The 47,820-nt window shown below is 42.5% G+C and carries 49 protein-coding genes; 10 read left to right on the forward strand and 39 right to left on the reverse strand.

Annotated features, from left to right (window positions below):
- Window positions 1-183, forward strand: a 183-nt coding sequence (locus tag FPQ10_RS12970; protein ID WP_186278555.1) for a hypothetical protein, incomplete at its 5' end; no start/stop codon positions are given.
- Between the two features lie 26 nt (window positions 184-209).
- On the opposite strand, the gene FPQ10_RS05640 is transcribed toward FPQ10_RS12970, so the two are convergent.
- The 5 genes from FPQ10_RS05640 to FPQ10_RS05660 all read right to left on the reverse strand — a co-directional run bounded on the left by FPQ10_RS05640 (window position 210) and on the right by FPQ10_RS05660 (window position 5,226).
- Window positions 210-1,268 (reverse strand): DctP family TRAP transporter solute-binding subunit, encoded by a 1,059-nt coding sequence (locus FPQ10_RS05640; RefSeq protein ID WP_186278556.1) that lies wholly within the window; start codon window positions 1,266-1,268, stop codon window positions 210-212.
- Window positions 1,269-1,285: 17 nt separating this feature from the next.
- Window positions 1,286-2,566, reverse strand: a complete 1,281-nt coding sequence (locus tag FPQ10_RS05645; protein ID WP_144161610.1) for a TRAP transporter large permease — start codon at window positions 2,564-2,566, stop codon at window positions 1,286-1,288.
- The gene (locus FPQ10_RS05650) at window positions 2,563-3,237 is read right to left on the reverse strand and encodes a TRAP transporter small permease (protein WP_144161613.1); all 675 of its coding nucleotides are present in this window, start codon (window positions 3,235-3,237) and stop codon (window positions 2,563-2,565) included. The genes FPQ10_RS05645 and FPQ10_RS05650 overlap by 4 nt, the downstream gene beginning before the upstream one ends.
- A gap of 220 nt (window positions 3,238-3,457) precedes the next feature.
- Window positions 3,458-4,312 carry a fumarylacetoacetate hydrolase family protein gene (locus tag FPQ10_RS05655; protein ID WP_144161616.1) on the reverse strand — a complete coding sequence of 285 codons (855 nt, stop codon included), beginning with the start codon at window positions 4,310-4,312 and terminating at the stop codon, window positions 3,458-3,460.
- 17 nt (window positions 4,313-4,329) lie between these two features.
- Complete coding sequence (locus tag FPQ10_RS05660) at window positions 4,330-5,226, reverse strand: AEC family transporter (RefSeq protein ID WP_144161619.1); 897 nt, start codon at window positions 5,224-5,226, stop codon at window positions 4,330-4,332.
- 230 nt (window positions 5,227-5,456) lie between these two features.
- Here FPQ10_RS05660 and FPQ10_RS05665 point away from each other — a divergent pair, with 230 nt between their 5' ends.
- Window positions 5,457-6,215: a tyrosine-protein phosphatase gene (locus tag FPQ10_RS05665; protein ID WP_255439743.1), complete on the forward strand. Its 759-nt coding sequence runs from the start codon at window positions 5,457-5,459 to the stop codon at window positions 6,213-6,215.
- A 47-nt stretch (window positions 6,216-6,262) separates the two neighbouring features.
- Window positions 6,263-7,009 (forward strand): metallophosphoesterase family protein, encoded by a 747-nt coding sequence (locus FPQ10_RS05670; RefSeq protein ID WP_144161625.1) that lies wholly within the window; start codon window positions 6,263-6,265, stop codon window positions 7,007-7,009.
- Window positions 7,010-7,034: 25 nt separating this feature from the next.
- On the opposite strand, the gene FPQ10_RS05675 is transcribed toward FPQ10_RS05670, so the two are convergent.
- Together FPQ10_RS05675 and FPQ10_RS05680 are read right to left on the reverse strand one after the other, a co-directional pair.
- The gene (locus tag FPQ10_RS05675; RefSeq protein ID WP_186278576.1) at window positions 7,035-7,565 is read right to left on the reverse strand and encodes a chromate transporter; all 531 of its coding nucleotides are present in this window, start codon (window positions 7,563-7,565) and stop codon (window positions 7,035-7,037) included.
- Window positions 7,566-7,575: 10 nt separating this feature from the next.
- On the reverse strand, window positions 7,576-8,139 hold the full coding sequence (locus FPQ10_RS05680) for a chromate transporter (RefSeq protein WP_144161631.1): 564 nt from the start codon (window positions 8,137-8,139) through the stop codon (window positions 7,576-7,578).
- A 925-nt stretch (window positions 8,140-9,064) separates the two neighbouring features.
- On the opposite strand from FPQ10_RS05680, the gene FPQ10_RS05685 reads away from it, so the two are divergent.
- Entirely contained in the window at window positions 9,065-9,514 is a 450-nt protein-coding gene (locus tag FPQ10_RS05685) for an Lrp/AsnC family transcriptional regulator (protein ID WP_144161902.1), read from the forward strand.
- 56 nt (window positions 9,515-9,570) lie between these two features.
- Here the strand turns inward: FPQ10_RS05685 and FPQ10_RS05690 are convergent, their stop codons facing one another.
- The 10 genes from FPQ10_RS05690 to nagA form a co-directional block, all read right to left on the reverse strand.
- On the reverse strand, window positions 9,571-11,184 hold the full coding sequence (locus FPQ10_RS05690) for a gamma-glutamyltransferase family protein (RefSeq protein WP_144161634.1): 1,614 nt from the start codon (window positions 11,182-11,184) through the stop codon (window positions 9,571-9,573).
- Window positions 11,185-11,753: 569 nt separating this feature from the next.
- The gene (locus FPQ10_RS05695) at window positions 11,754-12,539 is read right to left on the reverse strand and encodes a zinc ribbon domain-containing protein (RefSeq protein WP_186278557.1); all 786 of its coding nucleotides are present in this window, start codon (window positions 12,537-12,539) and stop codon (window positions 11,754-11,756) included.
- A gap of 604 nt (window positions 12,540-13,143) precedes the next feature.
- Window positions 13,144-13,596 carry a DUF2188 domain-containing protein gene (locus FPQ10_RS05700; protein WP_144161640.1) on the reverse strand — a complete coding sequence of 151 codons (453 nt, stop codon included), beginning with the start codon at window positions 13,594-13,596 and terminating at the stop codon, window positions 13,144-13,146.
- A 76-nt stretch (window positions 13,597-13,672) separates the two neighbouring features.
- The gene (locus FPQ10_RS05705; RefSeq protein WP_144161643.1) at window positions 13,673-13,870 is read right to left on the reverse strand and encodes a hypothetical protein; all 198 of its coding nucleotides are present in this window, start codon (window positions 13,868-13,870) and stop codon (window positions 13,673-13,675) included.
- Window positions 13,871-13,887: 17 nt separating this feature from the next.
- Complete coding sequence (locus tag FPQ10_RS05710) at window positions 13,888-14,313, reverse strand: hypothetical protein (RefSeq protein ID WP_144161646.1); 426 nt, start codon at window positions 14,311-14,313, stop codon at window positions 13,888-13,890.
- Window positions 14,303-14,515, reverse strand: coding sequence for a helix-turn-helix transcriptional regulator (locus tag FPQ10_RS05715; protein WP_144161649.1), 213 nt, complete (start codon window positions 14,513-14,515; stop codon window positions 14,303-14,305). Before FPQ10_RS05715 ends, FPQ10_RS05710 begins: the two co-directional genes overlap by 11 nt.
- Window positions 14,516-14,652: 137 nt before the next feature.
- Window positions 14,653-16,113, reverse strand: coding sequence for a sodium/pantothenate symporter (gene panF, locus FPQ10_RS05720; protein WP_144161652.1), 1,461 nt, complete (start codon window positions 16,111-16,113; stop codon window positions 14,653-14,655).
- The gene (locus FPQ10_RS05725) at window positions 16,110-16,391 is read right to left on the reverse strand and encodes a YhdT family protein (RefSeq protein WP_144161655.1); all 282 of its coding nucleotides are present in this window, start codon (window positions 16,389-16,391) and stop codon (window positions 16,110-16,112) included. The genes panF and FPQ10_RS05725 overlap by 4 nt, the downstream gene beginning before the upstream one ends.
- Before the next feature lie 200 nt (window positions 16,392-16,591).
- Complete coding sequence (gene nagB / locus FPQ10_RS05730; RefSeq protein ID WP_144161658.1) at window positions 16,592-17,323, reverse strand: glucosamine-6-phosphate deaminase; 732 nt, start codon at window positions 17,321-17,323, stop codon at window positions 16,592-16,594.
- Between the two features lie 21 nt (window positions 17,324-17,344).
- Complete coding sequence (gene nagA / locus FPQ10_RS05735) at window positions 17,345-18,511, reverse strand: N-acetylglucosamine-6-phosphate deacetylase (protein ID WP_144161661.1); 1,167 nt, start codon at window positions 18,509-18,511, stop codon at window positions 17,345-17,347.
- A gap of 273 nt (window positions 18,512-18,784) precedes the next feature.
- Here nagA and FPQ10_RS05740 point away from each other — a divergent pair, with 273 nt between their 5' ends.
- Both FPQ10_RS05740 and FPQ10_RS13185 read left to right on the forward strand, forming a co-directional pair.
- Window positions 18,785-19,636: a YitT family protein gene (locus FPQ10_RS05740; RefSeq protein ID WP_144161664.1), complete on the forward strand. Its 852-nt coding sequence runs from the start codon at window positions 18,785-18,787 to the stop codon at window positions 19,634-19,636.
- Window positions 19,637-19,645: 9 nt separating this feature from the next.
- On the forward strand, window positions 19,646-20,095 hold the full coding sequence (locus tag FPQ10_RS13185; protein WP_222103054.1) for a hypothetical protein: 450 nt from the start codon (window positions 19,646-19,648) through the stop codon (window positions 20,093-20,095).
- Here the strand turns inward: FPQ10_RS13185 and FPQ10_RS05750 are convergent.
- The 6 genes from FPQ10_RS05750 to FPQ10_RS05775 all read right to left on the reverse strand — a co-directional run bounded on the left by FPQ10_RS05750 (window position 20,031) and on the right by FPQ10_RS05775 (window position 26,703).
- A complete protein-coding gene (locus tag FPQ10_RS05750; RefSeq protein WP_255439726.1) occupies window positions 20,031-21,566 on the reverse strand; it encodes a BCCT family transporter in 1,536 nt (511 codons plus the stop codon). The two genes, FPQ10_RS13185 and FPQ10_RS05750, sit on opposite strands and share 65 nt — an antisense overlap.
- A 621-nt stretch (window positions 21,567-22,187) precedes the next feature.
- Complete coding sequence (locus tag FPQ10_RS05755) at window positions 22,188-23,306, reverse strand: NAD/NADP octopine/nopaline dehydrogenase family protein (RefSeq protein WP_144161670.1); 1,119 nt, start codon at window positions 23,304-23,306, stop codon at window positions 22,188-22,190.
- 127 nt (window positions 23,307-23,433) lie between these two features.
- The gene (locus FPQ10_RS05760; protein ID WP_255439727.1) at window positions 23,434-23,916 is read right to left on the reverse strand and encodes a small multi-drug export protein; all 483 of its coding nucleotides are present in this window, start codon (window positions 23,914-23,916) and stop codon (window positions 23,434-23,436) included.
- 34 nt (window positions 23,917-23,950) lie between these two features.
- Window positions 23,951-24,850 (reverse strand): DMT family transporter, encoded by a 900-nt coding sequence (locus tag FPQ10_RS05765; protein ID WP_144161673.1) that lies wholly within the window; start codon window positions 24,848-24,850, stop codon window positions 23,951-23,953.
- Entirely contained in the window at window positions 24,843-25,751 is a 909-nt protein-coding gene (gene rbsK / locus FPQ10_RS05770) for a ribokinase (protein ID WP_144161676.1), read from the reverse strand. Before rbsK ends, FPQ10_RS05765 begins: the two co-directional genes overlap by 8 nt.
- A gap of 19 nt (window positions 25,752-25,770) precedes the next feature.
- On the reverse strand, window positions 25,771-26,703 hold the full coding sequence (locus tag FPQ10_RS05775) for a nucleoside hydrolase (protein WP_144161679.1): 933 nt from the start codon (window positions 26,701-26,703) through the stop codon (window positions 25,771-25,773).
- Between the two features lie 169 nt (window positions 26,704-26,872).
- Here FPQ10_RS05775 and FPQ10_RS05780 point away from each other — a divergent pair, with 169 nt between their 5' ends.
- On the forward strand, window positions 26,873-28,942 hold the full coding sequence (locus FPQ10_RS05780; protein ID WP_186278559.1) for a catalase: 2,070 nt from the start codon (window positions 26,873-26,875) through the stop codon (window positions 28,940-28,942).
- A 72-nt stretch (window positions 28,943-29,014) separates the two neighbouring features.
- Window positions 29,015-29,254: a hypothetical protein gene (locus tag FPQ10_RS05785; RefSeq protein WP_144161682.1), complete on the forward strand. Its 240-nt coding sequence runs from the start codon at window positions 29,015-29,017 to the stop codon at window positions 29,252-29,254.
- 511 nt (window positions 29,255-29,765) lie between these two features.
- On the opposite strand, the gene FPQ10_RS05790 is transcribed toward FPQ10_RS05785, so the two are convergent.
- The 16 genes from FPQ10_RS05790 to FPQ10_RS05865 form a co-directional block, all read right to left on the reverse strand.
- Window positions 29,766-31,091, reverse strand: a complete 1,326-nt coding sequence (locus FPQ10_RS05790) for a (Fe-S)-binding protein (protein ID WP_144161685.1) — start codon at window positions 31,089-31,091, stop codon at window positions 29,766-29,768.
- A complete protein-coding gene (locus tag FPQ10_RS05795) occupies window positions 31,084-32,499 on the reverse strand; it encodes an FAD-binding oxidoreductase (RefSeq protein ID WP_144161687.1) in 1,416 nt (471 codons plus the stop codon). The genes FPQ10_RS05790 and FPQ10_RS05795 overlap by 8 nt, the downstream gene beginning before the upstream one ends.
- Before the next feature lie 57 nt (window positions 32,500-32,556).
- Window positions 32,557-33,402, reverse strand: coding sequence for a MurR/RpiR family transcriptional regulator (locus tag FPQ10_RS05800; RefSeq protein WP_144161690.1), 846 nt, complete (start codon window positions 33,400-33,402; stop codon window positions 32,557-32,559).
- 22 nt (window positions 33,403-33,424) lie between these two features.
- Window positions 33,425-34,405: an ABC transporter ATP-binding protein gene (locus FPQ10_RS05805; RefSeq protein WP_144161692.1), complete on the reverse strand. Its 981-nt coding sequence runs from the start codon at window positions 34,403-34,405 to the stop codon at window positions 33,425-33,427.
- Window positions 34,398-35,393, reverse strand: coding sequence for an ABC transporter ATP-binding protein (locus FPQ10_RS05810; RefSeq protein ID WP_144161695.1), 996 nt, complete (start codon window positions 35,391-35,393; stop codon window positions 34,398-34,400). The genes FPQ10_RS05805 and FPQ10_RS05810 overlap by 8 nt, the downstream gene beginning before the upstream one ends.
- Before the next feature lies 1 nt (window position 35,394).
- A complete protein-coding gene (locus FPQ10_RS05815; RefSeq protein WP_186278560.1) occupies window positions 35,395-36,597 on the reverse strand; it encodes an anhydro-N-acetylmuramic acid kinase in 1,203 nt (400 codons plus the stop codon).
- 23 nt (window positions 36,598-36,620) lie between these two features.
- The gene (locus FPQ10_RS05820) at window positions 36,621-37,451 is read right to left on the reverse strand and encodes an ABC transporter permease (protein WP_144161701.1); all 831 of its coding nucleotides are present in this window, start codon (window positions 37,449-37,451) and stop codon (window positions 36,621-36,623) included.
- A 36-nt stretch (window positions 37,452-37,487) separates the two neighbouring features.
- Entirely contained in the window at window positions 37,488-38,432 is a 945-nt protein-coding gene (locus FPQ10_RS05825) for an ABC transporter permease (RefSeq protein ID WP_144161704.1), read from the reverse strand.
- 125 nt (window positions 38,433-38,557) lie between these two features.
- On the reverse strand, window positions 38,558-40,156 hold the full coding sequence (locus FPQ10_RS05830; protein WP_144161707.1) for an ABC transporter substrate-binding protein: 1,599 nt from the start codon (window positions 40,154-40,156) through the stop codon (window positions 38,558-38,560).
- A gap of 13 nt (window positions 40,157-40,169) precedes the next feature.
- Complete coding sequence (locus FPQ10_RS05835; RefSeq protein WP_186278561.1) at window positions 40,170-41,237, reverse strand: serine hydrolase domain-containing protein; 1,068 nt, start codon at window positions 41,235-41,237, stop codon at window positions 40,170-40,172.
- Window positions 41,238-41,246: 9 nt separating this feature from the next.
- Window positions 41,247-42,149, reverse strand: coding sequence for an N-acetylmuramic acid 6-phosphate etherase (murQ, locus tag FPQ10_RS05840; RefSeq protein WP_370512027.1), 903 nt, complete (start codon window positions 42,147-42,149; stop codon window positions 41,247-41,249).
- Window positions 42,150-42,989: 840 nt separating this feature from the next.
- Window positions 42,990-43,445, reverse strand: coding sequence for a PH domain-containing protein (locus FPQ10_RS05845; protein WP_144161716.1), 456 nt, complete (start codon window positions 43,443-43,445; stop codon window positions 42,990-42,992).
- A gap of 76 nt (window positions 43,446-43,521) precedes the next feature.
- Window positions 43,522-44,727, reverse strand: coding sequence for an Nramp family divalent metal transporter (locus FPQ10_RS05850; protein ID WP_144161719.1), 1,206 nt, complete (start codon window positions 44,725-44,727; stop codon window positions 43,522-43,524).
- Between the two features lie 125 nt (window positions 44,728-44,852).
- Window positions 44,853-45,080 (reverse strand): hypothetical protein, encoded by a 228-nt coding sequence (locus FPQ10_RS05855; protein ID WP_144161722.1) that lies wholly within the window; start codon window positions 45,078-45,080, stop codon window positions 44,853-44,855.
- Between the two features lie 175 nt (window positions 45,081-45,255).
- Window positions 45,256-45,546 carry a hypothetical protein gene (locus FPQ10_RS05860; protein WP_144161725.1) on the reverse strand — a complete coding sequence of 97 codons (291 nt, stop codon included), beginning with the start codon at window positions 45,544-45,546 and terminating at the stop codon, window positions 45,256-45,258.
- Between the two features lie 12 nt (window positions 45,547-45,558).
- On the reverse strand, window positions 45,559-46,167 hold the full coding sequence (locus tag FPQ10_RS05865) for a pyroglutamyl-peptidase I (RefSeq protein WP_144161728.1): 609 nt from the start codon (window positions 46,165-46,167) through the stop codon (window positions 45,559-45,561).
- Window positions 46,168-46,253: 86 nt separating this feature from the next.
- Between FPQ10_RS05865 and menC the strand changes: the two genes are divergently transcribed.
- Entirely contained in the window at window positions 46,254-47,366 is a 1,113-nt protein-coding gene (gene menC / locus FPQ10_RS05870) for an o-succinylbenzoate synthase (RefSeq protein ID WP_144161731.1), read from the forward strand.
- 164 nt (window positions 47,367-47,530) lie between these two features.
- The coding region (locus FPQ10_RS12975; protein WP_186278563.1) for a hypothetical protein at window positions 47,531-47,820 on the forward strand (290 nt) is incomplete at its 3' end.

Genomic DNA, 47,820 nt, shown 5'->3' on the forward strand with positions numbered 1-47,820 from the left:
CTTTTTGAACGGTTAACCACTTTCTTTGAACGATCTGCGCTACTTTTTGAACGGTTAACCACTTTCTTTGAACAGTCTGCGCGATTTATTGAACAGTCAGCGCCGCTCTTTGAACAGTCAGCGCCACTCATTGAACAGTCTCTTCAACTTCTACCAAAAAAATCCGGAACGGCGATCAACTAGATCACCATTCCGGCAAAAATAGACAACTAATTTTTCCCTTCCAGCTCTTGAATTTCTTTTTCCAGCGTATCGATAATTTCACGTGCGCGTTCGTTTCCGACCATTTCTACGTATTCTTCGCGTACAGACTTGCTTGCTTCGCGAAACGCTTCACGTTGGTCACCAGTCAATTCATTGATTTCAATATTACTTTCTTGTTTGATCGTTTCTAAATCTTCGCTATTTTGCTCGTTTTGAATTTCGAATGATTTATCCTTCATTTCCTCAACGGTTTCGTCGATCATTTGTTGAACGTCCTCAGGCAATCCTTCGTAATAGTCTGGGTTGATTGCTGTTGTTGTCACGTAAAGTGAATGTCTGGATAAGGTCATATTGCTTTGAACTTCATAAAATTTCATTTGTTCAATGGCGAACATTGGGTTCGTTTGGCCGTCGATCATATTTAATTGAAGTCCACTATAGACCTGTTCATAAGGCATTGGTGTTGGGTTCGCTCCATAGGCTTCATAGGAAGAAACAATGAGCGGTGAAGGCATCGTCCGGAATCGATTTCCTTCAAAGTCACTTGGCTGCTCAAACGACGTATTCGCTGTCCAATGATTGAAGCCTTCTGTCCAATAAGATAAAACCTTGATTCGCCGGTCGAGAAACGCTTCGTTCATTGGACCGTACAATGCTTCACTTTCATTCAGAACTTGCTTATTGATTTGCATATCATCAGAAAACAAGAAGTGTAATAACAACGCTTGTGATTCGGGTACCATCGTTCCAATATTACCCGGTGAAACGATTGCCATATCAACGGCCCCGATTTGCAGTAGCTCCGCCTGTGTCGTTGCGTCTCCCAGCTGTCCTACTGGGTAAATTTCAACATGCACATTACCATCCGACTTTTCTTCGATGATTTTTTTAAACTCTTCGACATAGCTCTGTTGGACGGAATCGATTTGTTCCTCATGTACAAAACGGATTACATGGTCCGGTCCTTTCTCTCCAGCTTCAGATACCGTATTTCCTTGATTGCCTCCACAAGCGGTGAGTAAAACAAATGCCATCAAAATCGAGAGCAGACTTAGCTTTTTCATACCCATTCACCTTCTTTCTATTCGGAATAAAACATCTGGTAAGCTGTAATGATTTCTGGAAATAAGATGAATAACGCAGATGCGACAAATAAAATTAAGATATATGGCCATATGCCTCGAATAACTTCTAGATACGGTTTTTCAAATACGGCAATGGCAGTAAAAATGTCCACGCCAAATGGCGGTGTTGCTGAACCGATTGCTGCTTGTAACGTTACGATTACCCCTAAAGCGATTGGGTCGACACCAGCATCCATCGCCACGGGATAGAAAATGGGAGTCATAATAATAATGACGACGAGCGGGTCGACGAACATACACCCGACAAAGAAAAACACCGCAACGATAAATAAAACGTACGTAGCTGAAGGGTCAGCGCCAAGGACAGCAGAAGTCAGTACTTCCGGTAGCTTCGCATAAGCCAACACCCAGCTAAGTGCTGTTCCGGCAGCAACAAGGATAAAGACCGCTGCTGTAACCACTGCGGAAGACTCGGCAATTTTCGGGATATCCTTCCATTTCACATCACCGAAAACGAATACTTCCAAAATGAATGCATAAGCGACGGAAATCGCTGCCGCTTCTGTCGGACTGAAAATCCCTGTATAAATACCACCGACGACAACAATTGGAAAGCCGAGCGGCAATAGCGCCTTACGAAAAGCTGTCCAACGTTGTTTCCAAGTCTGCTTCTCAATTCGCCCGATATCATTTTTACTAGCCAAAAAGAAACTGTATAAAGCGAACATCGCGAAAATAATAAGCCCTGGCAAAATGCCGGCGATAAATAATTCACCAACTGAAGTCCCTGTGACAACTCCGTAAACGATCATCGCGATACTCGGCGGAATAATCAGCGCTAAGTCACTCGCATTAATGATCAACGGAATCGCCTGTGAATCTTTATAGCCTTCTTTGATCATCCGTTCACGCGTTGGCTTCCCGACGGCAACAACTGTCGCTTGCGTCGAACCGGAAATCGAACCGAATAATGTACAAGCGGCTGCCGTGGTGACTGCATATCCTCCTCGAATATGTCCGATGAAAGCACCGACAAAGTCGAGCAATCTGCTAGATGTTTTTCCTTTCGCCATAATGTCAGCGGCAAAAATAAACATCGGAACAGCCAGTAGCACAAACGTCTGGATTCCAAGAGAGAATTGTTGGATAAAGACCATTAAATTGAGGTCCGGAAAATAAATAATCGCAATAAGTAATGGTGCAACAATCAATGGGATCATAATCGGAAAGCCTAAAAATAATAACAGAAACATAACCCCTAGCATGATCCAAATCATTTTTTACGACCCCCTTGATGCAAACCTGGATTCTGCCTTTGCAACTCCACATCTTTTTGCTGTTGTTCATTGTCTTCCGTCTCAGAAGCACCTGATTCACTTACTTCACTTCGTTTCACAAGCGAATAATCTCCCTGCTTCCTTCTCCGTTTAATTTCCGTCAAAATCGGATCCTGTGTTCCATCGATGAGTTCCTTATGACGGATATTCAAAACGGCTTCCATCGCATATTGGATTCCGGCAAAGAAAAACCCTAACGGAATGAAAATCGACACTAGATAATAGGGAACTTGCAAGGCAGGAGTGGTTCGTCCTGTTTCCATTAATATGAGGACGTATTCAATAGATAAGTAACTTAAGTAGAATAATAGAATTGAAGTGAAAATAGTAACGAAAATAACGAGCGCTTTTCTCACTTTATATGGTAAAAATTCAACAATCGCTGTCATTTTCAAATGCCTGCCCCAACGTGCACAAAAACTGAGACCAACAAACGTAATCAAGATAATCAGAAACTGACCCACTTCTTCGGCAAATGTCCACGAGTTGTTAAAAACACTCCTCGCGATGACATTTCCGAGTAAGACGAGGGTAATGGCAATTAACGCATAACTGATCATCCAGCCTTCTACTTTCGCTTGAATACGATCAATCTTTCTTAGCCAATTCATTACACGACGCCCCCTAACTTCCTAACTTCCTCTCTCCACATAATTACCCGCATTTTTACCCATTAAACAAAAAAATCAGCCAGCAAAAAGTCGTTTTCTACTTTACTTTTTTGCTTATAAACGCAACACAAAAAAGACGATCCCGATTGCAGTCGAGATCGCCTTTAAAGCTTTTCTTGAAATTACCAAAGATTGCTATTCAATTTCTTTCATTAACCAACTATTGTTTACCAATCGGATTCTCCAATGCTCCGATTCCATCAATTTCTACGCGAACATTGTCTCCCTTTTTCAAAAACTTCGGTGGTTTGTACCCTTTTCCGACACCACTCGGCGTTCCAGTTGTGATGATATCACCTGGATACAACGTCATCCCTGTGGACAGCAGTGAGAGTAAATAAGGTACATGAAAAATCATATCCTTTGTATTTCCATTTTGTCGCATTTCTTCATTCACATACGTACGAATGGAGAGGTTGTCCGGTTGAGCCAACTCGTCTTTCGTCACAATGACAGGCCCCATCGGCCCAAACGTGTCCAATGACTTGGCACGGAAAAATTGTTTATGTCGTTTTTGCAAATCACGTGCCGAAATATCATTCAAAATCGTGTAACCAAACACATAATCCAAGGCTTCTTCTTCACTGAAATTCACACCTTGTTTGCCGATGATGACCGCTAATTCTCCCTCGTAATCTAGCTCACTTGTTATGGCTTCATGTGGCTCGACTGTCTCACCGTTGGCAATAATCGATGTCGGTGATTTTGAAAAGATGACTGGGTCTTTCGGAACAGCTTTTTCATCACGATTTTCATCCATTTCGATCGCATGCTCGCGGTAGTTTTTACCGACACTGATAATATTTTTCTCTGGAATATACGGCGCGCGAACCTTCACTTCGTCAACCGAGATAGAATGCTTGATTTCATTTTGAAAATCGACGAACTGGAATCCTTGAATGACCGATAAAAGCGTCGGGAACAACTCGACTAATTTAGGATAATAGTCGATGTGATCTCCTTTCAATACTCCCCAATACTGCTGATGATCCGTTTCAAAAGCGATAAATTTCATGGGTACCCTCTCCTTTTTTATGTCAATATCCATAATAAGCCGGATATCGTAAATATACTGAGCACAGTCGTGACCAATGTAATACTTGAAACCAAATCCGGTCGTGCACGAAACTCAAGAGCAAACATCGTTGTCGTTGCAGCGGTCGGCATGGCCGCGATGACGATCAGTACGTTACCGAGCAAATCAGACATCGGAATAATCATGACGAACAACCATGTAATGAGCGGTGAAATAATTAATCGTAATGACGATGATAAAGCCACTTTACGGACGTCAAACTCGCGGAAAGCGATATTGGCCAGCTGCATTCCAAGCCCGACCATCATTAGCGGAATCGCAACAGCGGCCAGCATATTGACGACTTCCATCGCTTGAGTCGCAAGCTCAATATTCAACCACTTCATCAAGAAAGCGATAAGCATGGCGTAAGTGGCAGGCATTTTCAAAATGGTCAATAACGCCTGTCTCATACCACTCTTACCACGCGACGCGTAATAGATTCCGAAAAAATTCATTTGGATCGTCTGTATAGACATAAATAACACCGCATAAACAAAAGCTTCTTCACCAAACGCAAACAAAATGACCGGCGAACCATAATTCCCAGCGTTCATAAAAGCATTTGATAAAATCATACCACTTTCGACAGAACGTTCCCATCGAAAAAGAACCGATAAAATCTTATTGATGAAAATCATCGCAAACAAAATAATGAAGGACATGAGTAGAATCGTACTAAACTCCCCCGATAAATCCCTCGTATAAAAGGCTTCAAACACGAGTGCAGGAACAAATATGTAGATCGTTACCGCAGAGACGGAACGGACATCCATCTTACGGATTCGCTGCAAAACGTATCCGAGAGCGAAAATAGATACAATCGGTAAGATAACTTCAATAAAAATAGACAACTAGCTGCATCTCCTCTATCTTTATACTTCTTTCACTACTATAACGCATCATAAGCTTTGGCGAAATAGCGCGAAACGACGAACGTTAATCGAAAGAACACCGACAGTTGATGACAAAACTATCCATAAAAACCTACTTCACCTAGTTAAGGGAATATGGTAGACTTATAATACAAAAAACTGTTAAATGATTAGTAGCTTTTGACTAGGAGGAGTTTTAATTGATCGAAATGAATAGTCATATCTTACCGGGAAGGGGGACGAGTCCTAAGTCCGTCCATGAAAGTATACAGATGGCCAAGGATGCAACCAAACATGGTATTCGTACCATTGTTGCAACACCTCGTCACCTCGATGGGAATAATGACAATCCTAAGTTGGATATACTGGAAGATGTCATCCATTTTAGAAATGAGCTCGAGCAAGCCAATATTCCACTAACGGTTTTAGCGGGCCAGGAAATCCGATTATCTTGGGATCTATTGGAGCGTTTAGAAAAAAATGAACTGCTTCCGATCAACGAAAAATCGACGTATGTATTGATCGAATTTCCACCCAACCATATCCCGAAATTTTCCGAACAAATATTATTCGACCTACAAATGAAAGGATACATACCGATCATTGCTCACCCGGAAAGAAACAATGAATTTTTCAAAAGACCACAATTCTTATATAATTTGGTCAAGAAAGGAATGCTCGTCCAACTGACAGCAGGCAGTGTCACCGGACGATTCGGGAAGAAAATCGCCAAGTTTGCACATGAATTGATGGGAGCAAATTTAGTCCACTTTATTTCTTCTGAAGCAAACCATACGAGGAAATATCCATTCGAATTAAAAGAAGCATACAAAAAAATAGAGAAAAGCTTCGGAAAACATATGCATTATTATTTTTTGGAGAATACACAAGCATTAATCGAAAATGAAACGATTTTCGCAGAACCGCCGACGCGGATTAAATCAAAAAAGTTCTTTGGAATTATTTGAAGAGGGCATCCAATCAATAAGAACAAAATAAGCGAGGGTAGAAGCGTATGAATAGAAACCTTATGATCAGTGATATCCATGGACATTTGAATGCGTTTGAGCAGTTACTTGAAAAAGTGGATTATCAACCAGCGTACGACCAATTAATTTTACTAGGGGATTATATTGACCGCGGCCCCGCCAGTAAAGAAACGATTGAATTCGTCATGGATTTACAAGCGAATGGCGCAATTGTGATACGCGGTAACCACGATGACTGGTTCCTTCAGTGGCTTCGGGATCCAAGTCAAGTATCGCCCAACTTTTTGTTGAACGGTGGTATGGAAACCATCCAATCCTATCTCAATGAGTTGGGTGACGATTTTTCCATCCAAAAACAAACGGAATGGGCTACGTATATTCGAGAAAATCACCCCACACATATCAATTTTTTGAATGATTTACCACTCTATTATGAACACGAAGCGTTTATCTGCGTTCATGCTGGCATCGATCCGCTCCAAGTCGATTGGAGAAACACCTCGAAGGAAAATTTCTTGTGGATTCGAAAAGAGTTTCACAACAGTATCATTGATTCCAACAAACCAATCATCTTTGGTCACACACCGACAAAAGGACTGCAAAAACATGCCGGCGTCTACTTTAATGACAATAAAATCGGTATTGATGGTGGCTATACATTTGGCTATCAATTGAACTGCTTAATCTATGAGCAAAACGAATTCACCGAAGTGGCTGTCACAAAAGAAGAAATAGAAAATGGCATGACTCGACAATTATTTCCGAGGAAATAATTTTGTCGAACCACACCTGATGTAATTAAGATAAGAAAATTGCCCCATAAGCGAGCGCCCCGACAATGACGAGCGCCGGATGAATATTTAACCGTTCCAAAAATATAAAACTTAAAACGACCAAGATAATTGTATGAACGATTCCCGCATCAAAATAAGACGTCTCAAAGAATTGATAAGCTAAAACGGCCAATAATACGGCAATGGTCGGGCGAATTAGCGCTGTCATTCGCTTTACTTTCGGTGAATCTTTGAATTTATTCAATAGATTGAGAAGAAGGATCATGGCGACTAACGTCGGTATAACCGTCGCCGCTAATGCGACTAATGAACCAAGTACCCCAGCTACTTCAAATCCAATATATCCCGCCATTTTCGTAGCGATTGGACCTGGAAGGGCGTTCCCCATCGCCAACACTTCACCAAACTCCTGACGTGTCATGAACTCATACCGCTGAACGACTTCAATTTCAATTAACGGTATAATAGCCGGACCGCCACCATACCCTACAATCCCTGGAATAAAAAAAGCTAAAAATAAATACCATAAATCCAAAAGCATCCATTTACGCCCCTTTCTTCTTTGGTTTCGTCGTCAGCGCATAAATGATTAAAGCCCCAATTAAGAGGACTGGATGCCAACTAAGTACAACATAAACAATAATACTGACAATACTTAAACTAATCGCAATCGGTAATCCTAACCCTTTAATAGAGTTTCTAAAAAAATTAAACGCCAACATAAAGAGTAGCACCCCGACGACCGGCGCGATTGCTTGCGTCATTCCTTGAACAATCGACGAATCGCGAAAACTGACCAAAAAGCTGATCAATGCAATCATTAACAGTACTGTTGGAAGCACCGCAGCGATTAAGGCACCGATCATACCCGTGAATCCACCGATCCGGTAACCGATATAACCAGCCATTTTCGTCATAATTGGACCCGGAAGTGAATTCCCGAGCGCTAACACATTACCAAACTCCTGGTCATCCATCCATTTATACTGATGAACAACCTCTTTATGAACTAATGGGATCGTTGATGGACCTCCCCCATATCCTAATAAACCTGTTCGCAAAAAACTGATGAATAAATCCTTATTTACATCCCATTTCGATTTCGTCATCAATGGCACCCTCCTTTCACTTTCTTTAAAATATATTTAGTATGCAGGCTCATATATCTTGCATTTGGGTGCATATATTTTGGTTTGGGTACATATGTTTACCGAGCGGGTGCATATATTTTCGTTTTGGGTCCATATATTTTTGTTCCGGGTCCATATATCCGATGATTGGGTACATATATTATTGAATCAGGCTCATATATTATTGAACCGGGCTCATATATTTAGAAAATGGGCACATTTAATTGTTTCCCAGGATCATATATTTATCGCTCATACTTCGAGCTCATTTTTTGTGGCTCGCGTCATCATTAACAACGCGCGCGCATATATCCATGTTTCGGGCACATTTTTTAGTTGCTCGGGCTTATATATTTGCCGTGCGGGCTCATATATCTTGTATTTGGGTGCATATATTTATAGAGCGGGCTCATATATCCGTAGATTGGGCGCATACATCCGTGATTTGGACTCATATATTATTGATTCCGGTTCATATATCTATCATTTGGTTGCATATATTTTGAATCGAGCTCATATACCCATGTTTTAATTTCATATATTTACCGCTCGGACCAATATATTTCCGCACCTACCGTCGGATCCATAAGCCAATCAATCATGTCGGAAAATATTTCTGATTCGGCTCATATAAAACTGAATCAGTACCATATACTTCCCACTTGGGCGCAAATATCTAGATTTCAGACCCATAACTGACCACAAAGGGCGCATATCTCATAACCTAGGGATCATATCCGAAACTTTCGGTCGCATATATACGTTCAACCAGCTATTCGTTTTTATTTTCAAGCCGATATACCTTTCAAAATGACAATAAATCTCTTTTATTCAAAACAAAAAGTGACAGAACAATCAATCTTCTTTATAATAGAAGTAAATTACAGGAAATGTGGTGAACATTTTGAAACTGACGGATACGGATTTAAAAATTCTCAACATGCTCAGTGACAACGGTCGTATGTCTTATGTCGACCTCGCGAAAGAATTGGATCTTTCACGTGTCGCTGTACGAGATCGAATCTATCAAATGCAAGAATCGGGCATTATTGAAAAATTCAGTGTCGTCATTAACTCAGAAAAAGTCGGCAAAGGAGTTTCCGCATTTTTCAATGTGGACTGTGAACCGAATTCACTGGTATACGTCGCCGAAAAATTAGCGGAAAACCCAAATGTCGCAAGCTGTTACCAAATGACTGGTCCAAGCACATTACATACGCATGTACTTGTAGAAGATTTCACGAGTCTGGAAAAATTCATCAATGAGGAGCTATATGCCCTTGAAGGAATCAGTCATGTGGAAAGTCATATCTTGCTTCGCCGCTTTAAAAGTCGTACCGGTTTGAAGCTATAGAGAGAATCTCCTGTCTCGATTAAGAAGAGACAGGAGATTTTTTTGATATTTAAACCTTACCACGCTGCGATGGAACCATCCGTTCTCATTTCTGTTCCGCCGGCCAATACACCTGTTTCCGGGTCGCGACAAATAATTTGTCCTCGACCGAAATCACCATGATCAACTTCACGGATGATTTGATGTCCTTTTCGCTGCAAAGCTTGCGCCAAGTGTTCCGGGAACGATGGGTCTACTTTCACTTGTTTATCTTTCACCCATTGCCAACGCGGAGCATCCAGTGCTGCTTGTGGGTTTAGTTGGAAGTCGACCATATTCATGACAACTTGCGCATGACCTTGTGGCTGCATAAATCCACCCATCACGCCGAATGGACCAACCGGTTGATCTCCTTTTGATAGGAAGCCAGGTATAATCGTGTGATACGTTTGTTTGCCAGGCTTCAACACATTAACGTCATTTTCGTCTAGAGAAAATGTATGTCCTCTGTTTTGCATCGCAATTCCAGTACCAGGTACGACAATCCCTGAACCAAAGCCCATATAATTACTTTGGATAAAGGAAACCATATTTCCTTCTCCATCTGCAGTTGATAAATAAACCGTACCACTGCTCTTCGGCTCACCCGCCTCAGGCATGATCGCATCCTCACCAATCAATGCACTGCGCTCTTCAGCATATTGCTCAGATAATAGATCATTTACACGAACGTTCATTTCTTTTTCTTCCGTAATATGTTTCAAACCATCTGAGAAAGCTAGTTTCATTGCTTCCATTTGCTTGTGGTATGTGTCCACACTTTCTTTTTCCGTAAATTCAAAGCCCTTCAGCATGTTTAGTGCCATGAGTGCGACAAGTCCCTGACCGTTCGGTGGAATCTCCCAAACATCGTAACCGCGGTAATTGACTTTGATCGGATCAACCCACGTTGGCTCATAAGCTGCAAGGTCTTCTTTGGACAAAAACCCACCATTCTCTTGGAAAAATGCATCGATTTTATCGGCGATTTTCCCACGGTAGAACGATTCCGCTTTCGTTTCCCCAATTTCTTTCAACGTTTTCGCATGACCTTCTGACTTCCACATTTCTCCGATTTTCGGCGCACGGCCATCTGGCGCAAATGTTTCAAACCAATGATCGAATTCCTTGTCTTTAAATATTTCTTTAAATTTCGTAACTGCTTTTTCCCAATTATGTCCCAATATTGGCGTGAGTGGATATCCTTCAGTCGCATACCGAACCGCAGGCTCCATCAGTTCTGAGAATTCCAGCTTTCCAAATCGCTCGGATAATGCAGCCCATGCTGACGGGGCACCTGGTACAGTAACTGGTGTCATTCCAAATGTCGGCATCTCTTCATGTCCTTTTTCCTTCACTTTATCCACTGAAATCGAAGCTGGAGCACCGCCACTGGCATTTAACCCGTAAATTTCATCTTTGATCCAAACGAGTGCGAAGGCATCTCCACCGATTCCATTCGAAGTCGGCTCGACAACTGTCAATGCCGCCGCTGTCGCAATAGCTGCATCAACCGCATTCCCGCCTTTTTTCAGTATATCCAATCCAGCCTGCGCAGCAAGCGGTTGGGATGTTGCAACCATTCCATTTCGACTATACACCGTATTCCGCTTTGAGTTATACGGGTGATAACGCGCATCAAATTGAACCAATTCAACCTCTCCCTTAATCTGTATTTTACAAAATGTTTGAATTATTAATATCATCATAACATAATTTTGACTATTTTTATCATTTAATTTCTTTTTGATGAAGTTTTCTTGAATTAAAATATGTTTTTGTCCATTCTTATCCAGATTGCGCTTACATTTTGAGTGCTTTTTTTAAAAATTTCATTGTAAAAAGTACTAACTGGGCACATAAATTCTCACTTCGGTCGCATATTTGAACAATTAGGTCTCATATATTCGAAAGTCGGGCTCATATAAGCATAATTTAGGCACATATCCACTAATCAAGGGACCATATATCACCAAAAAGGGTACATAAAAAATCCCACCATGCTTAAATACATTAAAATGACTGGACAAGCACCGCCCGGGCACATAAATTCCCACTTCGGTCGCATATTTGGTTAATTAAGTCTCATATATTCGAGAGCCGGCACCATATAAGCATAATTTAGGCACATATCCACTAATCAAGGGAGCATATATATCCAAAAAGGGTACATAAAAAATCCCACCACCGGAATCCGGCAGTGGGATTTTCACAAAACAACTTAGAAATAAAGCATCTCATTTAACATTTCATTGATAAATAGATTCTCGGATATGATTTTCAAAAATAAAAATGTACCTAAATAAAATAGCAATACACCATAAAACCCATCGATTCCTTTATTTTGGTTATGAACATAACTGTAAATCGCAAACGTTGCAGCAATAAACAAACCAGTAAACCCAAGGAAAAAGACATAGAAAAAGACCGAAAACATTTTCACGCTGACGATTAATAGAGATAATAGCATAATTGCAGTTGGGATGACCATTAAAGCGCCGAAACGGCCGACAACTGATTTGATATGCAGATTTGCAACACTTGGCCTCACGACTGCAAAGATGATGCCTACCGCAACAGCGATAAATAATAAAATAAAGAAAAATGGCTTAAAAAATATGGTGCCGAATGGAACGGCCGATCCAAAATACCCCATTCCCATCGAACTGGCAAACGCCTTCATCCCAAAATAAAAAGTCATTGGAATAAATAAAGAAAATAATACGAGAGTAATCAGTCCATTGACGAAGTTGCCTTCACCCTCTACTTTCCCATGGCGCAACGGGCTTTTTGCCATATGTACGAGATGTTTCCAGTATCCTTGCGCCAACGCCTTTCCTTGTTCGGCGTAATCATTTGTTGTTGCAGTATCTGAGGTTGCGGCGCTCTCTTCTTTTGCTGAAGCTACTGGGCTTTCAGCACCATTTTCTAGCTGCGATCCACATGATGTACAAAACTTACTGTCTTCACTCACTTCCGTCTGACAGTTTTGACAGACCTTCTTCATTGATAAATTCCCCCTTTTCAACGTTACAATTCCAATTATATCACTTCTATGAATATTTAGAACCATATTAACAAGAAGTCGACAAATTATTCGGATTAGTAAGAGAGGAAATGAGTTTGGTTGAATAGAGCCGTCCTGTTCAACCGAATTCTATGAACGATAGAAGATTCGGGCGATTAGACCTTTCCTATTCACCCGAATTCTATGAGCGATAGGAGATTCGGGCGATTAGAGCCTTACTATTCGACCGGATTGGAAGTGCAAATGGAGTTCCGGGCGATTAGAGCCGTCCTATTCAACCGGATTGGAAGTGCAAATGGAGTTCCGGGCGATTAGGGCCATCCTATTCAACCGGATTCTATGATCGAAGGGAGATTCAGGCGATTAGACCTTTCCTATTCGACCGGATTATAGGAACAAAGGGTGATTCGGGTGATTAGGAGTCGTCAATTCGCCCGGAGCGTTAGAGAAAAGAGTGATTCAGTCGATTAGGAGCAAACAAATCGACTCGAGCGTTAGATGAAAGTGAATTTCGGTCGAATAAACTCGTCCAAAGTGCATCTCAGCAAAAAAAATCACCTACCCACTCGGCAGGTGATCATATTTATTCGAATGAAATCGTGTCTTGTTTTTTCCCATCTTCATCTTGAACGCGAACTTTCGATTCTTTATTTTCGGCAATTTCCTTCGCCCGTTCAATCGCATCTTCTTTTTTGTCAAACACTTGGTCAGCTCGTTCTGCACCAACGGTTTGAGCTGCCCAACCATCTTCATGCGGTTTAACGAGTACATCATTATCGAGAAGATCTAAGTCCGTGTCATTTTCATCTTCTTCGTGATCTTTTAACGTCGCATTACTGACGTTTTTCATTTCATCCTTTTCGTCTTTGCTCGCACCATCGGCCCATTCCTTCGCTTGATCGGTTGCGATTGGGATGGCGCGATCTTCATCATAGCCTTCTTCAATCATGGCATTCGCAATTTCGATTGCTTTATTTCTTGTCGCTTCGTCAAAATTTTTCAATGAACTAGGATAGTCATTTTTATCCCAAGGCATTCGATCACTCTCCTTTGGCCTTTCCTTAAAAAATAGCCAAGTTCATCGGTTTCTAAACATTTGTCTTGAGACGAAACTATCTCGCTCTTTTCAAAACGAGCCTGTTAATCAAACTCAACACACCAAAAATTAGGATAAGCGTAATCAAGATAATCACGCCACCGATATACCACTTCGTAGTGTCAAAACCGAATCGATCAAAAACACCTGCAACCAAATAACTGACAATAAAAGCTACCAATGCGATGCTGACGACCTTAATTAATTGATTCATCTCAGCACACCTCTCCCTTACATCATTTCTCCATTTTTAATCACTTGAAAAGCAAAATACTCAATGAAAATTAAATATAAACCGCCTAATGTAAAAAAAGATACTTTATTCATAAACCCGAATAACGCTAACCCTATTAATACAAACGGGATCGAAACTGCCATCAAGTTAAACGTTTTTACTTTTGCCGTCTGATAGATTGCAATTACCCGCTCATCTTTTTCTTCAATTCGTTGTTGTTTCGTTTTGTTTTTTTCATATAAAATCGGGACGGTTGCAATCATGATTAAAAAAACACCCATAAAAACGATTGCAAATGCAGCATAGTCGCCTTGTGGAAGCGTAACACCTATCTTGTCTATGCCGATAATTCCTAACGCAGCTCCAAGCACAACCAGCAAACCGCCGACAACTTCAAGTGACCAAAACAGTCTAAGATTCATATCCTTCACCCCTTTCATCACTAAAAATTTCTTCGATGGCCATGTCAAAATATCTCGCAATCTTGAAAGCGAGTTGCAATGACGGATCATACCTGCCATTTTCAATCGACCCAATCGTTTGACGAGTCACCTCAAGTACATCGGCCAACTCCTGCTGATTCATACGATGTTGTTTTCTGATCTCACTTAGTTTATTTTTCATATACCTATCCCCAAATTGGAAAGTTTACTTTCCATTTAACTATAACTAATCATACGCAAAATATAAAGCTTACTTTCCATTTAATTTAAAAAAACACCTGATGGACATATACGCCCACCAGGTCACTTACAATCATTTTATTTCGCTTGTTTCAATGAAAAGTAAAATGGCTCCTTTTTGAACAGCAAACTAAATCCAACAAATGCAATCAATGAAAATAAAACCGGAAATGTTACCGTATGGACACCGAACAATTCACCGTTGGCCGTATTATATAAATGGATAACGATATAGGAACCGATCCCGACGACCATGGACGAAATGGCACCAAATTTATTCGCATATTTCCAATAAAGTCCGAAGACAACCGGCCAAATAAACGCCGCTTCCAACCCACCGAACGCAAATAGATTTAAGTAAATCAATAACTCTGGTGGATTGACCGACATCACGAACACAATGATTCCAATGATCGCGGTAAATCCGATACTCACTTTTTTCACGTGTTTGTATGTTGCATCTGGTTTTACGTAATTAATATAAATATCTTTCACGACCGCTGAGCTGACCAATAGCAACAGCGAATCAACAGTCGACATGATTGCGGCCATCGGTGCAGCCAGGACGATGCCTGCGACCCATGGTGGCAACGTTTCCAATGCAATCAACGGAATGACTTGGTCTGCCACTTCAATTCCCGGCAAGACGGGACGCGCGAACACTCCAATCAAGTGCATGTTCAGCATAATCAACCCGACAACGATGGTTCCGATCACTAAAGCCCGGTGCATCGAACGTGAATTGCTGTAGGACATGGCACGCACGGCGACTTGCGGTAATCCGATCACACCGACACCGACGAGAATCCAAAAAGAAGACACATAAGCCGCTGATAGACTACCGTCATTTCCGAAAGGAGTCACTAGATTCGGATTTTCTGAGACTAAATCATTGAATATATTCTGAACGCCGCCTCCAGCAATTACAACGGCTACCAATAAAATCAGTGTTCCGATGAACATAATGATGCCTTGCATCGCATCCGTCACCGCTACAGCGCGGAAACCACCAATGATCACATAGATCAGAACAGCAACGGCAAAAATGAATAATGCCCCTGTATAACTTAAATCCGTCAACGATTCGATTAGATGGGCGCCACCAATCCATTGAGCCGCCATGGCAGAAAACAAGAAAACGACGACACTGATTGCCGAAAGTAAGACAACTGTCGTGCTTTGATAGCGTTCTTTCAGAAAGTCGATCAGTGTGACTGAATTCATTTTCCGCGTAACAATTGCGAACTTCTTTCCTAAAACGAGTAAAACAAAATAACCGGTGACGACTTGAGACATCGCCAATAAAACCCAGCCTAAACCAATGTCATAAGCTGCACCAGGGCCACCGAGAAAACTCGAGGAACTCCCGTATGTCGCTGTCATCGTCATTGCCAAAACAAGGCCACCTAGCTGCCGATTTCCAAGATAGTAATCGCTTAAAAATGAACTGGAATCACTCATCCGGCGACTCGACCAAATCCCGATAAAAAATATAATCACTAATAAGCCCAATAACGGGCCAAGAACTGCCCAATTCATGATTGGTTCCCCTCCTCATCTTCATCGAAGGGAACATCCTTCAAGAAAAATTTAGTGACAACCATCACCAATACGATCATCACGAGCACACCGACGATGCAACTCCAGAAAAACCAAGCCGGAAAACCGAAAATATACGTATATTCTTCTGGTGGCTTGGAGCCCAATCCATAGGCGAAACCATACCACCAAATAAAGTTAAAAACAGCAAGTGCGCATCCGATTAGTGCTTCTCGATTCGCAATCTTAAATCGCCAATCTTGATCAGGTCTTTCCATTGGCGAAGCCCCCCTATTGAAAAATCTACTTATCAACCATTTTAGCTGATGAAAAACGAAAAAGCATTATATTTTGAATATTTTTGTCAATGATTTTATTGAAAGCACAATCGGTCAGAAAAACTTTTCTTAAGATTTTTTCATCAAAAAACTCCCTTTACGTAAAGACCATCTACGTAAGGGAGCAGTCATCAAGTGATTTATTTTTTCAATAATGAAGCCGCTTCTTCATCCACAATAACGGTTACGTGATCATGTGATTGGAGAGCAGTAATTGGCCAATCTTCACTTTGCTTACCTTCAACCAACTGTTGGATCGCTTCACTTTTATTCGTTCCATTGGCGATCAACACAATTTCTTTCGCTTCCAATATGGAGCCAATCCCCATTGTAATGGCATGTGTTGGCACATCATCCATGGAACTGAAAAAGCGAGAGTTTGCTTCACGCGTGGATTCAGCCAATCTTACCTCATGGGTTCTAGATGAAAATGAAGTGCCAGGCTCGTTAAAAGCAATATGCCCATTGACACCGACACCGAGTAATTGTAAATCAATACCGCCTTTATCTTTGATGATCTGGTCATATGTTTCGCACTCTTTTTCAATGTCCGTCGCTCGACCATCTGGTAAGAAGGTTTGCTCTGGTGATAGTTTAAGCGGATCAAATAGCTTTTCCTTCATATAATAATAGTAGCTATTTGGATCTTCTTTTGGAAGACCAATATATTCATCCAAATTAAACGTCGTTACATGGGATAGATCTGCATTTTGTTCTTGTGCCCATGCAATTAATTTGTCATATAAACCGAGTGGTGTACTGCCTGTCGCAAGTCCTAAATTAATATTATTTTTTTCTTGGATTTGCTCGATAAAAAGTTCTACACCTTTTTGGCAAACCTCTTCATAGTTTTTTACGACAATTACGTTCATGTTGCATCCCTCACCTTTATTTTATTTTTCGATGGTTAACTGACCTCTACAAATTGTTTTTCTCACTTCAAAGTCTTCGTTCAAAACTACAAGATCGGCGTCGAAACCTTCTCGAATGGCCCCTTTATAATGATCAATCCCTAAGGATTTAGCAACATTTCCAGAAGACAATTGGGCCAGCTTCATGAGATCCATCGGCTTTAACTGAGCCGCATTTTTCACCGCTTCGTTCATCTTCAAGACACTTCCGGCGAGCGTTCCATCTGCTAAGCGCGCCTCACCGTCTTGGAGTGTGACTTCCTGTCCACCCAAGTCATACATGCCATTTTTCAAGCATTTCCCGCGCATCGAATCGGTAATCAACATCAAACGTTCAACACCTAAATTTTGATAAGCAAGCTGAACCATTGTTGGGTTGACATGAATTTCATCGAAAATAACTTCTGCTTTTAGTTGATCACTCAAAAAGACAGACCCTGCCACACCAGGCTCACGGTGGTGAATACCACGCATGCCATTGAATAGATGGGTTGCATGTTTCAAACCATTTTGTTCTGCTTTTTTTACATCTACATAGCTAGCATCCGAATGGCCGATCGATGCGATGACCCCTCTGTCACTCAAATGCTTGACGAACTCTTGGCCACCTTCCATTTCAGGTGCCAGCGTGACCACTTTAATGTATCCATTGGCGTGCTCCTGCCAAGCATCGAACTGGTTCAAATCAGGTCGTAAAATATGTTTGACGGGCTGTGCTCCCGCTCTTTTTTCATTGATGAACGGTCCTTCTAAATGAATACCTAAAATTTCCGCTCCTGTATAGTCTGTATCAACGAACCGGGCGACATTTTGAAGTGCCTGATTGGTCGCTTCCTTGCTTTCTGTAATGGTTGTCGCCAGAAAACTTGTCGTTCCTTCTTGCGGCAAGACCGCTGTCATTTCATCCAAAGCTTCCATTGTCCCATCCATGACATCATAGCCGTTCGCTCCGTGGATGTGAATATCAATAAACCCTGGAAAAACCACTTGGTCCGAAGTCAGTTCAATCACTCGAACACCTTGATCGTCCGGTGCTTCTTCCATCGGACCGACACGTTTAATTTTCTTATCCTCCACAAGTATATAGCCAGGCTGGTACACTTGCTCTTGTCCAACAACTCGGCCACCTTTGATCAACAACTGGTCCACAACAATCGCCTCTTTTTTATGAAAAATTCCAATAGATCAATCGTATGTATGAAACTACTTACTCTTAAATTGTACCACTTATCCAATCAAAAAAGTAGTCAAAAACCGCTTAGGTATTTCGTTATTGGCGTGGATGTCATACTCACACATGCACGGGGACAAGCTTTCAAAAACGAACGCAGCAGTTCATCCGGTTGTTTTCTGAAATCAATGTATTATAATGAAAAAACATGCGATTTGGACGAAATCGATTACATATAGGGAGGACTGAACATGCAGCAACGCCACTGGAATCTCATTAGAGACATAGGCTTTGTATTGATCGGTGCCTTTGTTCTTGCCTTCAGTGTCAATTACTTTATCATTCCGAACATGCTTTCTGAAGGCGGTGTCATCGGTCTAACCGTCATTCTCGTATACCTTTTTGACTGGTCACCTGGTGTGGTTAACTTTGCCCTCAACGCTGGATTAGTCATTGTCGGCTACAAGTTTTTCACGAAACGAGCGTTAACATACACAGCGCTATCGGTTGTTTCAGTAGCTGTATTTTTATTAGTGACAGAGGGGTGGACTAGTCCGATTGAGGATGACCCATTGCTTGCCGCATTATTTGCTGGTGTTTTCATCGGATTAGGTCTTGGACTTATGCTTAGATCAGGCGGAACTGCTGGTGGAACAACCGTCATTGCACAAATCATGCACCAAGTGTTCGGTTTCAGTGTCTCCGGTGTCGTGTTATTTATCGACCTAGTGATCATTGCCGGTTCAGCCTTTGTCATCGGCCAAGAACGAGCCATGTACACATTAGTCGCCGTCTACATTAGTGCGAAAGTGATCGATATGGTGTTAGAAGGACCGAATGCCCGAAGCGCTGTCATGATCATCAGCAACAAATCCGAAGAATTACTAGAAGTCATCACCGAGCGAATGGCCAGAGGAGTCACCGTACTCGAAGGCCGCGGTGGGTATTCAAAAATGAACAAACAAGTATTGTATATCGTCGTGAACAAACGAGAAATCGTCCGGTTGCGAAAAATCGTCGACACGATTGATCAAGATGCCTATATCACCGTCCACCGCGTTCAAGAAGTTTATGGGCGTGGATATAAAGGCCACAAAAAATAGCCGGGTGGGTTGACTGTTGAAATCGGCGGGCTGACTGTTGATAAATGCGCTTCAACTGTCGATAAAGATTGCCTAACTGTTGATAAGCGTGCTCCAACTGTCGATAAACACCCGCTGACTGCTGATAAACGCCCGCCAACTGTCGATAAAGACTGCCTAACTGTTGATAAGCGCGCGCCAACTGTCGATAAACATCCGCTGACTGCTGATAAATGCGCTCTAACTGTTGATAAACACGTTCCAACTGTTGATAAGCGCGCTCCAACTGTCGATAAACGCCCGCTGACTGTTGATAAGCGCGCTCCAACTGTCGATAAACGCAGGCTCACTGTTGATAAACGCGCTTCAACTGCTGATCAACCCACACCTACTTTCAAACTCACATACTCCAATTCTACCAATCTTCTTTCTCTTCAACTTTCTGTTTTTCACGGCCTTCTTGTCGTAGTGAGTGAATGATACTGAAGATCATCACGATAATGATAATTCCAAATGGGAAAGCTGTAATCGTCGCAATCGCTTGTAGTCCTTTTAGGCCTCCACTTAACAGTAAAACAGTGGCAATTCCAGAGATCAGCAATCCCCATGTCAGTAAGACTTTTTTTCCGGGATTCAACCGACCGGATTCCGAAAATACACCGAGGACATAAGTGGCTGAATTTGCTGACGTAATGAAAAAGATTCCTATTAAAATTAACCCAAGAACGGAAAGTATCTGCCCCATTGGTAGTTGTTCCAACACACGGAACAACCCAACTTCCGGTGTATTTTTGATTTCTTCAGCGAAACTTGCTTGTCCCATTAGCTCCATATGCAGTCCGGTGCCGCCCATGACGACAAACCAAACAATCGTCACTGCTGTTGGAACGACGAGTACACCGAGCATAAATTCACCGAGCGTGCGCCCTTTTGACACACGTGCGATAAACGTGCCCACGAAAGGACTCCAAGAAATAATCCAAGCCCAATAAAATAACGTCCAATCACCCATCCATTGGTTGTCCGAAGAATAAGGTGTCGTATTAAACGTGTATTGTAAAATATTAGCGCCGTAGTCACCAATCGTTTTCAACAAATGTTCGAGTAAAAAGACCGTCGGGCCGATCAATAAAACAGCAATCAAAACGACTGCTGATAGCCAAAGGTTCCCGACACTTAAGTACTTCATCCCTTTATCCAAACCGGTTAATGCAGATGTAAGGAAAATAACCGTAATAACGACAACAATTCCGACCATCATCCAGTTATTATCAGGTAATGAAAACACTTCGGATAAGCCTTTTCCAAATTGCATTGTGCTTAATCCGAACGATGTCGCAATACCTACTGTTGTCGCGACAATGGCAATGATATCAATCGTCTTACCTTGCCAACCGTGAATTTGGTTTCCAATCAATGGATAAAATGCTGAACTGACCAAACCCGGTAGATTTTTTCTGTACTTTGCAAAAGCTAAACCTAGTGCCACAATGGCATAGATCGCCCATGGTTGAATTCCCCAATGGAAAACACCCAACAATAAGCCATGGCGGACTGCTTCCTCCGTTTCCGGTTCAGTTGCTGCTCCAGGTGCAGTAATGTAATGTGAAAGTGGCTCAGCAAATCCCCAAAACACTAAGCCTACGCCCATACCTGCCGCAAACAACAAACCGATCCAAGTAAAATAAGAATATTCCGGTTCATCATGCTTCTTGCCTAACTTCATTTTTCGATACGGGCCAACACCTAAGTAAATACAGAACCCAACATAGAAGGCTGTCGCTGCCACATAAAACCAACCGAGATGCTTTGTCATACCATCCATCAATGTGGTTGTGATGGATTCCATTGATTTCGGGCCGATGAGCCCCCATATGACTAACATAAAAATAATGATTGCTGAAATGATGAATACGATTTGTGTCTTCATTTTCGCGAGCAATTCTTTCATTGTCTCACCACTTTCTACGAACATCCTCTAATCATCTAGTTGCCAAGTTCAGTAGAAAAGAAACATTTTTATTTTTTGTTTGGGCTAGTGGTCTTTCCCATACAAGGCTTTCGCATTCGAATAATTAATTTCCTCGCCTTAAATGTATTTCTTCAATGTTAATTTTCTTTTCTTCAGGGTTAATCCCTCAAGCTTCAGTGTTCATTTTCATCTCTTCAGGGTTAATTCAACGAGCTTCAGGGTTAATTCCACGTGCTTCAGCGTTCATTTTCATCTCTTCAGGGTTAATCCCATGAGCTTCAGGGTTAATTTTCATTCCTTCAGTGTTAAACCCACGAGCTTCAGGGTTAATTTGCTTTTCTTCAGTGCTAATCCCACGGGCTTCAGGGTTAATTTACTTTTCTTCAGTGTTAATTCCACGAACTTCAGGGTTAATTTACTTTTCTTCAGTGTTAATCCCACGGGCTTCAACATTAACGTTTTTGCATGCACACAAAAAAGCACCGACCGGAGTCAGTGCTTACTTACTCGTTTCATAATCTTGTTCTCATCCTTCGTTTTGCTCTTCAAAAGTGTATGTATAATCTCTTGGTTGTTCTTCTCATTTCATTATGTGAAGTTTCACTGCAAAGAAAGTGGTTCATCTGTTTCTTCATCGATTTCTTGAACCGCAGTCGTCAATGTATAAGCTGTTTCATTAAACAAACCGATCTTATCCAGTGTCAGTCCTTCTTGAACAAGCAATCGATCCAGTGAAACCGAACCGAGGTGCAACAAAGCATTGAGTGTTGGTGTTTCTAGTTGGAGCATGTTCCCTAATTCCACCCATGGAACGACGCCAAAATGCAGTCCTTCCAATAATTGCTTGTTTGCTTCAGATGGAACGATCGCTTTCTTTTTCAGGACGTCGCTTTCTTTAAGTTGGTCGATTAATTCATCAAGTGGTTTCGCATAGCCTGTCTCCACGAGACGCCGCTCGAGCGATTTGGCCTCAAGTCCCAATGCCCGGCAAATTCTTTGTCTGTCTTCATCCACTTCTTGAAGGATGTTCACGACTGATGCAGAGATGCCGTCCGGATATAATTGAAATTGCAGATCTTCCTGATTAAACTTTGCTAAGTTTGATAACAGCGGTACGACGATCGTTTCAGGAAGCAAGTTATTCAGGAGTACTTCCCAACTATTCGTCGCTTTTTCAATGCCTGGATAGACTAGACGGATTTCACGGAAAAATTCATCTTCATGCTCAGTTAGATATGTAGAAAACAGAAGCGTTTTTATTCGTAACAATAATTCCACTTCCATTGTATGTTCATCCATTTTTGCTTCATAAGGTGGCAAATGTGTTTCGCCAACTGGTATGTTTATCTCGACTCCTAACTCTCTCAATCGCCGCTTCCAACGTATACTGGCAAGTGATCCATGCCCGAGAAATACGAGTCGATGATTTTCAGTTAAAAATGGTGCACAGATTTCTGCTAAATGGTCAATGCAATTCGCCGAATCGGCAATCAAGACGAGTGACGAAGCAGATAAGGCGTCTTCAACATCATCAACAACTTTTGAAAAAGAAACCCATTCGCCATTGAAATAGACTCCCTCTTCCTGGTGAATCCCGTTCAATCCTTCATCGCCTTGGCCAAAATTGAATAAAGTAACCTCGAAATCACGTTGCGTTAAGTCGGCAGCCGCTGCCAATCCAACTTCATTCATACCAATGACAGTCACTCGTTTGTTCATCGTCTTCCCCCTTCCATCTGGGTCATCATCGCAAATAGGATGGCTAACTTGATCCCTACAAGCTTCCTCTTTTGTTTCAATTCGTCAAAAACACCGAAAATCCTGCTTTTATCGGCAATGTTCCTGGTCAAATTGAAAGATTGACGTCCGTTAACCAACCGAGACCATAGATCGATCCGATTGTAAAAACTAGTGTCCATAGTCCTAAGCTAATCGTTGACCAATACAGTGTTTTGGTTTTTGTGGCTCCGAAAACAATCGCTGCACCAGCCGCAATATGCGAACCCGTTAAAAACGGTCCTGCGAGCAACAACCCAGACACACCATATTTATCCCACATCCGGTTCGCTCGCGCATAACGACCTGAATCTTCTTCTTGATCGCTTTGTTCCTTCTTTTTCTTTCTAAAGAACCATCCTTTTAATCGATCAAAAAAGACAATCAGCAAATAGACGGTCAGTAAATTTCCGAAAAATGCTAGAATGGCCACCCAAAACGCATTCATTCCAGCAAGGATACTGACAGGGATAATTAACCCAATTTCAAACCACGGAACAGCCGCCAATAGGAAAACAAGTAGATAATCCCAGATGTCTAATAAAAATGTCATGTACTCGTCCTCCTTATTTGAACCTAAAATTACTTTAGGTGACTTTAATATTTCTTCTCGTAAACAGATGCCAATTCATCGCGACAAGCGCAAAGAAAATCATGACACCACCAATAATCATGTACACACGAAACGGTTCATTCAACACGACGACACCGAGTAACACAGAGACGAATGGAATCAAAAAGGTCACAAACGTCGCATAAACAGGACCGCCGTTTTCAATTAATTGATAAAAAATCACATAGCCAAGACCAGAGCTTAAAAATCCAAGAATGGCTACTGGGATTAGGATGTCCCAAGATCCCAACAATAAAAACACTTCCGGTTGAATGAATATCGTTGGAATGCCATTAATGATCATACCGAATAACAACGTATAAAAACCTAACACAAACGGCGAAATCCCTTGGAAAAACCGCCCCGCAATAATGGAATTTGTCGCATAACAAAGCGTACACGTCAGCATTAAGCCCACACTAAAGAAACCAAATGCATCCACTTGGAGTGTGTCGAGAAATAGAATGATCAATGCCATCATCCCAAGCACAAGGCTGACGAGTTGGTTAGCAAGTGGTTTAACTTTCAAAAAGATCAATGATAAAACAAAGGTAAAAATCGATGTGAAAGAATTCAAAATCCCACTTACCGAGCTATGTAAAGACACTAGTGAAAAGGCCATCAACATCCAAGGAATGCCTGCCGCGAGACTAAGAGAACTGACAAACGTAAACGTCAATTTTCGTTTGATCGAAATTCTTTTAAAATAAAGAATCGGTGCCAACATCACAAGACCGAATAAACAACGGATAAAAATTAGACTGACCGGGTGCAGGTCTTCCACAAGGATCTTCGTAAACAGAAAAGAAGATCCCCATAACAAGCTGAGCAGCAATAAAAGCGAAACACTGATAACAGATTTGTTTTTAGTCATGTTCCACCTGTTTCAAAAAATGCGTCATGGATGGAAGCTCTGGCTGTGCCCCTTTCACACTGACCGTATATCCGGCTACCCTCGTCGCAAGCTTCATCGCTTGTTTAATCGGCAACCCATCGCTCAATCCTGTCACCAATGCTGCATTGTAGGCATCACCCGCGCCCGTTGTATCAACTACGTTGACATCACTCGCTTCTACATAAAAACTTTCTTCCTCTGTGACCAATAACGAACCGTGTCGGCCTAATGTGACGACAACTTCACCAACACCTTCATCTAAAAGCATTTTGGCGGCCGCTTCAGCATGTTCCAAATCATGAACAGGTAGACCGGACAAGCCAGCTAATTCGATTTCATTCGGTGTCAATAAATCAACTTTACGAAGGGCCTCTCGTGAAAGCTCGTTGGCTGGCGCTGGATTCAAGACGACCTTTTTATCCAAAGCTTTCGCTTGATCAATGGCATATTCAACGGTTTCGATTGGGATTTCAAGCTGCATCAACACCACATCACAAGCTTCGATCAGCGAACGATGACGATCGATATCCGCTTTCGACACTTGATGGTTCGCCCCTGGAACGAGCACGATTGAATTTTCACCGACTTCATTCACTTGGATCATCGCAATTCCCGTTTGTCCCTCTTTTAAAATTCCAGACGTTTCAATGCCTAGCTGATCATAGTTTTCCATAATCGCATCGCCAAATTCATCCGTACCAACACTTCCGATAAAAGAAACATCCGCACCTAAATGGCGGCAAGCAACCGCTTGATTCGAGCCCTTTCCACCGAAGTTCGTCGTATACGAAGTACTCGTCGTCGTCTCCCCAGGCTTCACAATCTCTTTCACGCTTAAAACCAAATCCATATTAATGCTTCCAATCACAAGAACGTTCATGAGACTTCCTCCTTTCGCGTTAAAACTTTTGCAATGTCTGATCAAATAGATCCCAGAACCGGTCGACATCCAATGTTTCAGCAAAATAAACATTCGGTTCTTTCCCTGTTGTTCCCAATAAATCCACGCATGTCATTCCGTATGTAAACTCACCCTTCGTTTCAATATCGACATGAACATGTTTGAACTCAAACAGGCTAGGGTCGATCAAATAGGCAATCGTACAAGCATCATGGACAGGACCGCCATCGAAATCAAACACCTCTTTATACGTGTGAATAAAAAACTGCAAAAGTTCTACAACGAAATCAGCTGCTTTATTGTTGATTGTCTGAAGCCGCTTCGTAACCTCTTTCGTTGCCAACGCCTGATGTGTCACATCCAAGCCAAACATCCGAATCGGCACACCACTCTGATAGACGACTTTTGCCGCTTCCGCATCTACCCAAATATTAAACTCTGCTGCGGGTGTCCAGTTCCCGAACGTTCCACCACCCATCAAGACGATTTCACTGATTTTCGGAATGATGTTCGGTTCTTTAATCATTGCCAAAGCGATATTGGTAAGCGGGCCAGTCGGTACAAGCTTAATGTCCCCGTCTGACTCGAGCAATTTTTCAATAATAAAATCAACCGCATGCTGGTCGATTGGCTTGAGCGCCGGCTCTTCAGGTAGTTCAGGTCCATCCAATCCGGATTCACCATGGATGGATTCAGCAACCGAAAGCGGCTTCGTGAGTGCACGACTCGCTCCGATGGCAACCGGTACATCCAGTCCGACCAAATCAGAAATATTCAACGCATTTTTCGTTGTTTTTTCAACACTGACATTCCCGCCGACCGTCGTAATGCCGACAATATCAATTTTTTCATGTAACGTCGCTAAAATAATTGAAATCGCATCATCATGACCTGGGTCACAATCCAGGATGACTTTTTCTTTTGTTGTCATGAAAACCACTCCTTGATTCAATCAATTGTTTGTTCATTTAGTATATAAGCTTGCTGTCAAAAGCACAATTCCAACGTGAAAACACCTCAAGAAAATTAATCGAATAAAGCCCATTTGCCCGTCATATGATTTCATTGGATGAAAATATTTTGTAAAGAAGGGTGATTCAGTGGATAAGGATAAAGAACAACACCGCCACTCAGACTATCGAAATCCGAAGCAAGAGCAACTGGATGAATACCGTCATCAAAATACAGGTCCTGGCAAGAAAATGACCGATGAAAATGGCAAAAAAATCTCCAATGATGAACAAACGCTACGAGCCGGCAGACGCGGACCGACATTACTGCAAGATTTTCATTTTTATAAAAAACAGACCCACTTTAACCGCGAACGAATTCCCGAAAAAGTTGTTCACGCCAGGGGATTTGGCGCTTATGGTGAATTTGAAACATACAAGTCATTAAAGCATTTGACGAAAATGCACTTTTTACAAGAAGCCGGCTGTAAAACACCTACCTTTGTGCGGTTTTCCAACTTCATCGGCAGCAAAGGCTCAAAAGATACGGCAATCGATATTCGTGGCTTTGCGACGAAATTTTACACACAAGAAGGAAACTATGACATGCTCGCCCTCCAATTCCCTGTATTTATTTTAGCCGATGCGATGAAATTCATGGATGTTACCCATGCAGCCAAACCAAATCCAAAAACCCATGTGCCGCAAGCGACGACTGCTCATGATAGCTTCTGGGATTACGTTGCAAACAACCAGGAATCCGCTCATATGGTCATGTGGCTCATGTCGATGCGCGGGCGGCCGAGAAGCTGGCGCATGATGGAAGGCTGGCCGATCAACACCTTCCGTTTCATTAATGATGAAGGCAAGCAGACATTTGTCCGGTTCAAATGGATTCCTCGACTTGGCGTTCACTCTTTATTGTTGGATGAGGCCAATATTATTGGTGGGGTTGATCCGGATTATCACCGTCATGACCTGATCGATGCCATTGAAAAAGGCGCCTATCCTGAATATGACTTAGGAGTTCAATTGATCGAAGAAGAAAAACAGTTCGATTATGATTTTGACATTCTCGATGATACAAAATTATGGCCGGAAGAAGTCATTCCCGTTGAAAAAGTCGGGAAGCTGACATTAAATCGATTGGTCGATAATTTCTTTGCCGAAGAAGAACAATCCGTATTCGACCCAGGAAATCTCATTCCAGGTATCGATTTTACGAATGACCCTGTCCTGCAAGGCAGAGCGATTGCTTATCGTGATACCGAACTTTACCGACAGCATTCTGCCAATATTGAAGATATCCCTGTCAACAAACCACTTGCGCCAAAAAATTATAATCTACGAGACAGCTATCAACGACACCGCATCGATGTCGACAAAGTAAATTATCATAATAATTCCCTTGCTGGCAATACTCCATCTGAAGCCTCGTGGGAAGAAGGCGGTTATGTACATTATCCTCAAAAAGTAGATGGGCACGTCACCCGAGAAGTCCCAAGCGATTCATTTAAAGATTTCTTTTCTCAAGCCCGTTTTTTCTGGAATAGCTTATCGCCGGTGGAAAAACAAGATCTCGTCGACACGTTTATTTTCCACCTCGGTAGTGTAGAGAGTGAATTCGTACGACAACAAAATATTGAAATGTGGGCAAACGTTGACCACGGCATGGCAACAAAAATAGCCGAAGCGATTGGAGTCCATCCACCAAAAGAGTCACACGTCCCAGTTACAGGGAGCTCGCCAGCGATCAGTCAGGCGAATACACCGCACTACGCCTACACCCAAAAAGTCGGAATCCTGATTGGCGATGGATTTAACTGTGATGAAGTCCGGTATGTAACCGACTTATTTGAACAGCATGGCGTTTTCTTCGACGTGATCAGCGAAACATTAAACCCAGCTGTCGCTTCAGACGGCACAAAAATCAAAGTCAACGAAACATTCACAACCACTTACCCAGTCCTATACGACTCGCTCTACGTAGTCGGAGGAGAAGCAAAAAACCAAGGAAAATTCAACCAGGAAATTTTACACTTCGTCAACGAAGCTTACCGTAGATACAAACCAATCGGAGTCGCAACCGGCGCCAACTTTTACATCCAAGCCACCGAACAAAACAACCTCGCCGGCGTCATATTTGCCGAAAACAACCCAGATTTCGGCCAAGACTTCATCTCCGCCATTGCACAACAACGCTTTTGGAATCGAACATAGAAGAAAGGACAAGAGCCGGTTTTTGGCTCTTGTCCTTTTTCCTTATTGGGATTTTGGTTGAGGTGGGTGCGTTTGGATATGCGATCTACCCTTGGGGATATGCTCCCTACCTTTTGGGATATGCGCCCTACTTCTGAATATATGCGACCACCGAATACGGATATGCTCCCACTCCATGCGGATATGCGACCTGTTATGGGATTTATGCGACCGTCTCGGCTATTTATGCGTCCAAATCTGAAATATATGCGCCCTGTGCCAAGATCAGCTGTATTTGATGAGGCTGCGCTGGGATATGCTCCCTACTTCTGAATATATGCGACCACTGATTGTCGATATGCTCCCACTCCATGCGGATATGCAACCTGTTACGGGATTTATGCGACCATCTCGGCTATATTTGCGCCCGAGTCTGAAATATATGCGCCCTGTGTCAAGCTTAGCTGTATTCGATGAGAGTGCGCTGGGATATGCGCCCTACTTCACATTATATGCGCCCACTGATTGTGGGTATGCTCCCACTCCGTGTAGATATGCGACCTGTTACGGGATTTATGCGACCATCTCGGCTATTTATGGGCCCGAATCTGAAATATATGCTCCCTGTGACAAGCTTAGCTGTATTTGATGAGAGTAAGCTGGGATATGTGCCCTAACCTTGGATATATGCGCCCACCAAACATGGATATGCTCCCACTCCATGCAAATATGCGACCTGTTACGGGATTTATGCGTCCATCTCGGCTATTTATGGGCCCGAATCCGAAATATATGCGCCCCGCACCTCGCACCCCGCGCCCGCACGCGAAGCTATCGTCCCGTATCACTCCACCACAACATACTCAGTCAAAAAATCGACGAGATGCATGGCTTCCATCTGATCAGACAAGCCGGCTTTTTCTATACCGAGTTTCATTTGTAAGAGGCATCCCGGATTGGAGGTCAATAAAAATTGAGCTTCGGTTTCTTTGACGTCCTCCATTTTTGAATCGAGTATGCGCATTGCCATTTCGGTATGAATCAGATTATAAATCCCGGCTGATCCACAGCATTGGTCGGCGGTTGATAATTCCACGTACCTCGCGCCATCAATCGATTGCATGATCTGTCTCGGTTCGTCCACAACACGATTGACGTTTCGTAAATGGCAGGAGTCCTGATAAGTAATGACCGCTTGGCGACCGTCTTTTAATTTCAATGAACGTCCGGTTACACCTAGTTTTTCGATTAGCGTTGATATATCAATGGTCTTCTTGGAAAAAGCCTTAGCTTTTTCCAAGAAATCTGGATGATCTTTCAGTAAATGATCATACTCAGATAAAAACGCTCCGCATCCCCCTGCGTTGTTCACAATATAATCGACATCCTCAGCAAGGAAGGCCTCGATATTACGAATCGCATTCTCACGCGCCAAGTCAAGTTCGCCACTATGCCCTTGCAACGCACCACAGCACACTTGATTCTCTGGCACCCAAACATCGCAGCCTAACTTTCGCAACAGCTCGACTGTTGACTGATTCGTTTCAGAAAAAATCGTATCCATCATACATCCGGTAAAAAAAGCAACCTTTGTCGTTTTCTTTGTACTTTGGTACGTATGTCCTTTTTTGATCTCGCTCTTATTTAAAATTGGCAAAATCGCTTCCATATCTTTCATGATCGATGGAAACAAAGAAAGAACTCCTGTTTTACGCGTCAATGCTCGAATCCCTGATTTTTGATAAAATCGAATTAAGCCTGTCGTCCGTTCCATTGTCCGTTGGTTTTTAAATAAATTCTTGAACGCTCCATAGCGGGCAACTTTTTCCGTCACTGAATGTTTTTTCTCACGTTGAATGACATTGCGGGCACTTTCCAGCAATGAACCATACTCGACACCAGCCGGACAAGCCGGTTCACAAGCACGGCAGCCTAAACATAAATCAAGCGATTCTTTAATTGAATCATCAAACGGAAGCATCCCATCACGAACGGCTTTCATCAAGGAAATCCGCCCACGCGGTGACTGCGTTTCATCGAAATTCGAATGCAAATAAGTCGGACAAGCCGGCAAACAAAAACCACACCGCATGCAATCCAGCAGCTTTTCTTCTTCAACTTCTTGTTGGAATCCTTCTTGGATCCGAACGTGTAATTGGGCTTCAGCCATTGTGAACCACCACCCGTTTTCTCGTCGACTTCGCAAACATCTTTCCTGGATTCATGATGTTATTCGGATCAATGGCCTGCTTAATGCCTCGCATGACAGCCAATCCACCTGGACCGACCTTCCATTCCAGATAGGATGATTTCATTTCGCCAACACCGTGTTCACCGGTAATCGTTCCTCCCATGTTGACGGCTGTTTCGAAAATCTCGGCAAACGCTTCTTCCACACGCTTCATTTCATCTTCATCTCGCGCATCGGTTACGGCAGTTGGATGTAAATTCCCATCACCCGCATGACCGAATGTATGAATCCGAACGTCATATTTTTCAGCAATCCGAATAATTTCACGGACCATCGGCGCAATTTCTGAACGCGGAACCGTCGCATCCTCAAGCATGGTCGTTGGCGTCAGTTGCGCTAGGCAAGACAGCGCATCCTTTCGCGCACGTCGTAAATCTTCTGCTTCCTGTTCATTTTTCGCCTTGGAGATTTCTCTTGCACCGTATTGCTCACAAATCGTTAACACGGTTGCCATGTCAGAACCGACAACTTCTTCAGGCCCATCCTGTTCAATTAACAAAATCGCTTCCGCATCAAGTGGCAAACCAATTTGTTTATAACCTTCCACGACTTGAATCGTTCCCTGATCCATAAACTCGAGTGTGGCCGGAATAATTTTAGCGGCGATAATCGCAGAAACCGTCTCGGCCGCTTTTTCCAATGAATCAAACACAGCCAATAAAGTTTCATTATGCGTAGGCTTTGGAACTAACTTAAGGATCGCTTCCGTCACGATGCCAAGTGTGCCTTCAGAACCGACCATTAAACTCGTCAAGTCATACCCCGCAACATCTTTGGCCAATTTTCCACCGGTTCGAATCACTTCCCCACTCGGTAAAACAACTTCAAGTGCTAACACATAATCTTTCGTCACGCCGTATTTCAAGCCACGCAATCCACCTGAATTTTCACTGATATTGCCACCGAGTGTCGAAATTTTTCCAGAGCTCGGATCAGGCGGGTAAAACAATCCCTCTTCCTCAACAAACGCATTCATTTCATCCGTAATCACGCCAGGCTGCACGGTCACCGTCAAATTCTCTTCATCGAGCTCGAGTATCTGATTCATATGGCGAAATAAAAGAACGACACCGCCCATCGTCGGAGTCGTACCTGCAGCCAAATTTGTTCCCGATCCACGCGGAACAATCGGAATCTCATGTTTTTGACAAAGCTTCACAATCCCGGATACTTCCTCTGTATTCCGAGGCGAGACGATCAAGTCCGGCAACGATTGGAAATTCGCTGTCGCATCATACGAGTAAGCGAGCTTCGAGGCGCTTGAATGCTGGACATTTTCTTTCCCGCATAACTGTTCAAATTCTTGAATGATCGCTGGAGATAACATATAATCTCTCCTTTAAAATAAGTACGTAATCACGTTCGCAACCGAAACAACCTCTACTTATTCATACAACGAACGGATCACTTGTCGTGTTGAATCCAAGTATTCGATCGTTTCATCAAATGTTTTTGAAGCGACACACATAAATAAAATATCGATGACATGAAGTTGGGCGAGTCGAGAAGATGTCGCACCACTTCTGAAGTTCGCTTCCTTTGTCGCTGAAGTAAATAAGTTAATATCCGCCAAACGGGCCACCGTCGAGTCACCATACTTCGTCAAGCTGATCGTCTTCATTCCGGAATCCTTGGCAATTTGCAAAGATTTTATGACTTCATTTGTCTCTCCAGAAAAAGAAATAGCCATCAATGTATCTTCTGCTGTCCCATTGGCAATGGTCGTCGCAGCCATATGTAAATCCGAGAACACAAATGCATTCCGGTTAATGCGCAAAAACTTTTGCTGAGCGTCATAGGTTGCAATACTAGAAGCGCCAACTCCATATAAGTGGACGTTTCGGCTGTTCAAAATGACCTCAACGGCTTTTCTTAGTTGATCGACATCCAGCAAATCTGCCGTTTCTTGAATCGTTTGTTGACTGATCGTCGTCACCTTTTGCAAGATGGAATCAATCGATTCATTGCGATTAATGTCTCTTTCTTCTACTGGTTGTTGGCGTTGCAAGTCACCCGCAATGCGCAATTTCAGATCTTGAAATCCTTTTAATTTCAATGATTTGCACATGCGGATAACGGCCGCACTACTTGTTCCGCTTTTTTTCCCGAGTTCTGTCACCGTCATTGAAACCGTATCTTGCGGATGTTCCAATATATAGTGAGCAATTTTTTTCTCCGAATTCGGTAGCTTCTCCATCATTTCTTTCACAATCAGTAACCCTGAATTCATCAGTATCCCTTTCCTTCTTCAGCTATTTTTCATCATATAAATGACAGGCAACCCAATGGTCATCCTTTACTTCTTGGAAAACTGGATTTTCCGTCACACAGCGGTCATGGGCGGCAGGGCATCTCAAGCGAAACGGACAGCCAGAAGGTGGATTGGAAGGGTCTGGAACGTCACCTTGTAAGATGATCCGTTCTTTTTTCTCAGTCGTCGACAGATTCGGAATTGCTGACAACAAAGCCTTCGTATATGGATGCAGCGGCTCCTTATAAAGATCGTCCGTTTTTGCCAGCTCCATCATTTGTCCTAAATACATGACACCGACCCTATCACTTAAATGCTTGACAACGTTCAAGTCGTGCGAAATAAAAATATACGTGAGTTCAAACTCTTCCTGCAAGTCTATTAATAGATTTAAAATTTGCGATTGCACAGACACATCCAATGCCGAAACGGCTTCATCAAGAATGACCAATTTCGGATGAACGATCAACGCCCGTGCGATACTGATCCGCTGTCGTTGACCACCACTGAATTCATGTGGAAATCTACTTAAATGTTTTTCCGATAAACCGACACGGTCAACCATTTCCTTGGCTTTTTCAATCGCTTCTTTTTTCGAACATAAATCATGCGTCAATAATGGCTCGACCAATAACTCTTGGACCGTCATTCTTGGGTTCAAGGAACTATAAGGGTCTTGGAAAATCAGTTGAAAATCTTTCCGCTTTTTCCGAAATGCCCGTTTTTTAATATCATATAGATTTTCACCATTGAACCAAACTTCTCCTTCTGTCGGTTCCAACAAACGCAAAATCGTTCGACCTGCTGTTGACTTTCCACAGCCACTTTCACCAACAATTGAAAACGTTTCATTTTCTTTAATGGAAAAAGAAATGCCGTCAACTGCCTTAACGTATCCTTGAGTTGTTTTGAAGACTCCCCCTTTGATTGGGAAATGTTTCTTTAAATTTTTCACTTCTAGAACAACTGGCTGATTACTCATTCGGATTTGCCTCCTCATCGTGAAGCCAACACTTGCTCGTTTGATCTGCCCCTACTTGAAATGCTGGTGGCTCTTCGCTGAAACATTTATCGAAAGCAAATGGACAGCGCGTTGCAAACCGACAACCGAGCTCTTGATATTCATCTGGTGTCGGGACATTACCTGGAATGGAATAAAGCTTTTCAGAACGGTCGCCTAATGTTTTAATCGATTTCAGTAATCCTTGCGTATAAGGATGTTGCGGGTTGTCAAACACATTTTTGACCGTAGACTCTTCCACCACTTGACCCGCATACATAACGGCAACCCGGTCACACGTCTCCAAAATAACGCCTAGATCGTGTGTGATCATTAAAATGGACGTGCCATGTTCTTCGGTTAAATCATTCATTAAGTCGAGGATTTGCGCTTGAATGGTGACATCCAGCGCGGTTGTCGGTTCATCGGCAATCAACAGCTTCGGTTCTGTAATCAGCGCCATCGCAATCATTACCCGCTGCCGCATCCCTCCAGATAACTGGTGCGGATAATCGTCCATGATTTTCTCCGGTCGAGAAATACCAACACTCGTCAGCATCGCAATCGCTTTTTCACGCATTTCTTTTTTACTCATTTTGCGGTGATATTTTAACACTTCAATGATTTGGTATTCAATCGTATAAAGCGGATCTAACGCTGTCATCGGCTCTTGGAAAATCATCGCAATGTCTTCACCGCGAACGTCGCGCATTGCCTTTTTGCTTAAGTGATTCAGCACTTTTTCTTCTTCAGTCCGTAAAATAATTTCGCCTTGACCGATCGATAGATTATCCGATAATAGATTCATCACTGCCAAGGAAGTCAAGCTTTTGCCACTGCCTGATTCACCGACAATGCCATACTTCATTTTCCGGTCAATCTTTAGATTAATATTTTTGATGATGTTAAATGATTTTCGTTTCGACTGAAAATCTATGGAAACATCTTTCAATTCCAACAAACTTTCCACGCTAACTCCCCCTTATGGAAAGAACCTTTTCGAACGCTTGTGGTTGTGTGTAGCTCAGCTTACCCATAATGACTTCATGGTCCGCATTGGTAAACTCACGGATTGTATTGGTTTTTCCCTGTAAGAAATGATAGCCGAATACGACAAACGCCGCAGCTTCCTTCACATCGCTAGAAATTCCGAACTCATCGATGGTGGTGACACGCTGCTCTGGTAAATCATCTTGTAAAAATCGGAGAAGCGTTTCGTTATGTCCGCCTCCACCTGAAACAATGACTTCATCAAGTGGTTTATTCGCCGATAAAATGAAATCGTTATAGCTGTTCGCAATGGTTTTCGCCGTCCAAGCCGTCACACTGGCAACGAGGTCATCCGCTGATAGATTCATCGCTTCTGCCCGGTTCATGACACCATCGACATAGGCTTTTCCAAACACTTCACGGCCGGTCGTCTTCGGTGGTTTCCGTGAGAAATAATCATGCTGCATTAATTCATCGACGAACGCGTTATTCACTTGTCCCTTCGCAGCCCACTCACCGTTTTTGTCATAAGTTAATGTTTTCTCCGACAACCGATAAACCACTTCATCGATTACCATATTGCCAGGCCCTGTATCAAACGAAGTCAGCTGCTGGTCATCACCACGGCCAAGATATGTCACATTCCCGATGCCACCGATATTCTGCAAAGCACGTGATTTCTTTTCATCTTTGAAAAATACGTAATCCAAGAAAGATACAAGCGGTGCACCTTGTCCATCTGCTGCCATATCGGCAGTCCGAAAGTCGCCAACGACCGGCAAGCCTGTTCGCTCAGAAATAACCGAAATATCACCGATTTGTAGTGTGCTTTTCGGTTGAAAATCATTCTTTCCTTCATCCGGCAAATGATAGATTGTTTGTCCATGACTGCTAATAAAATCAATATCCTTTAACGAATAATCCGATTGATCGACGAGTTGCAAAACCGCTTCACTGAACTTTTCCGCCAAATAAAAATTCATCGCCGTAATCTCATCCACGCGTGCCGTCTCTTCATCGCATAAAGCCATGATTTTTTGTTTCTCTGCGTTGGTATAAGAAATACTATAGGCATCAAGCACTTCCAGCTCCGTTTCAAAGGCTGTGCCATTGACCCGGCAGAGAACTGCATCAATTCCATCGAGAGAGGTACCTGACATCAAACCGATTCCTAACTTCGACATGTTTTTCATCCTTTATCAAAAAGTTATTGTTTTAACTTCGGATCGAGCAAATCTCGTAAACTATCACCCAATAGATTAAAACAGAAAATTGTAATGATGATTGCGGTTACTGGGAACGCCATCATCCATGGCGCAATTTCCATATAAGAGCGACTCTCATTCAGCATGACGCCCCATGAAGGATCCGGTGGCTGAACACCTAAGCCTAAAAAGCTTAAACCGGCTTCTGTTAAAATAGCACCTGATAAAGCGAGGGTAATTTGTACGATGAACGGCGCCATTACGTTCGGTGCAATATGTTTGACGATAATCTTCGTATTGCTGACTCCAACCGCTTCCGCATTGGTAATGTATTCATTTTCCTTAACGGTCAACACTGCTGAACGGATCAAACGGGTGAAAACCGGCGTAAACACAATACCAATCGCAATCATCGTGTTCGTCAAACTCGGTCCTAAAACCGCGACAATCGTCAAGGCTAAAAGAATATCCGGAAAAGCGAAAAAGATATCCATGATTCGCATGATGAACTGGTCGATTTTCCCTTGAAAGAAACCAGCCAACAAACCGAATAACAAGCCAAAAAATGCTCCGATTCCAACGGCGATCAAGCCGACTTGCAAGGAAACTTGCGCACCATAAACGACACGGGAAAAAATGTCGCGACCAAATTCATCGGTACCGAAAAAAAACTGGGAACTCGGCCCTTCCATCGTATGAAGCGTGTGCATTTTATCCGGCGCATAAGGCGCGATGATCGGCGCGAAAATAGCCAACAAGACAACAAGCAAAACACCGATCAGACCGACGAGCCCCACTTTGTCTTCTATTATTTTTCGTGTAAAATCTCTCATTCGAATCCCACTTTCTTAAGACTCATCCATGCTAGACTATTTGTACGATATTCTCGGATCTAAATAAGAATAGAGTAAGTCAACGAGCAAATTAATCAGGACAAAAACAAAAGCAATAAATAAAATAGCCCCTTGCACGACGGTAAAGTCACGTTGGTTAATACCGGTTAACACCATTTGGCCTAATCCCGGTAAAGAGAAAATCTGTTCAATGATGACCGTACCACCGAGTAAAACGCCAATTTGCATCCCGATAATCGTTAAAATCGGAATCAGCGCATTTTTAAAAGCATGATTGAAAATGACCACTCGCTCCCTCACACCCTTAGCGCGTACAGTACGAATGAAATCTTGCCGCAATATTTCCAAAATGGACGATCTAGTCATCCGCATGACTGCTCCAGCCATTCCTGTTCCAAGCACAAAGGCAGGTAAGAAAAGGAATTGTAGATTCTTTACTGGATCTTCGAAAAAACCGACATATCCGACTGGCGGGCTGTAATTGAAGCTAAGTGATAGAACTAAGATTAAGATTGTTGCCAACGCAAAGTTTGGAACGGATACTCCTAATAAGGAAATGATCCGAACGGAGAAGTCCGTTTTTGTATTCCGTTTCACCCCAGCAATAATGCCGAGTGGAATAGCAATAATCCATGAAATGAAGGCTGCTAAAATGGTCAATTCAAACGTGATCGCAAAGCGGCTTAAAATTTCCGGCAGAATTTCTGCCCCGGTCCGCATCGATACACCGAAATCCCCGACAAGCACACCGGACATCCATGTAAAATATTGCTCATACAACGGCATATTAAGACCAAATTTATTACGTAGTGCTGCTAATGATTCTTCTGTAGCGCTTGTACCGAGAATTGTTTGTGCGACATCTCCCGGGATGACTCGAAGCGTAAAGAAAATAACGACCGAGACACCAAACAACACTGGAATAATCATGAGAAGCCTTCTAATTATATATGCGTACATGAATCTCACCCTTAAGTAGAAAGATGAGGCTGCTTATCAATAAGCAGCCTCTCATTCTTTTTTAACCCGGAGCAACCAACATTGTATAAACCTAATCGAGTTGCTCGGTCAATTGAATAATGAACTTATTTCTTCGTTGTTTCTACAATATATTCAGCATTGTGCGGGTATGGTTGATAGTTTTCAACAGAGTCCCGAACAGCCACATAGTTTTTCGGAGAAACTAAGAATAAGTTTGGAGACTGTTCCAATAGATGATTTTGTGCTTCTACATAAATTTCTTGACGTTTCTCATCATCAATCGTTGTTTTACCATTTGTAACGATTTCATCGTACTCTTCATCTGCATAACCCCATACGTTTGCAGAACCTTCAGAATTAAAGAAGTAGTTCATTGCACGGTCTGGGTCACTTCCGGAACCGTTTCTTCCGACAAGAACGTCAGCAGAAGTATTTGACCAAATGTCGATATACTCGCCCCATTCAACTTGTTTAATGGATGCATCAACACCGATTTCTGCCCACTGTTGCTGTAGAATCTGAGCCGTATCAATCATGTCAGCATACGTAGAAGCTGCAGTGATTTCAATTTCAAAGCCGTTACCATAGCCCGCTTCTTCCAATAACTGACGTGCTTGATCAAGATCATTTGAATAAAGATCATGTTCTTTCACATCGATCGACCAGTTCCCCATAGATGGTGCAATCGGACCACTGACTGTCGCCTGGCCATTCCATACGATATCCGCAATCGCTTCACGGTTCGTCGCAAGACTTAGTGCTTGGCGGACCTTTTGATTACTTAAGATTTCGTGGTTCATATCAAAACCAACATAGCTATATTCCAATGTTTGAAAATCCATCACATTGACGTTTTCTTCGTTTTCCAAAAGCTCAGCCGATTGTGCGGTAACAGTAGTCATATCGACTTCACCCGTACGCACCGCTGATAATCTAGAAGCTTCTTCAACCATTGTGTAATATTCCAGTTTGTCTACTGCTGGCTGTCCTTCAACATAATAATCTTCGTTTTTGGATAGCGTTACACGGTTATCTGGAACCCATTCTTCCAATTTGAATGGTCCTGTTCCTACTGCAACCTGCTGCAAGTCACCATTTTCTTCAACAACTGCTTGATTGACGATCGCTGCACTAGAGTTTGTCAGATTCGTTAACAGTGTTGCATCCGGACTTGCTAAGTGGAACGTAACTTCGTAAGTGTCCGTTGCTTCCATGCTATCGATCGAACCAAGATAAGAAGCAATATGTGAACCCGTTTCTTCATCTAAAATACGCTCAAAACTATAAATGACATCTTCTGCTGTCACTTCGTCTCCATTATGGAAAGTGACACCTTCTCTTAATTGGAAAACAAGTGTCGTATCGTCTTTCCAGTCCCACTCTTTCGCAAGATCTGAAGTAATTTCCATGTTTTCATCGAAACGCACTAACGTACTGTAAATTTTTGAATAAACACGAACGGATGAATGTGCTGGTGTAATATGTGGATCAAGTCCTGCCGGTTCTTGATCGTTCGCAATTTTCAACACTTGCTCGCCAGACGATTCTTCTTCATTGCCTTCTTCCGTTTCTGTATTTGTATCTTCCGTTTTCTCCGTATCTGTTTCACCGGACGCTCCTTCATCATCGCTTCCTCCACAAGCCACAAGCAACATCATGAATGTAATCGCAAACAAAGCCAAAAGAATTTTTTTGTTTTTCAAGAGTTTCTACCTCCTAGTATTTTTGAATCGAATCCACTACTTTTTGATGTACCTGTAAGCGATAAGGATTAATGTTCTTTGGTGTCGATTCATTCAAGCGGTTCGTTAAAATAATCCCCGTCAGCTCATTGGTTCGGTCAAGCCAAATCGATGTTCCTGTAAATCCTGTATGACCAACTCCAGTCGGAAATGGTTCACCCGAATGCCAACCGAGTCCTCTTTGTTCGATTAACGAGCAAAGCGATCGGTCGACTAACTCTTGCTCAATAAAGACGGTTCCTTTATGTAGTCCCCCTTTTCTATATAAATCTAGTATTTTTTGTAAATCATCTATACTTCCAAATAACCCTGCATGGCCTGCTTGACCACCGAAAAAATAATGAGCATTGCCATCATTCACTTCGCCTTTCATGGCTTGATCGAAATCTCTCCAACCATCGAAGGAAGTATTGCGTTCGGAACACATTTTTCTCTCTGTCTGGTTCCCGAACTCTGTCTGTATAACGGTCTTGTCATTCGTTACAGGCCCGTAGGTTAATGTCCGAAGTTCTAAAGGTTTTACGATTTCGCTATTCACAAAATCATTTAGACGCATATCTGTAATTGCTTGGATTACTTCACCCAATAACATGAAATTCAAGTCACTATAAACCGTTTTTTTCTCTTGATTATGTGTGAGTTCCATTTGGGTTAAAGCTTCCAAAAAATCTCTCGTTTGTAGACTATAAAATGGATACCATGCCCTCAAACCGGATGAGTGTGTTAATAGTTCTTCGATTGTAATGTGGCCGATTTCCTTTGCGAGTGACTTCGGTAGTGATACATGCTCAGCTAATGTTGATTCGAGTGATAGCTTTTTCTCTGTGATTAATCTGAGAATACCTGTCGTCGTGATGATTTTTGTCAGACTCGCCAAATCAAAAATCAATGGATCGGTCGGTTCATTGATCCACCTGCCATCCGAGTAAGACAGCCGGACCATTTCGTGATTAGCCTGCTTGAATAAGAGATCGACTGTATTAAAATAGTTTTCTGTTAGATAAGAATCTGTGATGGTCTGGACTTCTTTTTGTAATTCCATCATTATCACCTACTGTTTCAGCAATTGTTGAATCGCTTCTTTGACGAATCCATTCGACGCCTTCAATGCAAGTTTTACAGATTCATAAGTTTGATTTGTCATGATCATGACGATTGCCGGCTTCACTTGAAATTCTGTTTCTTGTAAAACAGCTTCCGCTTCTTCGTACCGAACATCAGCGGCTTCTGCCACAATCGATTTTGCGCGCTCGCGAAGTTTATGATTAGACGCCTTGACATCGACCATGTAATTTTTATAAGCCTTCCCCACCTTGACCATGGAAATGGTTGAAATCATGTTCAATACCATTTTGTGAGCGGTAGCCGCTTTTAACCGAGTCGATCCTGTCAAAATCTCCGGCCCTGTTTCTACTTCAATAGAGTAATCGGCATATTGACTGATTTCACTCTTTTGATTACTCGCGAGACTGACCGCTGTCGCTCCAATTTCCTTGGCGAATTTCAGCGCGCCGATCACATAAGGCGTGCGGCCACTTGCCGCAATACCGATCACGACATCGTTTTCAGTCAAGTTTCTTTGAGATAAATCATTCCTGCCATTCACTTCTTGATCCTCAGCACCCTCTACAGCTACGAGAAACGCTTGCTGACCGCCAGCCATGACCGCTTGTACTTGTTCCGGCGGAGTACTGAATGTCGGCGGGCATTCAACCGAATCTAAAATCCCAATCCGTCCACTCGTTCCGGCACCAATGTAAAATAACCTCCCTCCGTTTTGAAAACTTTCGCAAACTTTTTCAATCACTTGCTCGATTGAAGGTAGCTCCTTGGCAACCGCATCAGCAACCAAACGATCCTCTTCATTTATCAGCTGAAGAATTTCACGGACCGGCATCTGATCGAGTTGCAAAGATTTTTGGTTTTGTCTTTCTGTCGTAAGCTTCGTTAGCATATCCATGTTCATACCTTCCTACTTAATATGAAAGCCTTTTCAAAAGTGGTTTTAAAAAAAGACTTACACTTAAGCTAAGTACTATATATTCATTGTATAAAATAAAATATCAAATTTCAACAATATTTTGTGAAATTTATTTTTATTTAGCAGTTGATTGTTAAAATTCTGAAAGGAATTACTTATAGTATGGGGCATATACCTACATCATCCGGGGTGGTTCCTCTGAGATTTGATTGGGCGCATATAAATGAAAAGTGGGAGCATATTTTCTGCCGGCGGGCTCATATATCGCCTGGTCGGTCGCATATGTGTAGAAAACGGGGCATAACACGCCAGGATAGGTCCATATTTCCTGGGATTGGGCGCATATATATCTACATCATCCAGATCGGTTCCTCCGAGATTTGATTGGGCACATATAAATGAAAAGTGGGCGCATATTTTCTGCTCGCGGGCTCATATCTCGCTTGGCCGGGCGCATATATGTAGAAGACGGGGGCATAACACGTCAGGATAGGCCCATATTTCCTGAGGTTGGGCGCATATATCTACATCATTCAGATTGGTTCCTCCAGGATCTGTTGGGCACATATAAATGAAAAGTGGGCGCATATATCCTGCTCGCGGGCTCATATCTCGTCTGATCGGTAGCATATGTGTGGAAACCGGGTACATATTGCGACATATAGGGGGCATATTTTCAAAAGATGGTCGCATATACGGCCGATAAAATCATCTTACTTCAGCGCCAACAGCAAAAAATCACTCCAGCAACAAAATTAACTGGAGTGAAATTCTATTTCATTATGTCGTTTCACTTTTTTCCCGATGGAACCATCATAACTCTATGTGATTCTTTAATTTCTCATCCAATTCAATCCGCGGATTTTCTTCCAATAACATCACAACGAACTTTTCTTCATGATCTGGAGAAATTAACGCGACCTTATAATGTCCATATAAAATTTCCATCCGATTTATCGATAAGGCCGGTGCTGAAAATGGGTTTTTTGTTTTACTTAACTTTTTAATTTCGCCGATTGGCACGGTTGTTTTAAACGGTCCTGAACGTATAACGATCTTTCCGTCCTCTACTAAATAACCCGTTCCAAACCAAATCCATAACAAAAATCCAATCAGTAATACGTTAATGATGATGCCGATCAAACTATCATACGCGATTAGCTGAAAGCCACTAGGTTCGCCACCTACAAAATAAACGCCGACTAAAAATAAAATAATTCCCCAGAATATCAAGAAAAAAAGCAAATCTTTTTTGGACGGAAAATACATCGGCAAACCTCTTCTCGAAATTTTTATAAGGAACCATGCCAGTCACGTGAACTGACATGGCTTCAACTAACGCTCATTAAATAATTCCAAAACTATTCAACGTAAGCAATAACGTAATCGCAAATATAATCCATCCGACAATATTTAGCCATGTTCGGTTTGTATTTTCGCCGAGCATTCGACTGTTGTTCATGACGAACATCAAGAATAGAACGATAATCGGCAAAATGAGTCCGTTCGCATATTGAGAGAATACGATGAGCTGAATTGGACTATAGCCCATACTAGCAAACACGACACCTGTAATTAATATGAACAACCATATGGCACGGAATTTATAGGATTTTAGGTTTTGTTTCCAACCGAGTACCCCCGTTGTCGCGTATGCTGCAGCAAGTGGCGCCGTCATCGCTGAAGTGATTCCTGCTGCAAAAATACCAATTCCGAAGACATATTTTGCCCACGTACCTAGTAGTGGCTCCAATTGGTCCGCCATATCAATCGGATTCTCGATATTTGTTCCAAGCGGAAAAGCTACCGCTGCCGTCACGATGATCGAAACGGTAACAACCATGACGATGACCATTGAAAAAATAATATCAAAACGGCTATCGCCTAAACGCTCTTTTCCTTCATACCGTTCTTGCACCGTTGCCGATTGTAAGAAAAGCGTATAAGGTACAATCGTTGTCCCGATTAAAGAGATCACTAAAATTGCTGCCCCATCGGGAATTTCAGGAGCAAACCCACCAAAAATCTCGCCGATATCCGGTTTGATGACAATTGCCGTGAGAATAAAACTAAAACTCATAACGGCTATTAATACAATAAAGACACGCTCAATCATCTGATAATTTCCAAACCATAAAAGCAATGCAGCAATCACACCAATAATAATCGACCAGTAGGCAACAGGCGTGTCCGTCAGTGCAGCCACACCAATGGCTCCACCGGTAATGTTACCCGCTTCGTATGCCGCATTCCCGACGAAAATCGCTGAAATAATCAACAGGATTGTACCCGTTTTCAAAATCGGATTCTGAAATTGATTTCGAAACGCCGCACCCAAATCCATCCGAGACACAACCCCTAAACGAGTCGTCATCTCTTGCAGAAACATCGTCGCCAAGACGGAGAAGACGAGCGCCCAAATGAGTATGTAACCAAATTCCGCACCAACAGATGAGGCCGTCGTCACCGTTCCCGGCCCGACAATCGCTGCTGCGACAATCGTTCCTGGTCCAATTCGTTTAATCCGTTCGACCAACCCTTTCCGAGCCATAAAAATCTCCCTTTCAATCTTTTTTGACTCAAGTATACATTTTTTTCTGATTATTGACAAAGCTCGAGGATATAAAAAAAGCCTCAACAGCAATTTCTGGCTATTGAAGCTTTTTGAACAATGCATTATTTTTCATCAATAAAGTATTGTGCACCGTTTGCCACACGTTCTTGTGGACTCAGTCGGTGTCCATCTTGGTCTTCGATTCGGATTTCACCTTGCAAATGCTCACTGAATGCTTCTTGATCATAAGTCATGAGTGCATCTCTCACCCGTGCACCCATAAACACTTCAACTTCTTTTCCATTGACATAAACATTCACTGTACCATCTAAACCTTCTAGTTCACTCATGCAATCACCTCGTTATTTTCTGCCTCGAATTTTGTTATATAATTTCTTAGCTACAAATACACGAAATAACATTCGAAAAATCCACCGCATCAGGGACACACCTTTTTTGCTGTTTTAGAATACTATTCCCCGAACACCGTTTTTTCAATCATCATGAACATAGAAGCGCACCGGTTTATAACTTTCCATGCGTAAATTTTTGAGTCAACTTGAAATAGATATAAGATGCAATGACTACACCGAAAATGGCAATGCCCCAGCTGAGAATCCAATGCAGTGTAGCATGATCGATCATATCCAAAATCCAATTGCCGAAAAAGTAAATAATGATGACACCAACCGCGACAGCTGTCACAAGACTAATAATGAAACCAATCCATTCGCGGAATTTTAGCCTTTTTAGATCTTTCCACATTAGCAGTAATGTGCCCATTAGCAACAATACAAATGAGATGATTTCCCCCATAACGCTCCTCCTCTATTGTTCGAGACATGACAAACAAATTCGAACGGCTTCTTGTAAATCCGCTTGAGACCAACTTGGAATCCGCCCATGTTCGACAGCTAATTGGTGTGAAGCCGGGATATGAATAAACCCTGCTGGCGCTTGTTGTTTATTTTGTTGAAAGTAATAAAGCGCTCTGTACATGACATGATTACATAAATAAGTTCCAGCTGAATTAGATATTTTCGCGGGATACCCCGCTTTATGCAAGCAGTCGACCATTTGCTGAATCGGTAATGTTGAAAAAATGCCATCGGGTCCTTCCGTATGTATTCGCTCGCCCCGCGGCTTGTTCCCTGCATTATCTGGTTGATCGGACTCATTACAATTAATCGCAATCCGCTCAAGCGTTAGTTGGTTTCTTCCACCTGCAAGACCTAAAGATACAACAGCATCTGGCCCCACTTCATCCATCAATTCGATCATCGCATTGCCACTTTTTTCATAATCAACCGGCAAATTTTTGCCGATCACCTGGTACCCAGCTATTTCTATTCCATGAAGATTTTCAACAATATTCATCGTCGGGTTTTCACTGAAATTCAAAAACGGTTCAAAACCGGTTAGCAATAACTTTTTCATTTGCCTCGCTCCCTTTTCTGTCATTTTAACACATCGGAGATATGATAAAATGAAGAAAATAACTGAATGTTTAAAGGAGTCATTCCATGATCCCGATTCAAAAAATTACGTTACATAAATTACGTATGCAGATGAAAAATCCGTTTCAAACGAGTTTTGGTACGCTCCAGAATAAAGAACTTTTTATCATTGAAATCGAGGACGGTGAGGGTAACCGTGGTTACGGCGAATCCGTCGCCTTCACAGAGCCTTGGTATACCGAGGAAACCGTCGCAACGACAGAGCATATGCTCATTGATTTTTTAATCCCGTTATTGACGGAAAAACCAATCGATCATCCGAGTGAAGTAACCGAACGCTTTGCAGTCATCCGACGGAATAACATGGCGAAAGCATCCATTGAAGGCGCGGTGTGGGACCTTTATGCCAAAAGAAAAAACATTTCGTTGAGTGAAGCGCTCGGAGGTAGTCAAGAAACGATTGATGTCGGGATTAGTCTCGGTATTGCACCTACGACCGATGAATTGCTCGATCGCGTCCAAGAAAAATTAGATGCCGGCTATAAGCGGATAAAACTAAAAATCAAGCCCGGCTTTGACATCGAGCCACTGACCGAGGTGCGTAAGAAATTTCCGGATGTACAATTGATGGTTGATGCCAATTCTGCCTACACCCTAGAAGATATGGCACATTTGAAGCAATTGGATACGCTCGATTTGATGATGATTGAACAACCACTCGGTCATGATGATATTGTCGATCACGCTATGTTGCAACAAGCGATCGAAACACCGATCTGTTTAGATGAAAGTATCAACTCATTTGAAGACGCTCGGAAAGCTGTCGAGCTCGGAAGCTGCCAAGTCATCAACATCAAAATCGGACGCGTCGGCGGACTGACCGAAGCCAAACGCATTCACGACTACTGTGCCGAGAAAGGAGTAGATGTTTGGTGTGGCGGCATGCTTGAAGCAGGCGTTGGACGGGCGCACAACATCGCACTCACAAGCCTGCCGAACTTTACCGTACCCGGTGACACCGCAGCCCCCGCACTTTATTGGGAGCAAGACATTATTACACCGGAAGTAACCGTCCAAAACGGCGAAATCACTGTGCCAACGGGTGCAGGAATTGGATTTGACATCGATTATGAGGCGATGGAGAAATTTACGATTGATCAGAAGGTGTTTGAATTTTGATTCGGCTTTGATGAACGTGTTTAGTGCTAAGCGGTCAAAAGAGTTTGTTTAACGTTCAAAGAATGTGCGGGATCGTTTAAATGAGGGCGCTCAACGTTCAAATCATGCGCGGGATCGTTTAAATGAGGGCGCTCAACGTTCAAATCATGCGCGGGATCGTTCAAATGAGAGCGCTAAACGTTCAAATCATGCGCGGGATCGTTCAAACGAGAGCGCTCAACGTTCAAATCATGCGCGGAATCGTTCAAATGAGAGCGCTCAACGTTCAAATCATGCGCGGGATCGTTCAAATGAGAGCGCTCAACGTTCAAATCATGCGCGGGATCGTTCAAACGAGAGCGCTCAACGTTCAAAAAATGCGCGAGACCGTTCAAACAAAAGTGCTCAACCGTTCAAAAGATAAACACGACCGTTCAAACGGTGTGGATAACCGTTCAAAGTACGCAAGTGAACG

The sequence above is a fragment of the Allobacillus sp. SKP2-8 genome (assembly GCF_007559355.1).
Lineage (GTDB): Bacteria > Bacillota > Bacilli > Bacillales > Alkalibacillaceae > Allobacillus > Allobacillus halotolerans.

Excerpts from the sequence above, each read along its gene's own strand:
- FPQ10_RS05640 (WP_186278556.1), bottom strand. The coding sequence starts at position 1,268 with ATGAAAAAGCTAAGTCTGCTCTCGATTTTGATGGCATTTGTTTTACTC.
- FPQ10_RS05645 (WP_144161610.1), bottom strand. The coding sequence starts at position 2,566 with ATGATTTGGATCATGCTAGGGGTTATGTTTCTGTTATTATTTTTAGGC.
- FPQ10_RS05650 (WP_144161613.1), bottom strand. The coding sequence starts at position 3,237 with ATGAATTGGCTAAGAAAGATTGATCGTATTCAAGCGAAAGTAGAAGGC.
- FPQ10_RS05655 (WP_144161616.1), bottom strand. The coding sequence starts at position 4,312 with ATGAAATTTATCGCTTTTGAAACGGATCATCAGCAGTATTGGGGAGTA.
- FPQ10_RS05665 (WP_255439743.1), top strand. The coding sequence starts at position 5,457 with ATGAATAGTCATATCTTACCGGGAAGGGGGACGAGTCCTAAGTCCGTC.
- FPQ10_RS05670 (WP_144161625.1), top strand. The coding sequence starts at position 6,263 with ATGAATAGAAACCTTATGATCAGTGATATCCATGGACATTTGAATGCG.
- FPQ10_RS05680 (WP_144161631.1), bottom strand. The coding sequence starts at position 8,139 with ATGACGAAATCGAAATGGGATGTAAATAAGGATTTATTCATCAGTTTT.
- FPQ10_RS05695 (WP_186278557.1), bottom strand. The coding sequence starts at position 12,539 with ATGAAGAAGGTCTGTCAAAACTGTCAGACGGAAGTGAGTGAAGACAGT.
- FPQ10_RS05700 (WP_144161640.1), bottom strand. The coding sequence starts at position 13,596 with ATGCCTTGGGATAAAAATGACTATCCTAGTTCATTGAAAAATTTTGAC.
- FPQ10_RS05705 (WP_144161643.1), bottom strand. The coding sequence starts at position 13,870 with ATGAATCAATTAATTAAGGTCGTCAGCATCGCATTGGTAGCTTTTATT.
- FPQ10_RS05710 (WP_144161646.1), bottom strand. The coding sequence starts at position 14,313 with ATGAATCTTAGACTGTTTTGGTCACTTGAAGTTGTCGGCGGTTTGCTG.
- FPQ10_RS05715 (WP_144161649.1), bottom strand. The coding sequence starts at position 14,515 with ATGAAAAATAAACTAAGTGAGATCAGAAAACAACATCGTATGAATCAG.
- panF (WP_144161652.1), bottom strand. The coding sequence starts at position 16,113 with ATGAATTGGGCAGTTCTTGGCCCGTTATTGGGCTTATTAGTGATTATA.
- FPQ10_RS05725 (WP_144161655.1), bottom strand. The coding sequence starts at position 16,391 with ATGGAAAGACCTGATCAAGATTGGCGATTTAAGATTGCGAATCGAGAA.
- nagB (WP_144161658.1), bottom strand. The coding sequence starts at position 17,323 with ATGAACGTAATTGTCGTAAAAAACTATGAAGAGGTTTGCCAAAAAGGT.
- FPQ10_RS05740 (WP_144161664.1), top strand. The coding sequence starts at position 18,785 with ATGCAGCAACGCCACTGGAATCTCATTAGAGACATAGGCTTTGTATTG.
- FPQ10_RS05750 (WP_255439726.1), bottom strand. The coding sequence starts at position 21,566 with ATGAAAGAATTGCTCGCGAAAATGAAGACACAAATCGTATTCATCATT.
- FPQ10_RS05755 (WP_144161670.1), bottom strand. The coding sequence starts at position 23,306 with ATGAACAAACGAGTGACTGTCATTGGTATGAATGAAGTTGGATTGGCA.
- FPQ10_RS05760 (WP_255439727.1), bottom strand. The coding sequence starts at position 23,916 with ATGACATTTTTATTAGACATCTGGGATTATCTACTTGTTTTCCTATTG.
- FPQ10_RS05765 (WP_144161673.1), bottom strand. The coding sequence starts at position 24,850 with ATGACTAAAAACAAATCTGTTATCAGTGTTTCGCTTTTATTGCTGCTC.
- rbsK (WP_144161676.1), bottom strand. The coding sequence starts at position 25,751 with ATGAACGTTCTTGTGATTGGAAGCATTAATATGGATTTGGTTTTAAGC.
- FPQ10_RS05775 (WP_144161679.1), bottom strand. The coding sequence starts at position 26,703 with ATGACAACAAAAGAAAAAGTCATCCTGGATTGTGACCCAGGTCATGAT.
- FPQ10_RS05790 (WP_144161685.1), bottom strand. The coding sequence starts at position 31,091 with ATGGCTGAAGCCCAATTACACGTTCGGATCCAAGAAGGATTCCAACAA.
- FPQ10_RS05795 (WP_144161687.1), bottom strand. The coding sequence starts at position 32,499 with ATGTTATCTCCAGCGATCATTCAAGAATTTGAACAGTTATGCGGGAAA.
- FPQ10_RS05800 (WP_144161690.1), bottom strand. The coding sequence starts at position 33,402 with ATGAATTCAGGGTTACTGATTGTGAAAGAAATGATGGAGAAGCTACCG.
- FPQ10_RS05805 (WP_144161692.1), bottom strand. The coding sequence starts at position 34,405 with ATGAGTAATCAGCCAGTTGTTCTAGAAGTGAAAAATTTAAAGAAACAT.
- FPQ10_RS05815 (WP_186278560.1), bottom strand. The coding sequence starts at position 36,597 with ATGTCGAAGTTAGGAATCGGTTTGATGTCAGGTACCTCTCTCGATGGA.
- FPQ10_RS05820 (WP_144161701.1), bottom strand. The coding sequence starts at position 37,451 with ATGAGAGATTTTACACGAAAAATAATAGAAGACAAAGTGGGGCTCGTC.
- FPQ10_RS05825 (WP_144161704.1), bottom strand. The coding sequence starts at position 38,432 with ATGTACGCATATATAATTAGAAGGCTTCTCATGATTATTCCAGTGTTG.
- FPQ10_RS05835 (WP_186278561.1), bottom strand. The coding sequence starts at position 41,237 with ATGGAATTACAAAAAGAAGTCCAGACCATCACAGATTCTTATCTAACA.
- murQ (WP_370512027.1), bottom strand. The coding sequence starts at position 42,149 with ATGCTAACGAAGCTTACGACAGAAAGACAAAACCAAAAATCTTTGCAA.
- FPQ10_RS05845 (WP_144161716.1), bottom strand. The coding sequence starts at position 43,445 with ATGTATTTTCCGTCCAAAAAAGATTTGCTTTTTTTCTTGATATTCTGG.
- FPQ10_RS05850 (WP_144161719.1), bottom strand. The coding sequence starts at position 44,727 with ATGGCTCGGAAAGGGTTGGTCGAACGGATTAAACGAATTGGACCAGGA.
- FPQ10_RS05855 (WP_144161722.1), bottom strand. The coding sequence starts at position 45,080 with ATGAGTGAACTAGAAGGTTTAGATGGTACAGTGAATGTTTATGTCAAT.
- FPQ10_RS05860 (WP_144161725.1), bottom strand. The coding sequence starts at position 45,546 with ATGGGGGAAATCATCTCATTTGTATTGTTGCTAATGGGCACATTACTG.
- FPQ10_RS05865 (WP_144161728.1), bottom strand. The coding sequence starts at position 46,167 with ATGAAAAAGTTATTGCTAACCGGTTTTGAACCGTTTTTGAATTTCAGT.
- menC (WP_144161731.1), top strand. The coding sequence starts at position 46,254 with ATGATCCCGATTCAAAAAATTACGTTACATAAATTACGTATGCAGATG.